Below are 57,671 nucleotides of genomic sequence, written 5' to 3'. Positions count from 1 at the left end.
CCGCTGCCCGCGCCCGCGAGCACGAGGCAAGGACCGTCGAGATAGCGCACCGCTTCGCTTTGAGCGGGATTCAGGCCTGCGGACATCGTGTGTGGATGAGTAAGTCGATTGAGGGCGCTTCGCTTCGAACGGCCCGAGAACATGCAGCGAGATGGCAAACGACGCGGCGCGTGCATCGTGCGGCGCGTGCGCGGCGCCTCGCCGGACCACCCGCCGCGCCTGCGGCAACCGACATACGCAACCGACGCACGCAACTGGCACGCAATTGATTCCATGCGCTTTTTGCCGTTCGCGTGAGAGCCGCGATGTTAACACGAATGCTCCCGCCAATGCCCCTGCTTATGCCATTCGGACAAGCGCGCGCCGCAGCGCTTCGCCGCGACGCGAGGCGCCTCCGTGCCACAATTGCGGCGTTGCGCGCCGCCCCCGCGGCGCGCCGCTTTTGCAGGAAACACGCATGTCTTCATCGCTGAAAATTGGCTTGATGGGCTACGGCTTTGCCGGCGCCACCTTTCACGCGCCGGTGATCGAGCACTGCGGACGCGCGCATGTCGCCGCGATCGCCACCGGACAACGGGACAAGGCGCACGCCGACTATCCGAACGCGCGGATCGTCGCCGACATCGACGCGCTGCTCGCGCTTGCGGACATCGAATGCGTCGTGATCGCGACGCCCAACGACACGCACTTCGACCTCGCGCGCCGCACGCTCGAAGCGGGCAAGCACGTGGTCGTGGACAAGCCCGTCACGCTCTGCGCCGCCGACGCCCGCACGCTCGCCGATCTCGCGCAAAGCAAGGGACTGTTGTTCGCGCCGTTCCACAACCGCCGCTGGGACGGCGATTTCATGACCGTGCGCGAGCTGATCGCAAGCGGTGAGCTGGGCCGCATCACGCATTTCGAATCGCACTTCGACCGCTTTCGTCCGGGCATCCGGCAGCGCTGGCGCGAAGAGGCGTCGCGCGGCGGCGGTCTGCTGTTCGACCTCGGCCCGCATCTGATCGATCAGGCGCTGACGCTGTTCGGCACGCCCGACACGGTCTACGCAACGGTCAAGGCGTATCGCGACAATGCGAGCGCCGCGGACTACGTGCATCTGCTGCTCGGCTACGCAAATCATGAAGTGGTGCTGCACGCTAGCGCGCTGACGGCGATTGTCGCGCCGCGCTTCACGATCCACGGCACGCGCGGCAGCTATCTGAAATACGGCCTCGATACGCAGGAAGACCAGCTGAAGGCGGGCTTGCGCCCCGGCGATGCCGGTTTTGGGGGCGGCAACGACGCGGGCACGCTGCGCGTGCTGGAAGGTGAGCAGGAAGTCGAGCGCGAACTGCCGACGCGCGATGGCGTCTATGCCGACTTCTACCGCGCGCTGGCAGCATCGATCCGCGACGGCGCACCGTTCCCCGTCAGCGCACAGGACGCCGTGGACGTGATGGCGATCATCGAACTCGCGAATCGCAGCGAGCAGGAAGGCGTGCGTTTGCCGTTCCGGCCCGGCGCCTGAGGGTCGGATCGCGTTTGTGGTTTGCCGGTGCTCGTTGCGCGCCTTCGAGCGCTTCAGTGGCTTTTGCGCGAAGCAGAAGCCTTCCCACCACTCGCCTGCCGGTCATCGACGGATGCGCAGCCGCGCCGGCGACGCGCCATCCCGCGTCGCCGGATGAGCGTTACTTTGCGTACCGAACCGGCATCTTTCGACACAAGGAGAACTCCATGCAACGAATCGCCCGCGCGCTCGCCTGCTGTGCGCTGGTTTCGTCGCTGGCCGCGTGCGTGACTGCGCCGCAGCAGACGGCCCGGCCGCATCCCGCGCCGAATCCGCACGACATGGCCGTGCACCGTCTCGAACAGGTCGGCGGCCGTATCGACATGATGGGCCGCCGCATCGATGCGCGCGTGAGCCAGGGCGCCTATCCGCCGCCCGAAGGCAGCGCGCTGCATCGCCGGCTCGATACGATCCGCCAGGAAGCCCACGACATGGCCGCGCAGCACGGCGGCGGCCTCACGGGCGACGAACAGCGTGTTCTGAATCAGGAACTGGATACGGCGTCGGCGGCGATCAACCGCTGATTAGCGCGGCTTTGCCCGAAAGCGCGGCTCCTGTGCGGGCGCTGCGCTTTTCGCGCCTTTTTCCGGCGAGCCGGTGTCGCACGAATGAGCCGTTAAGCCGGACGTTTTTGTCGCGGGAAGCTCCGGACGCAGGCGCTGCAAGGAGTCGAAACCTTTATTTGACAAGCCTCCGGGCCTCGCGTACATTCGCCGCACGCGTCGGGAGAGCGCGCCGCCTGCTGTCGTCCAGCTTTCGCAGCAGCCAGCGCCGCCGAAGGGGCACACCCGCAAACTCTCAGGCAAAAGGACCGAACGCGTCGAAAAACCCGCTTGTCATCCGGTCACAATGACCACATACGAATGAGCGAGCGTTTTTCGCACTCTGGAGAGCGGCAGTAGCGCTAGTGCACGAATCGGGCACGCGCAGGCTGCCCACCGAAGGGGCGCGCGCCACGCCCGCCAGCACTCGCTGACGGCAGCGCAATCTCTCAGGTATCGAGGACAGAGGGGGCATGCAGTTATCGCTCGTTGGCCCAAAGTGGGATCAGGCCGCGAGGGGTTTCGCCGCATGGCCTTTCCTGTTAAGCGACGCCCGAGGCCCCGATGACCGAACTCAAACACACCCCGCTCCACGCCACGCACCGCGCGCTGAATGCCCGCATGGTCGATTTCGGCGGCTGGGACATGCCCGTCAATTATGGCTCGCAGATCGAAGAGCATCGCGCCGTTCGCACCGACGCCGGCATGTTCGACGTGTCCCATATGTGCGTCGTCGACTTCACGGGCGAGCGCGTGCGTGCTTTCTTCGAGCGCGCGCTGGCCAACAACGTCGGCAAGCTGCAGACGCCGGGCAAAGCCCTCTACTCGTGCCTGCTCAACCCCGAAGGCGGCGTGATCGACGATCTGATCGTCTATTACTTCGCCGAAGATCATTTCCGCGTCGTCGTGAATGCCGGCACGGCGGATAAAGACGTCGCGTGGTTCAACAAGCTCAATGACGAACAAGGCTTCGGCCTGACCATCACGCCGCGCCGCGACTACGCGATCGTCGCCGTGCAAGGCCCGAATGCGCGTGAAAAAGTCTGGGCGACGGTGCCCGCCGCCCGCGCCGCCAGCGAAGGCCTCAAGCCGTTCAACGCGGCGCGTGTCGCCGATACGCCGTTTGGCGAGCTGACCGTCGCGCGCACCGGCTACACGGGCGAAGACGGCTTCGAAATCATCGTTCCCGCCGCTCACGTCGAAGCGCTGTGGAACGCGCTGCAGGCGCAAGGTGTGCGGCCCGCCGGTCTCGGCGCGCGCGACACGCTGCGTCTCGAAGCGGGCATGAACCTGTACGGCCAGGACATGGACGACAACGTCTCGCCGCTCGACGCCGGACTCGCATGGACCGTCGATCTGTCCGCGCCGCGCGATTTCATTGGGCGCGCGAAGCTCGAAGAAAAAGGCGCGCAAGCGACGTTCGTCGGCCTGATCCTGCACAAGGACAACGGCAAGGCAGCGGGCGTGCTGCGCGCGCATCAGAAGGTCGTCGTCACGCCGAACGGCGAAGGCGAAATCACGAGCGGCACGTTCTCGCCGACCATGCAGGAATCGATTGCGTTCGCGCGCGTACCGAAGGGCGTGCAGCCGGGCGACGTCGTGCATGTCCAGATACGTGACAAGGCACTTCCCGCCAGCGTGGTTAAACTGCCATTCGTGCGCAACGGCAAAGTGCTCGTCGGCTGATCGATCACACGATAAGCGTCACGACACAGTCACAAAATCGTCGCGTGCGTCCCACCATTTAAGTCAAACCGAATCACACCGTTTAGGAGCATCCGATGAGCATCCCGGCCGATCTGAAATACACCGAATCGCACGAATGGGTCCGCACCGAAGCGGACGGCACGCTGACGGTCGGTATCACCGACCACGCGCAGGAAGCGCTCGGCGACATCGTCTTCTTCGAAGTGCAGCAACTGGGCCAAACCGTCTCGGCGGGCGATACCGTCGCCGTCATCGAATCAGTGAAGGCCGCTTCAGATATTTACGCGCCCGTGTCGGGCGAAATCATCGAGGCCAACACGAGCGTCGGCGATACGCCGGACTCCGTGAACAGCGCGCCGTACGACAACTGGCTGTTCAAGATCAAGCCGGCTGCGGGCGCATCGCAGGATCGTCTGATGGACGCCGCGGCCTACGGCAAATCGATCGGCGAATAAGCCATTTACCCACCACGGGCGCGGCGGCTTCGCGGACACGAACGCCGCGCCGGCAGGAACACTCAATGAAGCTCGAACACCCGGATCGTCTGATGAACCGCACTCCCCTCTCGCTCGCCGCGCTCGAAGTGCACGATGCCTTCGCCGAACGGCATATCGGCCCGGACGCGGCCGATCAGCAGTCGATGCTCGAAGCCCTCGGCTTCGCATCGCGCGCCGCGCTGATGGACGCGGTGATTCCGAAGTCGATCCGCCGCCAGGACGCGCTGCCGCTCGGCCCCTTCGCGCAACCGAAGAGCGAAGCCGAAGCGCTCGCAGCCCTGCGCGAACTCGCGGACAAGAACCAGGTGTTCCGCTCGTACATCGGCCAGGGCTACTACAACGCGCACACGCCCGCCGTCATCCTGCGCAACGTGCTCGAAAATCCGGCGTGGTACACGGCGTACACGCCGTATCAGCCGGAAATCTCGCAGGGCCGGCTGGAGGCGCTGCTGAACTATCAGCAGATGATCGTCGACCTGACGGGTCTCGCGATCTCGAATGCGTCGCTGCTCGACGAAGCGACGGCCGCAGCCGAAGCGATGACGCTGCTGCAACGCGTCGGCAAGCCGAAGTCGAACATCTTCTACGTGGCAGACGACGTGCTGCCGCAAACCATCGAAGTCATGAAGACGCGCGCGAAGCCCGTCGGCATCGAAGTGAAGGTCGGCCCGGCTGCCGATGCGGCGACGTCGAACGCGTTTGGCGTGCTGCTGCAATATCCGGGCGTCAACGGCGATGTGCGCGACTACCGCGCGCTCGCTGATGCGATCCACGCCGCGGGCGGCCACGTGGTCGCCGCCGCCGATCTGCTCGCGCTCACCCTGCTCACGCCGCCGGGCGAATGGGGCGCGGACGTGGCCGTCGGCAACTCGCAGCGTTTCGGCGTGCCCGTCGGCTTCGGCGGCCCGCACGCTGCGTATCTCGCCGTGCGCGACGAGTTCAAGCGTCAGATGCCGGGGCGTCTCGTCGGCGTGACCGTCGATGCGCAAGGCAATCCCGCGCTGCGTCTCGCGCTGCAAACGCGCGAACAGCACATCCGCCGCGAAAAGGCGACGTCGAATGTCTGCACCGCGCAGGCGCTGCTCGCGATCATGGCCAGCATGTACGCCGTCTATCACGGCCCGCGCGGCCTCAAGATGATCGCGCAGCGCGTGAACCGGATCGCCGCGCTGCTGGCCGTCGGCGCAAAGCAACTCGGCTACACGCTCGTCAACGAGTCGTTCTTCGACACGCTCACGTTCGAAACGGGCGCACGCACGCAAGCGCTGCACGACGCAGCGACCGCACGACGCTTCAACCTGCGCCGCGTGAGCGACACGCGGGTCGGCATTTCGCTCGACGAAACCACGACGCGCGCCGATCTCGCCGATCTGCTCGCCGCGTTCGCGCAAGCTGCGTTCGTCGACGCCGTGCCGCAGATCGATGAACTCGACGCGCAGCTCGGTCAGGCAAACACATTCCCGGCGACGCTCGAACGCGAAAGCGCGTATCTGACGCATCACGTGTTCAACCGCCATCATTCGGAAACGGAAATGCTGCGCTATCTGCGCAGCCTCTCGGATAAAGACCTCGCGCTCGACCGCTCGATGATCCCGCTCGGCTCGTGCACGATGAAGCTCAACGCGACGTCGGAAATGCTGCCCGTCACGTGGCCCGAGTTCGGTCAGATCCACCCGTTCGCACCCGCCCAGCAAACCGTCGGCTACCGCGAAATGATCGACCAGCTCGAGCAGATGCTGGTCGCCGCAACCGGCTATGCGGCCGTGTCGCTGCAGCCGAACGCGGGCTCGCAAGGCGAATACGCGGGCTTGCTGATCATTCACGCGTATCACGAGTCGCGCGGCGAAGGTCATCGCAACGTGTGTCTGATCCCGGCTTCGGCGCATGGCACGAACCCGGCGTCGGCGCAGATGGCGGGCATGCAGGTCGTCGTCGTCGCGTGCGATGCGCAAGGCAACGTCGATATCGAAGACCTGAAGAAGAAGGCCGCGCAACACGCCGACAAGCTCGCGGCGATCATGATCACGTATCCGTCGACGCACGGCGTATTCGAGCAGAACGTCCGCGAAATCTGCGAGATCGTACATGGGCACGGCGGCCAGGTGTACGTGGACGGCGCGAACATGAACGCGATGGTCGGCCTCACCGCGCCGGGCCAGTTCGGCGGTGACGTCTCGCACCTGAATCTGCACAAGACGTTCTGCATTCCGCACGGCGGCGGCGGACCGGGCGTCGGTCCTGTTGCTGTCGGTGCGCATCTCGCGAAGTTCCTGCCGAACCAGACGTCGACGGGCTATGAGCGCGACGCCAACGGCATCGGCGCTGTGTCCGCTGCGCCGTATGGCTCGGCGTCGATCCTGCCGATCTCGTGGATGTACATCGCGATGATGGGCGCGAAGAACCTGACGGCCGCCACGGAAACGGCGATCCTCAACGCGAACTACGTTGCGAACAAGCTCGCGCCGCATTACCCGGTGCTGTACGCGGGCCCGGGCGGACTGGTCGCGCACGAGTGCATCCTCGATCTGCGTCCCATCAAGGAAACGAGCGGCATCAGCGTCGACGACGTCGCGAAGCGCCTGATGGACTACGGCTTCCACGCGCCGACGATGAGCTTCCCGGTGCCGGGCACGCTGATGGTCGAGCCGACGGAATCGGAATCGAAGGAAGAGCTGGATCGCTTCATCGAAGCGATGATCGCGATTCGCAACGAAATCCGCGACGTCGAGGAAGGCCGCAGCGATCGCGAGGACAACCCGCTCAAGCACGCGCCGCACACGGCGGCGGTCGTCGTCGCGAACGAATGGCCGCATGCGTATGCGCGTGAAACGGCGGCGTATCCACTGCCGTCGCTCGTCGCGAAGAAGTACTGGCCGCCCGTTGGCCGTGCTGATAACGCGTACGGCGACCGCAATCTGTTCTGCTCGTGCGTGCCCGTGGCGGATTACCAGTAAGGTCGGGTGCATCGCACAGTTGTTATGTTGAAGTAGTGTGAACCGCGCGTCGCGTTGCCCAGCGACGCGCGGTTCTTTCTTGCAGTTCTGTCGCTTGGCGCGTCAAACCGTTACCATCTCACACCGAATCAGCCCAACGAAGGAGTTTCGCATGGTGCGACAGGTGCGAATGATGCAGTCCCGGACACATCGTACGCGTGCGCAGCAACAGCGCTTTTTCGTCTTGCCGCTTCCCGCGCTTTTGATCGCGGCCGCTGCCATTTGCGCACAGAGCATGCAGACCGCCCACGCCGCCATGAACCTCTGTGCCGCGCCCGCACTGCAAACCAGCGAGCGCACCAACGCTGATCCCGGCGTGAAGGCATTGGTGAGCAATGTCCAGGCGCACCTGAACGACCCGGCGCATGCCGTGCGTCGATTGCATACGGAAGGCACGCTGCCCCACGAAGGCATTTACGACCAGAGCAAGGAAGCGGAGCAAGACCTCGACCTGTTGCGCGATGCGGCGCTCTCATGGCGCGCGACGAGCGACGACCGCTATCTGAAGTTCGTCGACCGGCTGCTGTACGCATGGGTGACGACCTACGAGCCGTCGTTCAATCCGATCGACGAGACGCCGTTCGAAGGGCTGATCCTCGCCTATGACATGACCGCGAGCGCGCTGCCCGTGAAGACGCGCAACGCGACGATGGCCTTTCTGACGAAGCTCGCCAACGGCTACATCGCGCAGATCGACGCGCAAAAGCGCCCGTTGACAGGCTCGTTCCGCAACAACTGGCAGAGTCACCGGGTCAAGCTGATCGCGATGGCGGCGTTCACGCTCGACAACCGCAAGATGATCGAGGCCGCGCAGCGCCTGTACGTCGAGCACATCGACGACAACATCGCGCCCGATGGCACGACCGTCGATTTCGGCGAGCGCGATGCGCTGCACTATGTCACGTACGATCTTCAGCCGCTCGTGACGGCCGCGCTCGCGGCGCGCCGCCACAACCGCAACTGGCTGAACGAACGCGCGCCGAGCGGCGCGACGCTCGCCGTCGCGCTGAACTGGCTCACGCCGTACGCGACGGGTGAGAAGACGCACGAGGAATTCGTACGTTCAGCCGAGCCATTCGATGCAAAACGCCGTGAAGCCGGTTTGCCCGGCTATAGTGGACAGTGGGATCCGAAAAATGCGGCCGAGTTGTATCACCTCGCCGCGCGGCTCGACGGGCGCTACACGCCCGTCGCGCGCAAACTGGCACCGGCGCCGCCCGCGTGGCTCGCCGTGTGTCTGCCGTTGCCGGCGCGTTGATCACGCGCCGAGCATCAAGCGTAATGGGCTGCCGCGCTATCCGCGCAGTGCAGCACAAGTGAATTTCTACTAGCAGGAGCAGTGATGGCAGTCAGCGTTTTCGATCTCTTCAAAATCGGTATCGGTCCGTCGAGTTCGCATACCGTCGGTCCCATGCGCGCGGCGCTGATGTTCGCGCAAGGGCTCGAGCGCGACGGGCTGCTCGAGAACACGGCGTCGGTGAAAGTCGATCTGTACGGCTCGCTCGGCGCGACAGGCAAGGGCCACGGCACCGATCGCGGCGTCATGCTCGGCCTGCTCGGCGATGCCCCCGATACCGTCGATCCCGACACGATCGCGTCTCGCCTCGAACAGGTCCGCACGTCCCGCAAGCTCGCGCTGCTCGGCAAGCACGATATCCCGTTCGTGCAGAAGGAAAACATTTCGTTCTACCGGCAGGCGCTGCCCGAACATCCGAACGGTCTCAAGCTGCGCGCATTCGACGCGAACGGTGAAACGCTGCGTGAATCGACCTTTCTGTCCGTGGGCGGCGGCTTCGTCGTGACGGCGGGCGCACCGAATACCAAGGTGCTTGCGGCTGTCGATCAACTGCCGCATCCGTTCCGCTCGGGCGCCGAACTGCTGGAGATGTGCAAAGCGACGGGCAAGTCCATCGCGCAACTGATGTGGGAGAACGAGCGCGCGTGGCACACGGAAGAAGAAACGCGCACGGGCCTGCTGAAGATCTGGGACGTGATGCAATCGTGCGTCGCGCGCGGCTGCGGCATCAACAATCCCGGCGCGGACGGCAATCTGCCCGGCCCGTTCCAGGTGAAGCGCCGCGCGCCGCAACTGTATCGCGCGCTGACGGGCAATCCGGAGCGCGCGTTGCAGGACCCGCTGTCGATGGTCGACTGGATCAATCTGTACGCGATTGCAGTCAATGAAGAGAACGCGGCCGGCGGCCGCGTGGTCACCGCGCCGACCAACGGCGCGGCGGGCATCATTCCCGCCGTGCTGCACTATTACACGCGCTTCATGCCGAACGCGAACCAGCAAGGCGTGCTCGACTTCCTGATGACCGCGGCCGCCATCGGCATTTTGTACAAGCTGAACGCGTCGATTTCCGGGGCCGAAGTGGGATGCCAGGGCGAGGTGGGCGTCGCGTGTTCGATGGCGGCGGGCGCACTCGCGGCCGTGATGGGCGGTACGCCGCTGCAGGTCGAGAATGCGGCCGAGATCGGCATGGAGCACAACCTGGGCCTCACCTGCGACCCCGTCGGCGGAATGGTGCAGATTCCGTGCATCGAGCGCAACGCAATGGCGTCGGTGAAGGCGGTCAACGCTGCGCGCATGGCGCTGCGCGGCGACGGCAGCCACTACGTATCGCTCGACTCCGTCATCAAGACGATGCGCGAAACGGGCGCGGACATGAAGACCAAGTACAAGGAAACGTCGCGCGGCGGGCTGGCCGTGAACATCATCGAATGTTGATGCCGCTTTTACGAATGACACCTGGGAGGGTCTCGGCGTAAGCTGTCGAAGCTCTTCTGACTGGAGGTGTCTTCGCAATGTCGCTGTCTTCCGATGCTTCATCTATGACTACTGGCGCGCGGCTCATGGTCGACGCGCTGTTGACGCATGGCGTCGAGCGCGTGTTCTGCGTGCCCGGCGAAAGTTTTCTGGCGGTGCTCGATTCGCTGCACGACGAGACCTCGCGCATTCAGACGGTCGTGTGCCGTCACGAGGCGGCGGCGGCCAACATGGCCGAAGCCGTCGGCAAGCTGACGGGCCGTCCCGGTGTGGCGATCGTCACGCGCGGCCCGGGCGCGACGCACGCATCGATTGGCGTGCACACAGCGTTTCAGGACTCCACGCCGATGATCCTGCTGATCGGTCAATGTGCGCGCGAGCATCTGGACCGCGAGGCGTTCCAGGAAATCGACTATCGACGTATGTTCGGACAGATGGCCAAGTGGGTCGCGCAGATCGACGACCCGCGCCGCATTCCCGAGTACATGAGCCACGCGTTCCACACGGCGACATCGGGGCGTCCCGGCCCTGTCGTGCTGTCGTTGCCGGAAGATGTGCTGAGCGACGCATGCGCGAGCGTGCCCGGCGCGCCTGCCTATCAGCGGGTGGCCGCGGCACCGGCGCCGCAGCAGATCGAACGTCTGCGCGGACTGCTCGAAGACGCGAAAAAGCCGATGATGATTGCAGGCGGCAGCGGCTGGACGCCGCAAGCGTGCGAAGACCTGCGCACGTTCGTCGAGAACTGGCAGCTTCCGATCGGCCTCGCATTTCGCTTCCAGGACACGCTCGACAACGAGCACCCGAACTACGCGGGCGACGTGGGCCTCGGCATCAATCCGGCGCTCGCCCGGCGTATCCAGGATGCGGACCTGCTGCTCGCACTGGGCCCGCGACTCGGCGAAGCGACGACGGGCGGCTACACGCTGCTCGACATTCCGAAAACGAAGCAGACGCTGATCCACGTTCACCAGGGTGCGGAAGAACTGGGCCGCGTCTACGCCGCCGATCTGCCAATCGTCTCCGGCATGCCGGAGATCGCGTCGATGCTCGCGGCGCTGAAGCCATCGACGAAGCTCGCCTGGGAGGGCACGGCAAAAGAAGCGCACGACGCGTACCTCGAATGGCGCAAGCCGCGCAAGATTCCGGGCGACGTGCAGCTTGGCGAGATCATGCTGCAACTGCGCGAGCACTTGCCGAAGGACGCGATCCTGACGAACGGCGCAGGCAACTACGCGACGTGGCTGCACCGTCACTTCGCGTACCGCCACTTCCGTTCGCAGCTTGCACCGACGAGCGGCGCGATGGGCTACGGCGTGCCTGCGGCGATCGCGGCGAAATCGATGTATCCGGACAGAACGGTGGTGGCCTTCGCAGGTGACGGCTGCTTCATGATGTCATCGCCGGAGATCGCCACGGCGATGCAATACAACCTGCCGGTGATTTTCATTGTCGTGAACAATAGCCACTACGGCACGATCCGGATGCATCAGGAGCGGCACTATCCGAACCGCGTCTATGGAACGGGGCTGACGAACCCTGACTTCGCCGCCTTCGCGAAGTCGTTCGGCGCACACGGCGAACTGGTGGAGCGCACAGAAGACTTCATGCCCGCGTTCAAGCGCGCGCAGGAGTCGAAGCGCCCGGCCGTGATCGAAGTCCGCCTGATACAGGAAGCAAGCACGCCGGGCGCGACGCTGGCGCAAATCCGCGAGCAGGGGAAAAAACTGCGAGGGGAGTAAAAGAAGAAGGTGCGCAGCTCGCGTCACGTGCTGCGCACACGCATCACCCGGACCGTCGAGAACCCGTGGATTGACGTCAGGACGCTCCCGTGAGCTGCTTTCTTTTGGCCCCGCACAGGGGCAACGCCCGCCCCGTGAAGGCGCAACGCGGATGACGCCGCCAGGCCCGAACAACCAGAATCAAAAGCGTCGCGGACAGACAAAAAACAAAAGCCTCGCAGAGCAAATACCCCACGAGGCTTCACAAAAAAACGCAGCAGCGCTCAAGCGAAATTCAACTCGAACGCCGCAAGGCAAAATAACTTACTTGCCACCGACGCTCTGCAGCGTCGTCCACTTCCCGTCAACGACCTTATACAGCGTGATGCCGCCGTTCTTCAGATCGCCCTTGGTGTCATAAGCGAGATCCTTGGTCGTCACGGCAGGCATGCTGGTCTTCGCGAGCAGCGGCAGATACTTCGCCGGATCCGTCGAATTGGCCTTCTTCATTGCGTCGAACATCGCCATCGCGCCGTCGTAAGCGTACGGCGAGTACGTCTGAACGTCTTCACCAAAGCGCTTCTTGTACTTCGCGACGTAGTCCTTGCCACCAGGCATTTCTTCCAGCGGCAGGCCAGCCAGCGAAGCCACCGTACCATTGGCTGCATCGCCTGCGACTTGCAGGAAGGTCGGCGTGTGGACCATCTCGCCGCCCATCAGCGGAGCCTTGATGCCGAGCGTCTTCATCTGCTTGACCATCGGCGCAGCCTGCGAATCGGCGCCGCCGTAGTAGATAAGGTCAGGTTGAACCGACTTCAGCTTCGTCAGGATCGACTTGAAGTCGACGGCCTTGTCGTTCGTGAATTCGCGATCGACGATCGTGCCGCCCGCAGCCTTCGCTGCCTTCTCGAACTGGTCGGCGAGACCCTGGCCATAAGCCGTGCGGTCATCGACGATCGCGATCTTCTTCATGCCCAGGCTCTTCACAGCGAACGTGCCCGCAACGGAGCCTTGCTGCGTGTCCGAGGTCATCATGCGGAACGTCGTCTTGAAACCTTGCTGCGTATACTCCGGCGCCGTCGCCATTGCGATCTGCGGAATACCAGCGTTCGCGTAGATGCGCGATGCCGGGATCGTCGTGCCCGAGTTGAAGTGGCCGAGCATACCCTTGATGTTGTCGTCGACGAGCTTCTGCGCGACCGTCGTACCCGTGCGCGGGTCAGCCTGGTCGTCGGCCACGTCCAGCACGAAGCGAACCTGCTTGCCGCCGATCACCGGCTTCGTCGCGTTCATGTCTTCGACTGCGAGCGTGATGCCGTTCTGGAAGTCCTTGCCGTAGTGCGCCTGTGCGCCCGTCATCGGGCCGGCGAAGCCGATCTTCACGTCTTCGACCTGCTGGGCGTGCGCAGTCCCCGCCAGCGACATGGCCGCGAACAGCGTCGCGCCTGCCAGCTTTTTCATCGTATGTTGCATATCTTCTCCTTGATACCAGGTGTGGACGGCGCGGTGATCGGGGTCGCCGTCTCGCGCCATTTTTTTGAATCGATCAAGCAAGGTTCGCTCAGCCGATCGTCATCAAATTCGCATTACCGCCTGCTGCGGCCGTATTCACGCTCACCGAACGTTCCGTCAGCAGACGCTCGAGTGCGTAATCCTCATCGCCGCTTTGCAGCGCGCCCGAAGCGACGCCCTGCACCGATACGATCGGCCCTGTGCGCTTCGCGACATCCTTCACGAGCGTCAGCAGTTCGTCGCTGTCGCCTTCGAAAAGCACGGCATCGAACGATGCTTCCGCATTCTTCTTGACGCCAGCGTACTGCTTTAGCGTCGCCGGCAGCGCGGCGTAAAGCTGCTCGCCCGCCGCGCCTTCAAACAGCGCCTTGTTGCCTGTCGCAAGCGCCGCCGCGAACTGCACGCGCGCGCCGCTCGCCGTCGACGCGACGCACAGCACCGTGCCGCGCGCGCCGAGCGTGTACGTGTTGCGCTCGCCCGTCGGACCGGTGAGCACCGCCGTCGCGCCCGCCGGAATGTGCGACAGGTACCCGTCGCAGCGCGCGGCCAGCACCGGCTCGCGTTCAGCGATCAGCCAGTCGCGCAGCGCCGTCAGCGCAGCCGCAGGATTATCGCTTGTGCCGTTGCCGTTTTGGGAACCGCTTTGCCCACCGCTTTGCCCACCGCTTTGTCCACCGCTTTGTCCACCGCTTTGTCCACCATTAGGCGCACCTTGCGTATTGTCGACGGTCAGCGTCAGCGCGAGCGACTTGGGCAAACCAGCCGGACGCGTCGCGAGCAAACGCTGCAGATACAGCGCGCCGCCCGCCTTCGGACCCGTGCCCGACAGCCCTTCGCCGCCGAACGGCTGCACGCCGACCACCGCGCCGATCACGTTGCGGTTCACGTAGATGTTGCCTACGTGCGCTCGGCCGATCACATGCGCGATCGTCTCGTCGATACGCGTATGGATGCCGAGCGTCAGTCCATAACCCGTCGCGCGGATCTGTTCGAGCAGCTTGTCGAGCGCGCTGCGGCGATAACGCACGACATGCAGCACCGGGCCGAATACTTCGCGCTTCAGTTCGTCGATGGTGTCGAGCTCGATCAGCGTCGGCGGCACGAACGTGCCGGCCGCGCAACCTTCGGGCATCGGCATCTGCGTGACCTTGCGACCCTTCTCGCGCATCGCGGCGATGTGCGCATCGATGCCGCGCTTCGCCTCGGCATCGATCACGGGACCGACGTCGATCGACAGACGGTCCGGGTTGCCGACGGCCAGTTCCTTCATTGCGCCCGTCAGCATTTCGAGCGTGCGGTCCGCGACGTCGTCCTGCAGACAGAGAACGCGCAACGCCGAGCAACGTTGACCGGCCGAATCGAACGACGATTGCAGCACGTCAGCGACCACCTGCTCGGCGAGCGCCGACGAATCGACGATCATCGCATTCTGGCCGCCCGTTTCGGCGATCAGCGGAATCGGCCTGCCTTCGGGGTCGAGACGGTTGGACAGCGTCTTGTTGATGAGGCGCGCGACTTCCGTCGAACCGGTGAACATCACGGCGCGCGTACGTGCGTCAGCGACCAAAGCGGCGCCGACCGTCTCGCCATCGCCCGGCAGCAGTTGCACGGCGCCTGCGGGGACGCCCGCTTCACGCAGAATGCGCACGGCCTGCGCGGCGATCAGCGGCGTCTGCTCCGCCGGCTTGGCGAGCACGGTGTTGCCTGCGGCGAGCGCGGCGGCCACCTGTCCCATGAAGATCGCCAGCGGGAAATTCCACGGGCTGATACACACAACAGGGCCCAGGGGACGATGCGTATCGTTCGAGAACTCGTCGCGGATCTGCGTCGAGTAGTAACGCAGGAAGTCGATCGCTTCGCGGATTTCGGAAACGGCGTTCGGCAACGACTTGCCCGCTTCACGCACGACGAGGCCCATCAGCGTATGCATCTGCGCTTCGAGCAGATCGGCGGCGCGCGCAAGGCAATCGGCGCGCGCCTCGACGGGCGTCGCCTGCCAGATCGGCGCGGCGGCGACCGCATGCGCGAGCGCGGCGCTCACGTGTTCCGGCGTCGCTTCGACAACCGTGCCTACGAGATCGCGATGATCGGACGGATTGCGCACATCACGCGCGTTGCCGACGGCGATCTCGTTGTCTTCGAGCATCGGCGCCGCGCGCCACGGATGATGCGCGCTCGCCAGCAGCGCCGACGACAGCGACGCGAGTCGATGTTCGTTCGACAGATCGAGGCCCATCGAATTGACGCGCTCCACACCGTACAGATTGCGCGGCAGCGGAATCTTCGCGTGCGGCGCGCCAAGCGGCGTGACCTTCGACGCTTCTTCCACGGGATCGGCGACGAGCTCCTTGATCGGCACGCTTTCATCGGCGATGCGGTTCACGAACGACGTGTTCGCGCCGTTTTCGAGCAGGCGGCGCACGAGGTACGCGAGCAGCGTCTCATGCGTGCCGACGGGCGCATACACGCGGCACGGACGGTTCAGCTTGTCGCGGCCCGTGACTTCTTCGTACAGCGGCTCACCCATGCCGTGCAGGCACTGGAACTCGTACTGGCCGGGATAGTAGTTCTGTCCCGCGAGGTGATAGATGGCCGACAGCGTGTGCGCGTTGTGCGTCGCGAACTGCGGATAAACGGCGTCGGGCGCGCTCAGCAGCTTCTTCGCGCACGCGACGTACGACACGTCCGTATAGATCTTGCGCGTGTACACGGGATAACCTTCGAGGCCATCCACTTGCGCGCGCTTGATTTCCGTATCCCAGTACGCGCCCTTCACGAGGCGCACCATGATGCGGTGACGGCTGCGGCGCGCCAGATCGACGATGTAGTCGATCACGAACGGGCAACGCTTCTGGTACGCCTGCACGACGAAGCCGATGCCGTTCCAGCCTTGCAGTTCGGGATCGAAGCACAGCGCTTCGAGCAGATCGAGCGACAGTTCCAGACGGTCCGCTTCTTCCGCGTCGATGTTCAGGCCGATGTCGTAGCGCCGCGCGAGGATCGCGAGCGCACGCACGCGCGGCAGCAGCTCGCTCATCGTGCGTTCCTGCTGCGAGCGCGAGTAGCGCGGATGCAGCGCCGACAGCTTGATCGAAATGCCCGGGCCTTCGTAGATGCCACGGCCGCCCGCCGCCTTGCCGATCGCGTGGATCGCCTGCTCGTACGACGCGTAGTAGCGCTGTGCGTCGGCTTCCGTCGTCGCGGCTTCGCCGAGCATGTCGTACGAGTAGCGGAAGCCGCGCGCTTCGAACTTGCGGCTGTTCGCCAGCGCTTCGGAAATGTTCTCGCCCGTGACGAACTGCTCGCCCATCAGGCGCATCGCCATATCGACGCCCTTGCGGATCAGCGGCTCGCCGCCCTTGCCGATCATGCGCGTCAATGCCGACGACAGACCCGTTTCGCTATTCGTCGTCACCAGCTTGCCGGTGATCATCAGACCCCATGTCGCCGCATTCACGAACAGCGACGGCGCGTGGCCGACGTGCGAGCGCCAGTCGCCCTTGCTGATCTTGTCGCGGATCAGCGCGTCCCGAGTCGCGCGGTCGGGAATACGCAACAGCGCTTCGGCGAGACACATCAGCGCCACGCCTTCCTGGCTCGACAGCGAGAACTCGTGAATCAGCCCTTCGACGCCACCGCCCGAACGCTTGCCGCGCAACGCTTCCACGAGACGCGTCGCGAGCGCCTGCACGTCATTGGCGATGTTCGCGGGCAGGCGCGCCTGGCCGATCAGGAACGGCACGCACTCCGGCTCGGGGCGTCGATACGCTGCCGTGATCGCCGCGCGCAGCACCGACTGCGGCTGCACGTTCTGTGCGAATTCGAGGAACGGATGCAATGCGTCGCTCTCATCGGACTCGGTGGCGGCGCCGTCGGCCAGCTCCGTTGCACCGTGATGTCCGGTGAGTTCGGCGGGCAGCTGGCCATGCTCGATCTTCTCCAGATAAGCGAAGATCGCCTGCTTGATGAGCCAGTGCGGAGTGCGTTCGAGACGCGCGGCGGCATCTTTCAGCCGGGTACGCAGGAGGTCGTCGACCTTGACGCCAAGGGTGGTGCTCGCCATGTTTCCTTCTTTCACATGCCGGCCGGACGCCGGCCAAAGACTAAAAAGTTGGCCGAATCGTACCCCTCTCAATAAAAAGGTGCAACCAATTCCATGATTCGGTTGCACCCTCTTGTGAGCGTTGTCGCACAAGGGTTTGAGACCATCATGCACCGTTGGGATGCACGCGGTTGCGCTCGGTATTTTCCCTGGATCGGTTTATTTTCGAGCGGCCCTTATTGAAATCCGAATCGCGCCGTTATATCGATCACGGAATGCGCAACGACGCACGGTACGGGGTTCAAAGTCTCGCTATAACTCCTCCCATCAAGCGGGTAACGGAGTACGCAATGACAGACGGTACGGGGTTTTGAAGTCATAACAAGGTGACCCAAATGGAAAAGTGGCTCGTAGTAGCGGGCATCTGGATGCTGTTCGCGACGTGCATGGTGCTGTTCATTCGTGGCGCGATGGGCGCGTCGCGCAGCAAGCCGGCCGCCGCCGAAGTGAACGAAGACGAACGCGAGGGCAAGCAAACGGAGTCGTTTCGGGCCTGAGCGCCGCGTGCCTGCCGCAGGCGAGCACTCGGAAGCGGGTGCTTCGACGCGGAAAGGTCAACGCTGTGGCAAGGACTGACGACAACCGTCGCGCGGCGCGACGAGTCGATCGTGCACACGACACAGCCGGCTGTCAGCGACACTGGCGCCGCAACCCGAACTGAAAACAACGAGGCCCGGAATGCTGTGCTCAAGTGAATGCCGATCGTCGGCGCGGAACCGGCAATCCGCGCAGCAAGGGCGGCGCGCGCCGGGCTGCGCGCCGATCTTGTCGTCGAGGACTGCTGGCGCCCTCATGAGCCCTGCCCCGAGCTATTCCGATACGGTGCGGACACGCGCGCGGACAGCGCGCAACCGATGGCGATATTGACGGCAACGCCTACCGTGATGGCGATAAACGGCTAGATGTCGAGCGGATCGACCTCGATGCTCCAGCGCAGCACGCCTTTGAGCGCGCGCAACAATGGTTGCCACGCGCGCAGCGTGGCCTGCAATGCCGCGCGCGACACGCTTTCGATCAGCAGTTGCGCGCGATGCACGTGCATCACTTTGACGATGGTCAGCGGCACGGCGTCGTAGACGGTTACGCGGCTCGCGGCGGGAATCTCAGCGAGCGCCGCCGCGGCCTGTTGCAGGAAGGCCAGCGCGGCGTCCAGCGTGCGGCCCTCCGCGCGCAGCATCGCCTGATAGACGAACGGCGGCAGATGCGCGTCGCGACGCTCGGCGAGTGTCGCATTGGCGAAGCCGACGTAGTCGTGGCGAGCCAGCGCGTGGTACAGCGCGTGACGCGGATAGCGCGTTTGCACCAATACCTCACCCGGCAGACCGGCACGCCCTGCCCGGCCGCTCACCTGCATCAGTTGCGCGAAGAGCCGTTCGCTTGCGCGGAAGTCGTGCGAGAAAAGCGCTGTGTCCGCGTTCAGCACGCCGACGAGGGACACGCGACGGAAATCATGCCCCTTCGCGATCATCTGCGTGCCCACGAGAATATCGACCTCGCCCGCGTGCACGTCGGAGAAGAGCGCCTGCGCACTGCCCTTGCGCCGCGTGCTGTCGGCGTCGATTCGCAGCACGCGCGCGCCCGGCACCGCGCTGGCAAGCGCCTCCTCGACACGCTGCGTGCCTCTTCCGAGCGGCGCGATATCGACGTTGCCGCATTCCGGACACGAGCGCGGAATACGCGATTCCCAGCCGCAATGATGACAACGCAGCGCGCGCTCGGGCTTATGCAGCACGACATAGGCGCTGCAACGCGGGCAACCCGCGACCCAGCCGCAAGCGTCGCACGCCAGCTGCGGCGCATAGCCTCGACGATTGAGGAACACGAGACTTTGTTCGCCACGTTCGAGGCGCACTTTCAGCGCCGCGATCAGCGGGCCCGACAGGCCTTCCACCGATGCCCGTCCGCGTCGCCGTTCGTCTTCGAGATCGACGAGTCGGACGGTGGGTAGCGCGGCCTCGGCGACGGCGCGGCGCGACAACGTGAGCCGCTTGTAACGCCCCTGGTCGACCTGCCACCAGCTTTCCATCGATGGCGTCGCCGAACCCAGCACGACGGAAATGCCAAGCTGCTTCGCGCGCCAGATCGCCAGGTCGCGGGCCGAGTAGCGCAAGCCCTCCTGCTGCTTGTACGCGGGATCGTGTTCCTCGTCGACGACGATGATCGCCAGCTGCGGCAGCGACGCCAGCACCGCGAGCCGCGTGCCGAGCACGATGCGCGCGCGTCCCGCGTGTGCCGCAAACCAGTTGCGGGCGCGTTCGCCTTCCGCGAGCCCGCTGTGCAGCGTGACGATCGCCGCGTCGTCCATCGACGCAAAACGCGCGCGGAATGCCGCCTCGAATTGCGGCGTGAGATTGATTTCGGGCACGAGGACGAGCGCCTGCGCATGCGGATTCGCGGCCAGCAAGCCGGCCAACGCGCGCAGATAGACTTCCGTCTTGCCGCTGCCCGTCACACCATGCAGCAGGAAAGGCGCGAAGCCTTGCGCGTCGCCGATCGCTTCGACGGCGGCCGCCTGCTCGTCCGTGAGCGTCGGCAGCGCGGAGCCAGGCGGCGTTTGATGTTGCGCGGGAAGCGGCGCGGATGGCTCGATCACGTCGAGCGCGACCCATCCTTCGGCTTGCCACGCTTCGAGCGTCACGGCGGCTTTCGGATGCAGCGCGCGGGCATCGATGGCAGACAGCGATTCGACGTCCGCAAGCGCCGCCGCCAGCCGACGCAGCGCGCTGGCGCGGGCGGGCAGCGCATCCGGCAGGGCGGCATGGCCAGCGGGCAGCAATCGGTAGCGCTCTTCCGGCGCAAGCAGCCGGGCCCAACGCGCGGCGTCGCGCAGCGCCTGCGGAAGCGCCGGCAACGCAACCTCACCGATGCCGCGCTGATAGTAGTCAGCGGCGAACTGCGCGAGTTGCAGCCAGTGCTCCGAAAGCGGCGGACAGCCAGTGCACACTTCGTCCACCGACCTGAGACGGTCGCCGGGCACCTCGCTGTGCGCGGTCACTTCCATGACGAGGCCAACGATACGCCGCTTGCCGAACGGCACGCTGACGAGCATGCCGGGCGCAGGCGCCCGCCTGGCGTCGCAGCGATAGTCGAACAGCGTCGGCAGTGGATGATCGAGCGCGACGCGGACATAGGTGCCCGTCAGATCGTCGGGCCGCATAGGCACCATTCGCGTAGGCAGCGGTTCACACGCCGAGGGCCGGGACCGTCAGACTTAAAGTAAAACTTCAATTTCCGCGCTAAGTTTTGAATTTGCATCGAGAAATGCGCAAAGTCCCGGCTGCCTGTGGATAACTTTGTTGAGAACTCGGCTTCGATGTCTCGAAGGCCGCGCCGCGCGAGCCTCTTTGTGGGATTGCGCACATTTGTCTTAAGAACCCGCGAAGCCTTGTCACTCAAGGGATTGACCAGAAAAACGACGATATTTCAAGACGGGCACGATGATCTATCCCTCTACCGCGTCGCAGCGTGACAAATGTGCATAAGTCAAGTCTTGACAAGGCGAAGAGGACCAGCGGGCGGGCAATGGAACGCTATTTTCCCCCTCGCGCGGAAAACCCGGCGCGCTGCGTTGCAACAAAAACGTCACAGTCGCAAAGCCGCTTTATGCCGGCTGGCCGCCGCCCGCGGATCTGAGCGCCCGACTGTGCCGATGCACTTCATCGACCAGCTCGGCCACGTGCTCCGGCGGCGTGAACTGCGAAATACCGTGCCCCAGGTTGAAGACGTGGCCAGGGAAATTGCCAAAGCTGTCGAGCACGGCGCGCGCCTCGATCCGGATTGTCGAGGGCGATGCAAACAGCACGGAAGGATCGATGTTGCCCTGAAGCGCGACCTTGCTGCCGACGCGCTCGCGCGCCTTGCGAAGATTCACCGTCCAGTCGAGACCGACGGCATCGACGCCCGTCTCGGCGATCTCTTCGAGCCACAATCCGCCCCCCTTCGTGAAGGTGATCACGGGCACGCGGTTGCCGTCGTGCTCGCGCTTCAACTGGCTCACGACCTGCCGAATGTAGTGCAGCGAGAAGCGTTGATAGACCCCGTCGGCGAGCGCACCGCCCCACGTATCGAAGATCATCACCGCTTGCGCGCCCGCCTCGATCTGCGCGTTCAGATACGCGGCGACCGCCTTTGCATTGACGTCCAGAATGCGATGCATCAGATCCGGGCGGCCGTACAGCATCGACTTCACCGTCCGGAAGTCGTCGGAACCGCCGCCTTCGACCATGTAGCACGCAAGCGTCCACGGGCTGCCCGAAAAACCGATCAACGGCACGCGCTGGCGACCTTGCGCGTCAGTCAGCGCGGTGCGGATCTGGCGCACGGCGTCGGTGACGTAGCGCAGCGTGCTGTCGATATCGGGGACGGCGAGGCGCGCGACATCGTCTTCGGTACGCACGGGACGCGCGAACTTTGGCCCTTCGCCCACCTGGAAATCGAGGCCGAGACCCATTGCATCGGGGATCGTGAGGATGTCGGAGAAAAGAATCGCGGCGTCGAGCGGATAGCGATCCAGCGGCTGCAACGTGACTTCCGTCGCGTAGTCGGGATTCTTCGCGAGCCCGAGGAAACTGCCCGCGCGGCTGCGCGTCGCGTTGTACTCCGGCAGATAGCGTCCTGCCTGGCGCATCAGCCAGATCGGCGTGTACTCGGTAGGCTGGCGCAACAGCGCACGCAGGAAAGTGTCGTTGAGGAGGTTGTGGGCCACGTTGCTCGCGACTGAAGGCAAAGCGCCATTTTAACCGTTGGACGCCCGCCGCCGCCTCCGTGGTCCCCGCAATTGCTGTTTGTCCTATCCCTTCCGGTCGATGGTCACGGATAGTTGCGCTGGCTATTATCGATTCGGTTGACTCACGATAAACAACGATAAAGGAGATTCAATGAAAAAAGCGACCTTGGTCCTCGTAAGCGCGCTGTGCTTCGGAGGCGCGGCGCATGCGCAAAGTGCCGCACCTGCACCGTCCAGGCTCGACGATATTCTCGCGCGCGGCACGCTGCGCGCCTGCACGACGGGCGACTACAAGCCCTACTCCTTTTATAGGCAGGACGGTCAGTTCGAGGGCATCGACGTCGATATGACCGAATCGTTGGCGAAATCGCTCGGTGTGAAGGCGGAGTTCGTGAAAACATCCTGGTCGAACCTGATGAACGATTTCCTGGCGAAGTGTGACGTCGCTGTGGGCGGCGTCTCCACCACACTCGACCGCCAGAAGCGCGCATTCTTCACCGACGCGTACCAGGTAGACGGCAAATCGCCCATCGTTCGTTGCGACGACGTCGGCAAGTACCAGACGGTAGCGCAAATCGATCGGCCGTCCACTCGTGTGATCGTCAATCCGGGCGGCACCAACGAGCGCTTTGCGAAGCAGTACCTCCCGCACGCGACTCTCACCGTTTATCCGGACAACGTCACTATTTTCAAGCAGATTCTTGCTGGCAAGGCAGACGTCATGGTGACGGATGCGTCCGAGACGCTGTTACAGCAAAAGCTCAATCCGGGGCTGTGCGCGGTGCATCCGGACAAGCCGTTCCAGTATGGGGAGAAAGCGTGGCTTGTGCCGCGAGGGGATGTGGTGTTTCAGCAGTACGTTGATCAGTGGCTGCATCTTGCACGCGCCACGGGCGAATATCAGGCTATCTCCGACAGATGGCTGAAATAGCACCGAGTTTGTGACGGAGGGAGCAGTCGCACTTACCGATCGGGATATGCCGCTGCTTTCCGAATGTTTTCGTGCCAGACAGTCGGTCTGTTCTCAGAAAAGACCCTTGAGGACGGTCGAAGAATTGTGCGCTGCAACATACACGTGCTGTTGCATGGCGCACGGCTGCCTCAAACATGTGCTCGCGGAATCCGTATGAGCATTTGAAATTCAATGCGTAACAGGAGCGCTCAAATGGCGCATCGGACGATTGACCGCTATAGCGCACCGCAATATGCGCTCCGAACGAACGGACGAAACTGCGCGTAGTGGTCTCAAAAGGTATAGGTAATTATTACTTCAAAAGCAGTTTTTGGCAGTAAAGAATGCCGCAACGCCTTATCTGACGGGCGTTACAACCTGAAACACTTTGTTACCGCGCGCGCCGGGTAATTCGCCCACAATGCCTTTCACGGGTTCAGCAAGGATGCGACCGGGTAGCAGTGTCTTTGTGCACAACCATTTGGTCGGTCGGCGCAGGCGCCGAAGCTCTTCATAGGGGCATCTCTGCTGGAGTCGTGATCGGCGCGGATCGCGCTGATTAGTCGGTTCCTCCAATGGTCTCCTCGCGCTAACCCCGTAGCGTGTGGTTTTTAGCGGGCTCCAGGCCCGCTTTTTTTTTGCCTCGCCAAACGTTTGCGCGCTATTGAGTCTTCGTGCGCGAGCCGGCTAGCTTGAAAGCAAAACGCCGTGTGACTTGCACACGGCGTTTGTTTTTTCAGCTGGCAAGCTGGCAACAGCGCCCAGTCAAGCCGTCTTGTCTTCCTTCAGGTGTAGTTCGCTGATCATCCGTTCCCGCATGACGAACTTCTGAACCTTGCCCGTCACGGTCATCGGTAATTCGTCGACGAAACGGATGTATTTAGGAATCTTGTAGTGGGCGATCTGTCCGCGGCAGAACTCCTGCAGCTCTTCGGCAGTGAGATGTTCGCCAGCGCGCAGAACGACCCATGCGCAAACTTCTTCGCCGTACTTCGCATCGGGCACGCCAAAGACCTGCGCGCTCTGAATCTTCGGATGTCGGAATAGGAATTCCTCGATTTCGCGCGGGTAGATGTTCTCGCCGCCGCGAATCAACATGTCCTTCAGCCGGCCGACAATGTTGCAATAACCGTCAGCGTCGATTGTCGCGAGATCGCCCGTATGCATCCAGCCGTCGACGATGCTCTCACGTGTCTTCGCTTCGTCACCCCAATACCCCTTCATCACCGAATAACCGCGCGTGCACAGCTCGCCTGTTTCGCCGACGGGCACGATGTTGCCGAGCGCGTCGACTACCTTCACTTCGAGATGCGGCTGAATGCGACCGACTGTGGTTGTCCGCTTGTCCAAAGGATCGGTCGTCGAGCTTTGGAACGACACTGGACTCGTCTCAGTCATGCCATAAGCGATCGTGATTTCCGCGAGGTGCATCTGCGAAACGACGCGCTTCATTGTTTCAATCGGGCATGGGGACCCGGCCATGATGCCCGTGCGCAGACGCGTGAGATCAAACGTCGCAAAATCCGGGTGATCCAACTCGGCGATGAACATCGTCGGCACGCCATGCAGCGCCGTGCATTTTTCATCAGCGACGGCCTTTAGTGTCGCGCCCGGATCGAACGCTTCCCCCGGGAACACCATCGTCGCGCCGACCGATACGCACGCCAACACCGCCAGCACCATCCCGAAGCAGTGATATAGCGGCACCGGGATGCAAAGCGAATCCTGCTCGGTTAGACGCATTGCCGCCGCGATGTAGCGTGCGTTGTTGACCACGTTCCGATGCGTCAGCGTGGCGCCTTTTGGGTTGCCCGTCGTGCCGCTCGTGAACTGGATATTGATGGGGTCGTTTGCGTCGAGTGTCGTCCCGATCACGTCGAGTTTCCCCAGATCGAGCCCGATCCGCCCACGCTCGATGACATCGGAGAACGTCAACATGCCCGGCGTCTCGGCGTCGCACATGCGAATCACGATGCGCAACTCCGGAAGACGCGCCGCGTGAAGATCTCCAGGCGTGGCCGTTGCGAGTTCGGGCGCCAGTTCTTGCAGCATCTGCAGATACATCGACGACTTGAACTTCTCTGCCGAAATGATCGCCTTGCAACCGACCTTGTTTAGCGCGTACTCCAGTTCCGCAAGCCGATAGGCAGGGTTGATGTTGACGAGGACAGCACCGATACGCGCCGTCGCAAACTGCGTCATCAGCCATTCGAAGCGGTTAGGCGACCAGATGCCGACGCGGTCCCCCTTCTGGATGCCAAGCTCCAGCAAACCCGACGCCAAGACGTCGACTTCTTGCAGAAACTCCCTCCAATTCCAGCGAATATCTTGTTCGCGAAACACCACGGCGGGGCGCTCGGGAAAGCGCCGTGCCGTGTCGACGAGAAACTGCCCCACCGTCGACTCGCTCAGAGGCACGTCGGTCGATCCGCGTACGTATGAGAGCCCGTCCTTTGGTTCGATGAGCGCGCCCGCTCCTGCAGCCTGCGTTGCCATGGTGTTGTCTCCAGAGGTGAATCGCCGTATTGAAATGTGTTTGCGACCGATTTTGCCCCGGCGAAGCGCCACCGGGCATCAAGTCTTACCCGCAGCTTTCCAGCTGCTCACGGGATCGGTATGATTTTGCTGACCTTTCCGTAAACGTCAAGTAGAAGACAAAAAAAGCAGCCACACGGGCTGCTTTTCGATTTTGCTGCTTAGTGCTGTCCGCGCAACTTGCGCAGACGCTGGATCGCGGCAAGCTGGGCCGTCGCATACGCGAGTTCTGCTTGCGCAGTCGCGTATTCGAGGTTCGAGCCAGTGTTCTGCAGCGCTTCTTCCGCGCGCTTGCGAGCCTGTTCGGCCTTTGCTTCGTCGAGATCCTTGCCGCGGATCGCCGTGTCGGCCAGAACCGTCACTGCGCCCGGTTGGACCTCGAGAATCCCGCCGGCGACGAACACAAACTCTTCTTCGCCGTTTTCCGCTTCGATACGCACCGCACCCGGACGGATCCGCGTGATGAGCGGCGTGTGACCCGGCAGAATGCCGAGTTCGCCCGCTTCGCCCGGGAGCGCAACGAACTTCGCCTGGCCCGAGAAGATCTGCTCTTCCGCGCTGACGACGTCTACCTTGATGGTTGCCATTTATGTCGACTCCTGGTTGAGCGTGTAGGACGGGGCGCCTGTTTTGCCGGACAGCCGTCCTGCGACGGCAATCGCGCGCGAGCAAGCGCCCGCTTCATTACACCCAGCCTTTACTGGATCTTCTTGGCCTTTTCGAAGGCTTCGTCGATCGTGCCGACCATGTAGAACGCCTGCTCCGGCAGGTGATCGCACTCGCCGTCGACGATCATCTTGAAGCCACGGATCGTTTCCTTCAGCGGCACGTACTTACCCGGCGAACCCGTGAACACTTCCGCAACGTGGAACGGCTGCGACAGGAAACGCTGGATCTTACGAGCGCGCGCGACCGACAGCTTGTCTTCCGGCGACAGTTCGTCCATACCCAGAATCGCGATAATGTCGCGCAGTTCCTTGTAGCGCTGCAGCGTCTGCTGAACGCCCCGGGTGATCGAGTAGTGCTCTTCGCCGATCACGTGCGGGTCGATCTGACGCGACGTCGAATCGAGCGGGTCCACGGCCGGGTAGATACCCAGCGAAGCGATGTCACGCGACAGAACGACGGTTGCGTCCAGGTGGCCGAAGGTCGTTGCCGGCGACGGGTCCGTCAAGTCGTCAGCAGGGACGTACACGGCCTGAACCGACGTAATCGAGCCCGTCTTGGTCGACGTAATACGCTCTTGCAGCTTACCCATTTCTTCAGCCAGCGTCGGCTGATAGCCCACTGCGGAAGGCATACGGCCCAGCAGTGCCGACACTTCCGTACCGGCCAGCGTGAAACGGTAGATGTTGTCGACGAAGAACAGCACGTCGAGGCCTTCGTCGCGGAAGTGCTCGGCCATCGTCAGACCCGTCAGCGCGACGCGCAGACGGTTGCCCGGCGGCTCGTTCATCTGGCCGTAGACCAGCGCGACCTTGTCCAGAACGTTCGAGTCCTTCATTTCGTGATAGAAGTCGTTCCCTTCACGGGTACGCTCGCCCACACCCGCGAACACGGAGTAACCGCCGTGCTCCTTCGCGATGTTGTTGATGAGCTCCATCATGTTGACGGTCTTGCCCACGCCTGCACCACCGAACAGGCCAACCTTACCGCCCTTCGCGAACGGGCAGATCAGGTCGATAACCTTGATACCCGTTTCGAGCAGTTCCGTCGACGGCGACAGCTCGTCGAACGCCGGCGCCTTCTGGTGGATCGAGCGCGAGGTTTCGCTCGAGATCGGGCCAGCTTCGTCGATCGGACGGCCCAGCACGTCCATGATGCGGCCCAGCGTCGGCTTGCCGACAGGCACGCTGATCGGCTTCGCGGTGTTCTTCACCACGACGCCGCGGCGCAGACCGTCCGACGAACCCAGACAGATGGTACGGACAACGCCGTCGCCCAGCTGCTGCTGGACTTCGAGCGTCAGTTCCGAACCTTCGAGAATGAGCGCGTCGTAAACCTTCGGCATCGATTCACGCGGGAATTCCACGTCGATCACCGCGCCGATGCACTGTACGATCTTGCCTTCTACCAAAGCAGTAGTACTCATCGCTTTTCCTTTAGATACTCAATTCTTCACTCGCGCAACGGCGCAGTTTCGGTGGACTCGCCTTCAAGGCGCTTCCGCGTGTCGACATCAGCGTCAGACTGCCGCGGCGCCACCGACGATTTCCGACAGTTCCTTCGTGATCGCTGCCTGACGGCTCTTGTTGTACGAGAGCTGCAGTTCATTGATGACCGTCTTCGCGTTGTCCGAAGCGGCCTTCATCGCGACCATGCGTGCCGACTGCTCCGAAGCCATGTTTTCCGCGACGGCCTGATAGACCAGCGCTTCGACATAACGCACCAGCAGTTCGTCGACGACGGTTTGCGCGTCCGGCTCGTAGATGTAGTCCCACGCTGTATTCGGCGTCGGGCTACCCTTCTCGTCCGCGTTCTCGAACTGTTCCGCCGACAGCGGCAGCAGCTGCTCGATCACCGGCTCCTGCTTCATCGTGTTGACGAAGCGGGTGTACGCGAGGTACACGGCGGAAACCTTGCCTTCCGAGTACATGTCGAGCTGGACCTTCACAGCGCCGATCAGCTTTTCGAGGTGCGGCGTGTCGCCCAGTTGCACGACGTTCGATACAACCTTCGCGCGCAGACGGTTCAGAAAGCCGAGACCCTTGCCGCCGATTGCCGTTGCTTCGACCGTCTTGCCTTGGCCTTCGAGCTCCTTGAACTTCTGGAGCGAAGCGCGCAGCACGTTCGTGTTCATACCGCCGCACAGACCCTTGTCGGTCGTAACAAGGATGAAGCCCGTCGACTTCGCGCCTTCGTTCGACACCATGAACGGGTGACGATACTCCGGGGTCGCACTGCTCATGTGCGCAGCGATATCGCGGACCTTGTCGGCGTACGGGCGAGCGGCGCGCATGCGCTCCTGGGCGCGGCGCATCTTCGATGCGGCCACCATCTCCATCGCTTTCGTGATCTTGCGCGTGTTTTGCACGCTCTTGATCTTGCCGCGAATTTCCTTCATTCCAGCCATTGCTTGCTCCTTGATCGAAGCAACGTAGGCGCGCTTTCACGCGCCGACGTTGCTTCAAGGTCCGTTTATGCCTTGCGGATCACTCGCGGATCAATAAGCGCCCGACTTCTTGAAGTCCTTGATCGCGGCGTGCAGCGCGCTTTCGTCGTCCTTCGACAAGTCCTTGTTGTCTTCGATGCGCTTGATCAGGTCAGCATGCTTCGACTTCAGGAAATCGCGCAGGCCCTTTTCGAAGGCCAGCACTTGCGACACTTCCAGATCGTCGAGGTAGCCGTTGTTCGCTGCGAACAGCGACACCGACAGCTCCCACACTTGCAGCGGCTGATATTGCGGCTGCTTCAGCAGTTCCGTCACGCGGCGGCCGCGCTCCAGCTGCTTGCGGGTTGCTTCGTCGAGGTCCGATGCGAACTGCGCGAACGCTGCCAGTTCACGATACTGCGCGAGGTCGGTACGGATACCACCCGACAGCTTCTTCACAACCTTCGTCTGAGCCGCACCACCCACACGCGACACCGACACGCCAGCGTTAATTGCCGGGCGGATACCTGCGTTGAAGAGGTCGGTTTCCAGGAAGATCTGGCCGTCGGTAATCGAGATCACGTTCGTCGGAACGAAAGCCGTCACGTCGCCTGCCTGCGTTTCGATGATGGGCAGTGCCGTCAGCGAGCCGCTCTTGCCCTTCACTTCGCCGTTCGTGAACTTCTCGACGTACTCTTCCGAAACGCGAGCAGCACGCTCCAGCAGACGCGAGTGCAGATAGAACACGTCGCCCGGGTAAGCTTCACGGCCCGGCGGACGGCGCAGCAGCAGCGAGATCTGACGGTATGCCCAAGCCTGCTTGGTCAAGTCGTCATAGACGATCAGCGCGTCCTGGCCGCGGTCGCGGAAGTATTCGCCCATCGTGCAGCCGGCGTACGGCGCGAGGTACTGCATCGCGGCCGATTCCGAAGCCGAAGCGGCGACGACGATCGTGTATGCCATCGCGCCCGTTTCTTCGAGCTTGCGAACCACGTTCATGATCGACGAAGCCTTCTGGCCGATCGCGACGTAGATACAGATCAGGTCCTTGCCCTTCTGGTTGATGATCGTGTCGACAGCGACGGCCGTCTTGCCGCACTGACGGTCGCCAATGATCAGCTCGCGCTGGCCACGGCCGATCGGCACCATCGAGTCGATCGACTTCAGACCGGTTTGCACCGGCTGCGACACCGACTTACGCCAGATCACGCCCGGAGCGATCTTTTCGATTGCGTCGGTCATCTTCGCGTTGATCGGGCCCTTGCCGTCGATCGGGTTACCCAGCGCGTCGACCACGCGGCCGATCAGTTCGGGACCCACGGGCACTTCGAGAATGCGGCCCGTCGTCTTGACGATGTCGCCTTCCGAGATGTGTTCGTACTCGCCCAGAATCACCGCGCCGACCGAGTCGCGCTCGAGGTTCAGCGCGAGACCGAAGGTGTTGCCCGGGAATTCGAGCATTTCGCCCTGCATCACTTCCGACAGGCCGTGGATACGCACGATACCGTCGGTCACGGAGATCACGGTGCCCTGGTTGCGAACGTCTGCGCTCGCTTCAAGGCCCTGGATCCGGCTCTTGATCAGCTCGCTGATCTCAGAGGGATTGAGTTGCATTATTCGCTCCTGATAGTCAATTCTGTTGCGTGCCAGCCGCCACAACCACGTGAGGGCTTCAGGCGGTCAGAGCCGTCTGCATGCTGGCGAGCCGCGCGCGGACCGAGGTATCGAGCACTTCGTCGCCGACCGTCACGCGAACGCCGCCGATCAGCGACGGGTCCACCTGGACCGTCGGCTTCAGCTTGCGTTTGAATTTGCGTTCGAGGCTTGCGACGAGGTCGTCCAGCTGCGCACCTTCGAGGGGGAATGCGCTGACGATCAGCGCATCGGCCGCACCTTCGCGGGCGTTCTTCAACTCTTCGAACTGCGTGGCGATTTCCGGCAAGAGCGGCAGACGATGATTGTCGACCAGCATCTGAACCAGATTCTTCGCTTGCGCATTGTCCTTGAGCGGCGATTTCACCGCGGCCAGCAGCAGGTCGCTGATCTGTGCACGGCTGACTTTCGGGCTCGAGGCAATCGACAGCACTTCGGGCAGACGCGCAACCTGTGCCAGCTCCTGCACGAGCGTGGACCAGGCGGCGATGTCACCAGCTTCGGCCACGCCAAACAGCGCTTCTGCGTACGGACGGGCGATGGTTGCAAGTTCGGCCATGATCAGAGCTCGGCTTTGAGTTGATTCAGCAGGTCGGCGTGAGCCGCCTGGTTGACTTCGCGCTTCAGGATCTGTTCGGCACCCTTCACGGCGAGCGCGGCGACTTCGCCACGCAGCGCTTCGCGCGCCTTCACGATCTGTTGGTCAGCGTCAGCTTTCGCCTGAGCGATGATACGAGCGGCTTCGGCTTGCGCCTGTGCCTTGATTTCGTCGGCGACCGCAACTGCGCGCTTTTCGGCATCAGCGATGCGTTGCTGGCCATCATTGCGTGCCTGAGCGAGTTCCTGGTCGACGCGCTTGTGCGCAGCTTCGAGTTCCAGCTTGCCCTTTTCAGCGGCCGAGAGGCCATCGGCGATCTTTTTCGAGCGCTCGTCGAGGGCGTTGATCAGCGGCGGCCACACGAACTTCATCGTGAACCACGCGAGGATCAGGAACACGACCATTTGCGCAAACAGGGTTGCGTTGAGATTCACGGTGTTTCCTTAAACGTTGCTTGATCGGAGGGGGAAACGGCAAGGCGCTCATCGATTCATTGCTCGATCAGCGCCTTAGTGCCCGTTCCGCTTTGCGCCCTTCTCAGTTATAGATCAGGCGCGCACTTCCGAGGAACCTCAGCCTGCCAGCTTCGACAGCAGCGGGTTCGCGAACGCAAACAGCATTGCCACACCAACGCCAATCAGGAACGCCGCATCGATCAGACCAGCCAGCAGGAACATCTTGGTTTGCAGCGGGTTCATCAGTTCCGGCTGACGAGCGCATGCCTCGATGTACTTGCCGCCCATCAGACCGATACCGATACAGGCGCCGATTGCACCCAGGCCGATGATGATGCCGATACCGATGGCGGTCAGACCCTGGATGTTGGCGATGAAAGCTTGCATGATCACTCCTTGTGAAAAGTCTTTTTGGAACTGGGATTTAAAAAACTACGATTCTTGAAACTAGATTCGTTTTGACGCGCCGGTTAGTGCGAGTCGTGTGCCTGGCCGATGTACACCAGCGTCAGCATCATGAAAATGAACGCCTGCAGCAGAACGATCAGGATGTGGAAGATCGCCCACACGCTGCCTGCGATCACGTGGCCGATGAAGCCAAGCACCGTCGTGTCCGCACCGAAGTTCCAGATGCTGCCGAGCAGGGCAATCAGCAGGAACAGCAGCTCACCCGCGTACATGTTGCCGAACAGCCGCATGCCGAGGGAAACCGTCTTCGCGACGAACTCGATGATGTTCAGTGCAAGGTTCGGGATCCACAGCAGCGGATGCGCGCCGAACGGAGCGGACAGCAGCTCGTGCACGAAGCCGCCTGCGCCCTTGATCTTGAAGTTGTAGTAAATCATCAGCACGAACACGCCGAGCGCGATGCCGATCGTGCCGTTCAGGTCGGCAGTCGGAACGATGCGGTGGTGCGAGATGACTCCGGACAGACCCAGCAAGCCGATCACGCGGCCCGGCAGGTCGACGGGGAGAAAGTCGAGCGCGTTCATCAGCGCGACCCAGACGAACACAGTCAGCGCGAGCGGCGCAATGAAAGCGCGGTTGCCGTGGATCATCGACTTCGATTGATCCTCGACCATTTCAACCAGCATTTCGATCGCGCACTGAAAACGGCCCGGCACGCCGGACGTCGCCTTGCGCGCAGCGAGACGCAGCACGAGGATGGTGACGAGACCGCACACGATCGACCAGAACAGCGTATCGAGATTCCAGACGTGGATGTCGAAAATCGACGTCTGATGAGCGGTGGAAAAATTCTGCAAGTGGTGCGCAATGTACTCGGACGGATCCAGAGCGCGCGTTCCTTCGCTAGCTGCCATATCGTTAATGCCACCCAAATTGTCGAAAATCTTCCAGGCCGCTCCCGCCGCAATACTGTATTGCGGGAACACGCCAGCGCGGGCTTTTGTCCAACCCGCGCGCCTCGTTGCTGACGCCGCGTTGTACACGCCTTGCGTCAGTTAGTGTCTCGCTTGCTTCATCGCCAGGCGAGCGCGATCCAATACGTCTTGAGAGCGATGAGGTAAGTCACGAGCAGCGGAATCCACCGTACGTCGTGATACCAGAATGCGATGGCAATAAACATCGCAATCGTTGTCCCCATCTTGAGCGCTTCACCGATCATCCAGCTCATCACCGTTTCGGCGCCGCTCAACTTCTTAAGACGTGCCGCGAACAATGCGCTCGGCACCCAGCAAATCGCTCCCCCCAGGAACGCTGACAGCGCAGCAGCACCCGGCGGCTTGTAGAACAGCCACCACAACAGCGTTGCACCCAGGGACAAAACCATTTGCGCAATCACGACCTTGAACGGTGTGACGCGCGATGGACGACTCACGTTCGGACCGAACAGTTTTTCGGCCTCGGCCCGCGTGAGCGGAACGATATTGTTATCTTGCTGCTCGGCATCCCACGCGTCGTCATGCGTTGCACGCTGACCAGCGGGCGCTTGCGAACCGATGCGATCTTCGCGGTGTTCGTCGTGCCGTTGCTGCGGCTTTTGGTTCGACGCTTTGACCGCCATCGCAGTATTCCGCAAAGTCCTGTTTCAGCCCGCGAGCTTTCGCACCGCTTACGGGGTTACCTAGCAAATAAATCCGGGCGATTGTAAGCGATAGTTGCAGGCAATTCAAGACTTTAGCCCGACCAATAACCGGCGTGAAACGGCGCTTCATGATGCGGAAAACCTGCGTTTTCAGGCCATCGGACTGCAAATGTAAGGCGGTTGCGGGAGACGGGGAAGCGCGGGTCGAGTTGTGCTATGGCGGCCCGCTTCGGAACGCCTTTTCGAGGCTCGCACAAGTGTCAAAAATGCAACAGAAGCCAGCCGCCGACAACCCCGCCTACGACCCAGAACGGGACCGAAAAGAGATGAAACTGCGCCCACATGCCGCGCTGTCCTGCAAGCCTCATTGCAATCAGATTCGCGAGCGATCCGATCGCAAATCCAAATCCGCCGACGCTAACGCCGAACGCGAGCGCCCGCCAGTCCTTTGAAAACTCAGCGAGCATGATCGCAGCAGGAACATTGCTAATGAACTGCGAAAGCACCGCGCTCGCTGCATAGGCGCGCAGCGGTGTCGTGAGGTGCAGCTGTCCGACGGCGTCGTGCACCCACGGCAATGCCGCGACGCTCCTCAGAACGATGAACATGAACACGAAGATCAGCAGCAAAAGCCAATCGATCTTCAGAATAATTCGCGGACGCCAAAAGATGAATCCGAGGCCGACACCAATTAATCCGATACTTACGCGATGCGCGTCGGCGAGCAGGACAAACGCCGCAAAGAGAATCACGGCGACGCCAAGCAGCGGACGGTCGACGGGATGGGGTTCTGTATCCTTCGACAAGTCGAGCGCGACATTCTTGAACGATACCGCCGTCAATGCATATAGCATCGCCATCAACGCAACGCACAATGGCGCAAGCGCCAGCACGAATCCGCCGAACGAAACGCCGCTCGTCTGCCAGAGAAACAGATTTTGTGGATTGCCCAGCGGAGTGAGAATCGAACCAGCGTTGACTGCGATCGCGATGAAAATCACGAGGCGCTTGAGTGGAAGCGGCGTCAACTCGTTCAACGACAATGCGAGCGGCACGACGACAAACAACGCGACGTCATTGGTCAGCAAGGTCGAAAGCGCAGCGGCCAGCGCGATCAGCAAATAAGCCAGCGCGCGCTGCGAATGGATATGATGGACGACACGATGTGCGAACCATATCAGGAATCCTGAACATTCGACGGCTTTCGTCAGGATCAGAAGCCCTGCAAGGGTCATGACCGTTTCCCAATCGACCAGCGCAGGAAACGACTTGAATGGGCGCGGATGGAAGACCTGTAGCGCGATCAACGCGGCTACGAGCACGGCAAGGACCGGCTCTTTCGCTACATAGTGAGTGATCGCGCGCAGCAGGGTTCGAGGCGATTTCAGCGCTTGCTCAGCAGTCGGCATTGAATTGATTGTCATGCCGCCGACGTATTGCCCCGCAACCGGGCAAGAATGCCTTCGAGCGCATCAAGATCGCCAAAATCGACGAGCACCTGCCCTCGCCCGCGCCGTCCAAGCTTGATCTTCACCGTCGCGGCGAGCAGGTCGGACAGTTCCTCTTCGAGCCGGCGCGTGTCCCGGCCACCATCGTTGTTCGGCTTCGCCTTGACGGCGGGCGCGGCCTTCGTCGTGGCCGTCACAAGCTTTTCCGTCTCACGCACGGACATCCGCTTGTTGACCACCTGATTCGCAAGCGTGATCTGAGTGGCGGCGTCGACGGCGAGCAATGCGCGCGCGTGGCCCATGTCGAGATCGCCGGCGAGCAACATCGTTTGCACGGGCGAAGCCAGGTTCAGCAGACGCAGAAGGTTCGACACCGCGCTGCGCGAACGTCCAACCGACTCGGCCGCCTGTTCGTGCGTGAAATCGAATTCGTCGAGCAAACGCTGGATGCCTTGCGCCTCTTCCAGCGGATTCAGGTCCTCGCGCTGGATGTTCTCGATGAGCGCCATCGCGGCGGCGGCCTGATCGGGCACGTCACGAACCAGCACAGGCACTTCTTCGAGGCCGGCAAGACGTGCAGCGCGATAGCGTCGCTCGCCAGCAATGATTTCGAATTTTTCCGGCGACACAGGCCGCACCAGAATCGGCTGCATCAAGCCCTGCGCGCGAATGCTGGCGGCCAGTTCCTGCAGCGCGCCTTCGTCCATTCGCGTGCGCGGCTGATACTTGCCCGCCTGCATCTTGTCGAGCGGCAACGTATGGGGCGCACCGTTGATCTTGACCGCCTCCGTGATGTCCGCGCTTCCGCCGAGCAGCGCTTCCAACCCCCTGCCCAGCCCCTTCTTCCGTGCTACTGCGTTCATCGTGGTTCCTCGGTCCGCTTTGGATGGTTGGCGCTGCGTCATAGCGTACGCACCCGCTCGATCATTTCCTGGCCGAACTGCACATACGCCTGCGCGCCACGCGACGCACGGTCGAACACGACACCCGGCAGGCCATAACTCGGCGCCTCGGCAAGTCGCACGTTCCGCGGAATGACGACATCGAACACCTTGTCGCCAAAGTGCTCTTTCAATTGTTCCGATACCTGCTGCTGCAGCGTGATGCGCGGATCGAACATCACGCGCAACAGGCCGATCACTTTCAGGTCGCGGTTCAGGTTCGCGTGAACCTGCTTGATCGTGTTGACGAGATCCGACAGTCCTTCCAGCGCGAAATACTCGCACTGCATCGGAATCACGACGCCGTGCGCGGCGCATAGACCATTCAGTGTCAATAGCGACAAGGCGGGCGGGCAGTCGATCAGGACGAAATCGTAGTCTTCTACGACATGTGCAAGCGCCTCCTTCAACTGACGCTCGCGGTTTTCCATGCTGACAAGTTCGACTTCGGCGCCCGCCAGTTCACGATTGGCGGGCAATACATCATACGAAACTGCTTCTGACTTTACCCGCGCATCCGCCACGGACACGCCGTCGACCAGCACTTCATAAACCGTGTTTTCGCAAGCGGCCTTATCGACGCCGCTGCCCATGGTCGCGTTGCCTTGTGGGTCGAGATCGATGAGCAGGACCCGCTGTCCCTGCGATGCGAGGCTCGCGGCAAGATTGACCGCGGTCGTCGTTTTGCCGACTCCACCCTTCTGGTTCGCAACGCAGAAGATTTTTGCCATCTTTTAGGTGTCCCTTTGCAGCCTGTTTAATGAGAATTCGATTTGATAGCTCAGCCTACCGTGACTTCAACCAGATGCCGCTCGGCGTCTAGCGATGGCACTTTGAGACGGATTACCTGCTTCACATGCGCGCCCTCGGGCAAACGCTCGATTTCTCCATCCGGTCGCACGCCTTTCATGGCCCAGATCGCACCATCGTCCGCGACGAGATGACGGGCCAGTGTAACGAAATCCGCGAGTTCTGCGAATGCGCGCGAGACGATCACATCAAACTTTCGTGGAACCTCGACACCGGGCCGCAGACTTTCGACGCGCCCCGTGACAACCGACAGATTGCCCAAGCCCAATTCCGCCTTCGCTTGCGACTGAAACGCTGACTTTTTCTGGACGATATCGTTGACGGTCACAGACCATTCGGGAAATACAATCGCCAGGACGATGCCCGGCAACCCGCCACCCGAACCGACGTCCAGAACCGTCGACGGCCCGCGTCCAGCCAGGTGCGGGACGACCGACAGTGAATCCAGGATATGCTGAATCAGCATCTGACGCGGATCGCGGATCGCCGTCAGGTTGTAGACGGCGTTCCACTTGGCCAACAAAGCGACGTAATTGAGCAGCTTGCCATGCTGCTCCGCGCTCAGTGTGATATCGAGATCACGCACGCCCTCTTCGAGCAGAGCGGCGAGTGCGTCACGTCCGCTCATCATCGTAGGACGCGCGGTCATTGAGCCACCGGCGTGCTGTCAGTGCCGGCATCGGCGGGCTTTTGCGTGCGACGACCAGCGCCGCGCTTCAGGTGCACCATCAGCAACGAAATCGCAGCAGGCGTGACGCCAGAAATGCGCGACGCCTGACCGATCGTCTCCGGGCGGAACTGCATCAGTTTCTGGCGCACTTCGAACGAAAGCCCTCGAACTTCCGCGTAGTCGAGATTTTCAGGCAAACGAGTGTTCTCGTGCGCCTCGTTTCGCTCGATTTCATCTGCCTGCCGTTCGATATAGCCCTGATATTTGACGCCGATCTCGATCTGTTCCTTGATCTGCGCCAGCAGCACTTCGTCATCGGCCAAGGCTTCGGTGGGTCCGCAGGCCCCTTCGCGTAACTCGCACACGCCGTCATACGAGACGCCCGGGCGCCGCAGCAGATCCGCGAGACTGTACTCATGATCGATCGGCTTGCCCAGCAAAGCCGTCGCTTCTTCAGATGAAAGCGTCTTGGGATTGACCCACGTGGTCCGCAGGCGTTCTGTTTCACGTGAAACAGCGTCGCGCTTGCGACTGAACGCGTCCCACCGGACGTCATCGACAACACCCAGTTCGCGTCCGATCTCCGTCAGGCGCATGTCCGCATTGTCTTCCCGCAGGCTGAGCCGGTATGCCGCGCGACTCGTGAACATTCGATACGGCTCGGACACGCCACGCGTCACCAGATCGTCGACGAGCACCCCCAGATAGGCTTGATCGCGACGCGGCGTCCACGCCTCCCTGCCCTGAACGTACAGGCCGGCGTTGATCCCAGCGAGCAGACCTTGTGCAGCCGCCTCTTCGTAGCCAGTCGTGCCGTTGATCTGCCCGGCGAAGAACAGACCGCTAATAACCTTGGTCTCCAGCGACGCCTTCAATCCGCGCGGATCGAAATAGTCGTATTCGATAGCGTAGCCGGGACGCAGAATATGCGCGTGCTCCAGACCGACCATCGATCGAACCAGCGCGAGCTGGACATCGAACGGGAGGCTCGTCGAGATACCGTTCGGGTAAAACTCATGAGTCGTTAGACCTTCCGGCTCGAGGAAAATTTGGTGCGACTCCTTCGACGCGAAGCGATGAATCTTGTCTTCGATCGACGGGCAATAACGCGGGCCCACACCCTCAATTACGCCGGTGTACATCGGCGAGCGGTCCAAACCACCACGGATGATGTCGTGCGTTTGTGCGTTCGTATGCGTCACCCAGCAGGGCAGTTGACGCGGATGCTGGTCGACCCGCCCAAGGAATGAAAACACCGGAATCGGATCAAGATCGCCCGGCTGCTCTTCGAGCTTCGAGAAATCGATGGTACGGCCATCGATACGCGGTGGCGTGCCCGTCTTGAGTCGCCCTTGCGGTAGCTTCAATTCCTTCAGGCGAGCCGAAAGCGACACCGCAGCCGGGTCTCCTGCCCGTCCGCCGGTGTAATTGTTGAGGCCGACGTGAATCTTCCCGTCCAGGAACGTGCCGGCCGTCAAAACCACTGCCCGGGACCGAAACTGGACGCCGACCTGCGTCACCGCACCAACCACGCGGTCGCCTTCAATCATCAAATCGTCGACGGATTGCTGGAAAAGCCAGAGATTCGGCTGATTTTCGAGCCGGCGACGGATCGCCGCTTTGTACAGCACACGGTCGGCCTGCGCGCGAGTGGCGCGCACGGCGGGCCCCTTCGACGAATTAAGGATGCGAAATTGAATACCGCCCTCGTCGGTTGCAGCCGCCATCGCGCCACCTAGCGCATCGACTTCCTTCACCAAATGGCCTTTGCCAATGCCGCCGATCGACGGATTGCAGCTCATCTGGCCGAGCGTTTCGATATTGTGTGTCAGCAAGAGCGTCTTATTGCCCATGCGTGCGGACGCCAATGCGGCTTCCGTGCCTGCATGACCGCCGCCAACGACGATTACGTCAAACTCTGTGGGATAAAGCATCGCAGACCTCACGCTGGAGCCCGCGTGAGCCTAAAAAAATGTATGGGCGAAATTATAGCGGTTTCGCTTTTGGCCCGAATTTCGTCCAACTGGCATAGGAATAAAAAACGGCGTGTTTCACGTGAAACACGCCGTTCGTTTGACAGCCGAACCGCCAAAAATTCCTTCTGCTATGCGACTTTTTTAGTTAAGCCCAGATAGGTTTCGATCACGCGAGGGTTTTGAGCCAATGCATTGGCCTCCCCTTCGAGTGCCAGTTCACCCGTCTCCAGCACGTAGCCATAGTCGGAAATCTGCAGGGCAGCCCGTGCGTTTTGCTCGATGAGCAGCGTGGTGACGCCCGTTTGGCGCAATGCGCTGATGATATGAAAGATCTCTTTCACGATCAGCGGAGCCAACCCGAGGCTCGGCTCGTCAAGCATCAGAAGGTCCGGCTTGCCCATCAGCGCTCGGCCGACGGCCAGCATCTGCCGCTCACCGCCCGACAACGTTCCCGCAGCCTGCTTGCGCCGCTCCTTCAAACGCGGGAAAAACTGGAAAACCGGATCAAGTTGATCCAGATAGTTGCGATCTCCTGCGCGCTTGCGACGGTAAGCGCCCAAAACGAGGTTGTCCTCGACCGTCATCGCCGCGAATAGCTCGCGTTTTTCCGGCACGAGACACATGCCGCGCGCGACGCGCTTTTCGACAGGCGCGGCACTCACGTCCTCGCCGCGATAGTTGATCGCGCCCTTTGCGTGCCCCGTCACGGGCAGCGCGCCCATAATCGCATTGAGTAACGTGGACTTACCCGCGCCATTCGGACCGATCACCGACACGATCTGGCCCGGACGCACCGCAATCCTCGCGTTATGCAGCGCCTCGACCTTTCCATAGCGCACGAACAGTCCGCTGATGTCGAGAATCGGTGCATTCGTCATTTGATCCGTCATCACTCCACCCCGCCTAGATAGGCTTCCAGCACCGCCGGATCGTTCTGCACGTCCTGGGGCAAGCCTTCCGCTATCCGTGTCCCAAACTCCATCACCACGAGCCGATCGGTGAGATTCATTACGAAATCCATATCATGTTCGACGAGCAGCACGCTCATGCCCTCCTCGCGCAATTTGCGCAGCAGCGTCGCCAGCTGCTGCTTCTCCTGGTAACGCAGCCCCGCCGCCGGCTCGTCCAGGAGCAGAAGCGTCGGATCACAGCAAAGCGCGCGTGCAATCTCCAGAATGCGCTGCTTACCTAGCGCGAGACTGCCTGCTTCATCGTACATATGCTCTTCCAGGCCGACACGGCGGATCTGCCGCGCCGCTTCCGCCATCAGGCGCGCCTCCTCCGCCGCATTCAGGCGCGCGACACTGCGCCATACGCCTGCATGCCCGCGCAGATGGGCGCCGATCGCGACGTTCTCCAGCACGGTCATCCCCGGCAGCAGCTTGACGTGCTGGAATGTCCGCCCAATCCCCCGTTTGACGATTTCACGTGAATTCAACGCATCGATGCGCTCGCCGCGGAACGTAATCGCACCGCTGGTCGCTTGCAGTACGCCCGTGACCAGATTGAAGGTCGTCGACTTGCCAGCACCGTTCGGACCGATCAAGCCAATGATCTGCCCAGCCTTCACTTCGAAGCTGACATCATTCACCGCGACGAGGCCACCGAACTGTTTGCGCGCCTTATCGACGACCAGCAGCGACTCACCGGCCGTCGGCTTGCTGCGCTGCGGCAGCGCTTCCGCATGCTCGGGTACGTGCGCGCGCGGCCCGCTCGGGAAGGCGCGCGCAACGAACGGCCATACGCCTTTGCGGGCGTACTGAAGCAGCAGCACCATTAATATGCCGAAGACGATGATTTCGAAGTTGCCGTTTTCGCCGAGCAGTTTGGGCAGCAGCGTCTGCAGGTAGTCTTGCAGAACGGTCAGAATGGCCGCGCCCAGCACCGCGCCCCAAACATGCGCGACACCGCCCACTACCGCCATGAACAGAAACTCGATGCCGTGATTGAGACCGAACGGCGTCGGGTTCACTGCGCGCTGCAAGTGCGCATAAAGAAAGCCCGAGATCGACGCCAGGACGGCCGCATAGACGAAGATTACGACCCGCATCCACGCCGTATTGACGCCCATTGCCTCCGCCATCAGCCCGCCGCCGCGTAGCGCGCGAATCGCGCGTCCCGGCCGGCTATTAAGCAGATTTTGAACAGACACGGCGGCACCGAGGACAACGATCCAGATCAGGTAGTAGATATGCCGGCCAGATTCCAGATTGATGCCGAGCACGTTGAGCACTGGAATCCCGTTGATCCCGTCGTACTTGCCGAGCATCTCCATATTGCCGAACAGGAAGAACAACGCGAGCCCCCACGCGATCGTGCCGAGCGGCAGGAAGTGTCCCGACAGCCGCATCGTCACGGCGCCCAGCAGCGACGCGATCAAAGCCGTCAGAACGACGCCGGCGATCAGTGCGAACCACGGCGATACGCCCAACTGCGTCGTCAGATACGCGGTCGTATATGCGCCGACACCGACAAACGCCGCCTGGCCGAAGCTCGTCATCCCGCCGATACCCGTCAGCAGCACGAGGCCGATCGCGACGATCGAATACAGTCCGATATAGTTGAGCAACGTGACCCAGTACTCAGGCACGCGGATCGGCTGCGGCAGCACGGGCAACGCGAACATCGCCACGAGAAACAACCAGAAGAACTTGTTTTGCATGATGCGCTTCATCGCGTCACTCCTCCTCTTCTTCCGCGTGCGGGCTGGCGAGACTCCGCCAGAGCAGCACCGGAATGATCAGCGTGAACACGATCACTTCCTTGTATGAACTGGCCCAGAACGACGAATACGACTCCAGCAAGCCGACGAGTATCGAACCCGCTGCCGCCAGCGGATAGCTGACCAGCCCGCCGATAATCGCGCCGACAAAGCCCTTCAAGCCGATCAGGAAGCCCGAGTCGTAGTAAATGGTGGTCAACGGCGCGACGAGAATCCCGCACAGCACGCCGAGGCCTGCAGCGAGCGTGAATGCAAGACGTCCCGCCTGCGTCGTGCCGATGCCGACAAGACGCGCGCCAAGCCGGTTCACCGACGTCGCGCGCAGCGCCTTGCCGGAGATCGAGCGGTCGAAGTACAGGTACAGCACGCCGATCAGCACGACGGCCACACCGACCACCCAAACGCTCTGCCCCGAGATCGACGGGCTCCCGACGTTGAACGTGGAATCGGTGAATGCGTTGGTACGCGAGCCTTCCGCGCCGAACATCACGAGCCCGAGGCCCACCATTGCGAAGTGAACCGCGACGGATACGATCAGTAGCAGCAGCGTCGTCGCTTCGGCAACCGGCTCGTAGGCGAGGCGATAAACGAACGGCCCCATCGGCACCACGATCAGCAGCGTCAGCGCGATTTGCGCGATCATCGGCAGCGGTTGCATAAATAGGCCGCGCGTCACCGCATACACGGCGACAGGGAACAGCAGGTATTTGCCGGCGAGCGTCGCGAGCGTGCGCGCCGCGTGACGCCGCCGCTCGGCATGCCGCGCGATGCCCGTCACTTCGAAGACGAAGCAAGCAAGCCCCATCGCCATCAGCAGCCAGCACGTCGCCGGAAACTTCTGCGTCTGCAATGCGGCCAGCGTCAACGCGCCGTACGAAACGAACTCCCCTTGCGGGATGAAAATGGCGCGCGTCACGGAGAACACCAGCACTAACGCGAGCGCGAGCAATGCGTAGATCGCGCCCGTCGTGATGCCGTCCTGCGCGAGGATCGCCGCAATAGAAAGATCCATACTTCCTCGTCTTGGAACGTCGAAATCGAAACTGAGAAACAGTGAGAGTCGGCTGAACGACCACCAGCCGCGAAACGAAGCCGCAACACATAAAACAACTGCCGCGCCCGAAAAACGGCGCGGCAGCGCTTGCCATTGTTACCGATCAGAAATGGCCACGTGACGTAAGAGCCATCTCAATCGTTCGCGACCACGCGTTGCGAGAGGCGCGTACCTTTTTAGTCGTTCTGAAGTTTCCACTTGCCATCAGAAATCTCGACGATCACGCGAGCGCGCTTGTCGAGACCATTGTGGTCGGTGGCCGTGATGTTCATGATGCCGTGCGAGATTGGCAGATCCTTGACGCTCTCGAGCGCATCGCGCAGCGCGATACGGAACGCCTCCGTGCCCGGCTGGCCCTTCTTCAGCGCTTCGGGGATCGCGCGCTGAAGCATCTGGCCCGCGTCCCATGCATGTCCGCCGAACGTTGCGACCGAACCCGCGCCATAGGCCTTCTCATACGCCGTCTTGTACGCGAGCGACGACTTCTTGACCGGGTTCGAATCAGGCAACTGATCGGCGACGAGAATCGGGCCTGCGGGCAGCAGTTCGCCTTCGCAGTCCTTTCCGCACACGCGCAGGAAGTCGTTGTTGGCGACGCCATGCGTCTGATAGATCTTGCCCTTGTAGCCACGCTCTTTGAGCGCCTTCGCCGGCAGCGCCGACGGCGTGCCCGATCCCGCGATCAGCACGGCGTCCGGGTTCGATGCGACGATCTTCAGCACCTGCCCCGTCACCGATGCGTCGGTGCGGTTATAGCGCTCGTTGGCGACGAGCTTCAGATGATGCGCATTCGCCGCCTGGTTGAACACGTTGTACCAGTTCTCGCCATACGCGTCTGCGAAGCCGATGAACGCGACCGTCTTCACGCCATGCTTTTCCATGTATTCGGCGATCGCATCAGCCATCAGGCCATCGTTTTGCGGCGTCTTGAATGCCCATGTGCGCTTCGGGTCCATTGGCGAAATGATGGCCGCCGATGCCGCAAGCGAGATCATCGGCGTCTTGCCTTCGGAGACAGGGTCGAGCATTGCGAGCGAATTCGGCGTCACAGTCGAACCGATGATGGCATCGACATGATCTTCGTCGATAAGCTTGCGCGTGTTCTGCACGGCGCGGCTCGTATCCGATGCATCGTCGAGCACGATGTACTCCACGCTTTTGCCGGCGATCTCCTTCGGCAGCAGCGCAATCGTGTTCTTCTCGGGAATACCGAGCGAGGCGGCTGGCCCCGTCGTCGATAGCGTGACGCCGATCTTCACTTGCGCGATGGCCGCACTCGCCCCGCAAACGAGCGCCACGGCTATTGCGCTGCGGACCCACTGCTTTGTCGTTTTCATTGCATGTCTCCAAACGCTTTAAATGCGTGTCGTAATCCAGTTTTGATAACCGGGTAACTGAATCTAGTTATCGGGTATAAGCCTGCCAAGCATGGTTTTCCCTGCTCGTTGCGATTGCGTCAAACACAGGCTCTACCGCTTTAGTTACTCCCCTGTTACTCCCCTGTCGACGGAAGCTGGCGCTTAAGTGCCGGATTCCGCCCCTATGCAAAGCCTCACTGCCTGATTCAATACATCTCACGTGCAATAAAAAAGACGCGTCAACTGCTCGCGTCTTTTTTGTTAATTCGAATACGTTAATTCGCCTCGCTTAATCGGAGGCAAGCTTCCATTTGCCGTCGACGATTTGCACCATCACGCGCGCCCGTTGATCGAGCCCCGCGTGATCATTCGCGCTCATGTTGAAGATGCCGTGCGACCCGGGCATATCTTTCGTGCTTTCGAGCGCGGCGCGCAGCGCATCACGGAACTGCGGCGTGCCTGGCTGGCCCTTCTTTAGTGCAATGGGAATCGCACGTTGCAGCAGCAAGCCCGCATCCCACGCGTGACCACCAAAGGTCGAAATCGAGCCAGCACCGTTTGCGCCTTCATAAGCATGCTTGTACGCGAGCGACGACTTCTTTACGGGGTTCGAATCGGGCAGCTGGTCGGCGACTAGCAGCGGACCTGCGGGCAGATACGTGCCTTCGCAATCCTTCCCACACACGCGCAAAAAGTCGTTGTTCGCGACGCCGTGCGTCTGATAGTACTTGCCCTTGAAGCCGCGTTCACGCAGCGTCTTCTCCGGCAACGCGGCCGGCGTGCCCGCGCCTGCGATCAGCACGGCGTCCGGGTTCTGCGACATCATCTTGAGCACCTGGCCCGTCACCGACGCGTCGTTACGCGCGAATCGTTCATTCGCGACGACCTTGATCTTCGCGAGGTCGGCGGCCTTGCTGAATTCCTTGAACCAGCTCTCGCCGTAGGCATCCGAGAAGCCGATGAACGCCACCGTCTTCACGCCATGGTTCGACATGTGCTGCGCAATCGCCGTCGCCATCAGGATGTCGTTCTGCGGCGTCTTGAAGACCCACGAGCGTTTCGCATCCATCGGCTCGACGATGGATGCCGCCGCGGCCATCGAGATCATCGGCGTTTGAGTTTCGTTGGCGATATCGATCATCGCGAGCGAGTTCGGCACGACGGTCGAGCCGATCAATGCATCGACGTGATCTTCACTGGTGAGCTTGCGCGCGTTCTTGACGGCTTGCGTCGAATCGGTTGCATCGTCGAGCACGATGTAGTCGATTTTCTGACCCGCGATTTCCTTCGGCAAAAGCGCACTGGTGTTCTTCTCCGGAATGCCGAGCGAGGCCGCCGGGCCCGTCGCCGACACCGTGATGCCGATTTTCACGTCTCCGAATGCCGCGCCGCTATACGCTGCGCACACGCCCGCCGCGACGAGTGCCGCGCTGATCCACCGCAATGCCGACTTCATTCCGCTCCTCTACGCCCCATGTACGAGTCAATTCGAATGCCCAAAGGCCGACCCGATGGTCGGCGAATGGCGAGTGTAGCGGACGCATACCACGGGCGGCAAGCAGTTTGAAGGCTTTGAATTTCTGGGGAAAAACGCTGTGGATCAGGAAGAGAGAAACGCGTGATTTACAACGCGGCGCGCGCATGAGATGCGCTAAAAACGAAGCGGGTCGAGGCGGAAAGGCAGAAAAGTAAAAAGCGCTGTTGGACCTAATCCAACAGCGCTTCTGTATGGGCACTTTTGTGCCTCATTGTCTCCTCGTTCTCCACCTGCAAAATTCGGTGCATCAGAACTGTGTGAAGATTAAACGGGGACCGCTTCACGGGCAACTAGCATTTACCCTAGTGGTGCATTGCCGCACAAAATTGGGGCGCATTCTTGTAGTTTCGCTTCATATTCGCCTGAATTAGCAGCAGCAAACGTTCGTTCGGACATCAAACCAATTTTGCCTCGCCCTCATGCACGCAGCGGTTTGACCCGCTCGACGATCTCGCCGACGATGCCGCGCCTGAAGGCCAGCACGCACGCGATGAAGATGAGCCCCGTCACGATGGTGGTGGATTCACCCAACGACCTGAACCAGTCCATCCCCGTCAACGATGCGAGCCCGCCGCCGATATCGCCGAGCCGGTCTTCGAGCGCGACGATCAACGCCGCGCCGAGCAATGGTCCGAACAGCGTGCCCATGCCGCCCACCAACGTCATCAGCACGACGAGGCCCGACATCGTCCAGTACGCATCGCCGAGCGTTTCGAAGCCCAGCACGAGCACCTTCAGCGAGCCGGCAAGACCCGCAAGCCCCGCCGACAGAATGAACGCCAGCAGCTTGAAGCGGTTCGTATCATAGCCGAGCGAGATAGCACGCGGCTCGTTCTCCTTGATCGCGATCAGCACCTGCCCGAACGGCGAATGCACGATGCGCACGATCAGCAGGAAGGCGAGCACCATCACCGCGAGCACGACGAAGTAGAGCGTCAGATCCGAAGAGAGGCTCAGCACGCCGAAGAGCTTGCCGCGCGGCACGCCTTGCAGGCCGTCTTCGCCATGCGTGAACGGCGCCTGCAGAAATACGAAGTAGACCATCTGCGCGAGCGCGAGCGTCACCATCGCGAAGTAAATGCCCTGCCTGCGGATCGCGAACAGGCCGACGACCAGGCCCAGCAGCGTCGCGGCCAGCGTGCCCGACACCACGCCGAGTTCGGGCGACAGCCCGAGCGTCTGGATCGCATAGCCGGTGATATAGCCGGCCGACGCGAGGAACATCGCGTGACCGAACGAGAGCAGGCCCGTATAGCCAATCAGAAGATTGAACGCCGCCGCGAACAGCGCAAAACACAGCACCTTCATTACGAACACGGGATAGGCGCCAACAAACGGCGCAACGATGAGCGCGATCAGCAGCAACCCGTAGAGCGCTTTTCTCTGCATCATTTTTCCTTGCCGAAGAGACCCGCCGGACGCACGAGCAACACGAGCGCCATGATCACGAAGACCACGGTCGCCGACGCTTCCGGATAGAACACACGCGTGAGCCCTTCGATCACGCCAAGCAGCAGGCCCGTCAGGATCGAGCCCATGATCGACCCCATGCCGCCGATCACGACGACCGCGAACACGGTGATGATCATCGGCTGGCCCATCAGCGGCGACACCTGGATCACGGGGGCCGCGAGCACGCCCGCGAACGCTGCCAGCGCGACGCCGAAACCGTACGTCAGCGTGACCATCATCGGCACGTTCACGCCGAATGCCTCAACGAGCTTCGGGTTCTCCGTGCCCGCGCGCAGATAGGCGCCAAGACGCGTCTTCTCGATCACGAACCACGTCGCAAAGCACACGATCAGGGACGCGACGACGACCCACGCGCGATAGTTCGGCAAGAACATGAAGCCGAGATTGGTCGCGCCAGAGAGCGCAGACGGCACGTCATACGGTTGTCCCGACGACCCGTAGATCGACCGGAACACGCCTTCGACGACCAGCGTGAGACCGAACGTGAGCAACAGTCCGTAGAGGTGATCGAGCTTGTACAGCCAGCGCAGCATCGAGCGCTCGATGACGACGCCGAACAGCCCGACAAGCAGCGGCGCGAGCACGAGCATCACCCAGTACGGCAGACTGAAATACGACAGGCCCATCCACGTGAGCATTGCGCCCAGCATGAACAACGCGCCGTGCGCGAAGTTGATCACGTTGAGAAGACCGAAGATCACGGCCAGCCCGAGGCTCAGGATCGCGTAGAACGAACCGTTCACGAGACCGAGCAGCAACTGGCTGAGCATCGCCGGTAGCGGAATGCCAAAGATATCCATTGAAGCCGTCGTCAAAGTGAAAGCGGCATGCACGCGTCGGGTCCTCTCAGACCCGACGCGCCCAGCGCGCAGAACATCGACGCCTCTTTCGTCTTTCGTGAATCAGCCGAAGAGGCGCTCCCGGGCGCCACTTACTTCCACAGCGCGCAGCGCGTTTCCTGCTTGGTCGTGAAGGCCTGTTCGCCCGGAATCGTAGCGGTGATCTTGTAGTAGTCCCACGGCTCCTTCGATTCGGCCGGCGTCTTCACCTGCATCAGGTACATGTCGTGAATCATGCTGCCGTCCTGGCGGATGTAGCCCTTTGCATAGAAGTCGTCGATCTTCTGCTTCTTCAGCTGGGCCATCACCTTGTCGGCATCCGTCGAGCCGACCGCCTGCACGGCCTTCAAATACGTCATCGCCGCCGAGTAGTCGGCCGCCTGCAGGCTCGACGGCATCTTCTTCATCTTGCCGAAGTAGCGCTGCGCCCACTTGCGCGTAGCGTCGTCCTTGTTCCAGTACCAGCTGTCCGTGAGCACGAGGTTCTGCGTGGTTTCGAGACCCAGGCTGTGGATATCGTTGATGAAGACGAGCAGCGCGGCGACCTTCATTGTCTTCGTGACGCCGAACTCCTTCGCGGCCTTGATCGAGTTGATCGTGTCACCGCCGGCGTTCGCAAGGCCGAGGATCTGCGCCTTCGATGATTGCGCCTGCAACAGGAACGACGAGAAGTCCGACGCCGAAAGCGGATGACGCACTTCGCCGAGCACCTGACCGCCGTTCACCTTGACGACCTCGCTGGTATTCTTTTCAAGCGCCTTGCCGAACGCGTAGTCAGCCGTCAGGAAGTACCACGTCTTGCCGCCCTGCTTCGTCACGGCCGAGCCGGTGCCCTTTGCGAGGGCCGTCGTGTCGTACGCGTAGTGGATCGTGTATGGCGTGCATTGCTCGTTCGTCAGCGTATCGGCACCTGCGCCGATGCTGATGTAGACCTTGTGCTTTTCGCCAGCGACCTGGTTCATCGACAGACCCGTCGCCGAGTTCGTGCCGCCGATCAACATGTCGACGCCATCGCGGTCAAACCATTCACGCGCGCGCGACGCAGCGATATCCGCCTTGTTCTGGTGGTCCGCATAAACGACCTGAATCGGCTTGCCATTCACCTTGCCGCCGAAATCGGCCACGGCCATGCGGATCGCTTCGAGACCGCCCGGCCCGTCAATGTCGGCATAAAGGCCGGACATGTCCGTGATGAAACCGATCTTCACTGCATCGTCGGCAGCCCGCGCGTTACCCGCCGTCAATGCGACGCTCGTGGCCGCCGCAAAACAGATTGACGCCATCCGTGCGAGCGGCGCGAGTGTCTTCCTTTTCATTACTATCTCCTTCGTTCTGCGTTGTGGTTGTCAGAGAGGCAATCGGGTGCTCACACCCCGAGCAGATCGTGCAGCACCGGCATCTTGCTTTCGAGTTCCTTTGCTCCGAAGTGCTCGACGATACGTCCATGTTCCATCACATAGAAACGATCGGCGAGCGGCGCAGCAAAGCGGAAGTTCTGTTCGACCATGACGATCGTGTAGCCGCGCGCCTTCAGCGTCACGATCATGCGCGCGAGCGCCTGCACGATCACGGGGGCGAGACCTTCCGAGATTTCATCGAGCAACAGCAGGTTCGCGCCCGTGCGCAGAATGCGCGCGACGGCCAGCATCTGCTGCTCGCCGCCCGACAGACGCGTGCCCTGGCTCATCCGCCGTTCCTGGAGATTGGGAAACATCGAGTAGATTTCGTCGATCGACATCATCAACGACTTGTCGCCGACGGGCGGCGGCAGCAACAGATTTTCCTCGCACGAGAGGCTCGAAAAAATGCCGCGCTCCTCAGGGCAATAGCCGACGCCGCAATGCGCAATTCGATGCGTCGGCATCGAAATCGTTTCGCGTCCGCCGACACGGATCGAACCCGTGCGCCGCCCCGTCAGACCCATGATCGCGCGCAGCGTCGTCGTGCGGCCCGCGCCATTGCGCCCGAGCAGCGTGACGACTTCGCCGCGGCCCACCGTCAGATCGACGCCGTGCAGGATGTGCGATTCCCCATACCACGCCTGCAGCCCCGCGATCTCCAGCGCCGGCTCGCCGCTCACCACACTGACCGCCGCGTTTTCCTGTTCGCTCACTGTGCTCATGCGTGTGCTCCGGCGAGCGCCGCGTCCGCACTGCCCATATAGGCTTGCATGACGAGCGGATTCTTCGAGACTTCCGCGTACGTGCCTTCGGCGAGCACTTCGCCGCGTTGCAGGACGGTAATCGTGTCGGAGATGCCGGCTATCACATTCATGTTGTGTTCGACCATCAGGATCGTGCGGCCCGCCGATACTTTCTTGATCAGCGCAGTCACGCGGTCGACGTCTTCGTGACCCATGCCTTGCGTCGGTTCGTCGAGCAGCATCAGTTCGGGTTCCATCGCGAGCGTCGTGGCGATTTCAAGCGCGCGCTTGCGGCCATAAGAGAGTTCGACGGTGGGCACATCGGCGAAGTCCGTCAGGCCGACTTGCGTGAGAAGATCGATTGCGCGGTCATCGAGCTGACGCAACGTTCGCTCGCTCTTCCAGAAATGAAATGCGGTGCCGAGCTGACGCTGCAAACCGATGCGGACATTCTGCAATGCCGTCAGATGTGGAAATACAGCGGAAATCTGGAATGAACGGATAATGCCGCGACGCGCGATCTGCGCCGGACGCTCGCCCGTGATGTCGATGCCGTTAAAGACGATCTGACCCGCAGTGGGCACCAGAAACTTGGTGAGCAGATTGAAGCAGGTGGTCTTGCCCGCGCCGTTCGGCCCGATGAGCGCATGGATTGAACCGCGCTTCACGCGCAGGTTCACGCCGTTCACTGCGGTAAACCCCTTGAACTCGCGCGTGAGCCCGCGCGTCTCGAGTATCGTATCGCCGAGAATCATGTTCCCTTCCATGCGAAGTAAGGCGAAGCATTACCGCGTTTTATTCGCGCGAGGATTCGGCGCGACGCTTTATTGGCGAAGACATCCCCGTGCCAATCGTGGCGTGGTGCACCAATGCGGACGGTCATCCATGCCGCACCACGCAGCATGGGTGCCATTGTCGCGCCAATGATGCAGCGCAATCATTGGGATTTGCACTTAGTATTTGATGCGACCTTCCTCGCTTCAAACGTTAAACGTTGCGTGTCATGCAACGGACATCGTAGACGCGGCGCGCGTCTCCACTGTGACGCTGTCTTTGCGTGCACGCCGGTCCGCGCGGATCATGTCGCTCGCGCGCTCGGCAATCATCAGCGTCGGCGAGTTCGTGTTGCCCGAGGTGATGGTCGGCATTACGGATGCATCGACGACGCGCAGTCCTTCGACGCCGATCACACGCAAGCGGCTATCGACGACAGCGGCCGGATCGTCGGCCGTGCCCATCCGGCATGTGCCCACGGGATGGAAGATGGTCGTGCCGACATTGCCTGCCGCTCGCCGTAGTTCTTCTTCGCTCTGGAACTCGATGCCGGGCAGGATCTCTTCGGGCCTGTACGGTTTCAAAGCCCGCGAAGCCGCAATGCGTCGTGTGAGGCGCAACGCGTTGGCGGCCACATGAAGGTCATAGTCCGTCGACAGATAATTCGGCGCAATCAGCGGCGCCGCGTGCGGATCATGCGACCCGATATGAACGCTGCCGCGCGAAGTGGGCCGCAAATGACACACGGATGCCGTGAATGCATTGAAGCGGTGCAGTGGTTCGCCGAACTTGTCGAGTGAAAGAGGCTGCACGTGGTACTCGAGATCGGGACGCGTCAATGCGCTGTCGTCGGCATCGGACTTCGCAAATGCGCCGAGTTGCGATGGCGACATCGACATCGGCCCGCTCTGCGTCAACAGATATTGCAGCCCGATCATCATCTTGCCCCACCAGTGCGCGGACGCCGTGTTCAATGTGCGCACGCCATGCACCTTATAGGCCATGCGCAACTGCAAATGGTCCTGAAGATTTTCGCCGACGCCGCGCAAATCGTTCACCACTTCAATGCCGAGGTTCTGCAGGCGCGTGCCATTACCGATGCCCGACAGTTCCAGCAGTTGCGGCGAATTCACGGCGCCCGAACTGATGACGACTTCAATACGCGCCTTCGCGATGTACTCGACGTCGTCGCCGCGATACTCGACGCCTACGCAGCGCTTGCCTTCGAACACGACGCGTTGCGTATGCGCGCCCGTGATGACCGTGAGATTCGGCCGCGTCATCGCGGGACGCAAGAACGCCTTCGATGCATTCCAGCGAATGCCGCGCTTCTGGTTCACGTCAAAGTAGCCGACGCCCGTGTTGTCGCCGCGATTGAAATCGTCGGTAGCGGGGATGCCTGTTTCCTGTGCAGCCTCGGCGAACTTTTCAAGAATCTTCCATTTGAGGCGCTGCTTTTCCACGCGCCATTGGCCGCCCGCGCCGTGATACTCGTTAGCACCGCCGTGATGATCTTCGCTACGCTTGAAGACGGGCAGCACCGCATCCCACGACCATGACGAATCGTTCGTCACGCGCGCCCACTCGTCGTAGTCTTCGCGCTGCCCGCGCATATAGATCATGCCGTTGATCGACGAGCAGCCGCCCAGCACGCGGCCCCGCGGATACGACAACGCGCGCCCATTGAGGCCCGGCTCCGCCTGCGTCTTATAGAGCCAGTCGGTGCGCGGATTGCCGATGCAATAGAGGTAGCCGACGGGCACGTGAATCCAGTGGTAATCGTCTTTGCCGCCGGCTTCGAGTACCAAGACGCTGACGTCGGGATCTTCGCTCAGGCGATTCGCGAGCACGCAGCCCGCGGTGCCCGCGCCGACGACGATGTAATCGAACTCGCCTTCGAGCTTTCTCGCGCTCGCTGCGCGCGCTGCGGCTGTCGTACTCACCCTTGTCTCCTTCGCATGACCACCGTGCATGACATCCGATTGCGGTTTAGGCGTCCGGTGGATCTACTGCTCTTTTCTTTGGTCTTGCTGCGGCGTCTTGTGCGAGGCGCGCGGCATCGCCCTCGTCATAGCGGCAATGCCGTTGCCACGCGACTGCGTCGATCCCGCTTACTTCGCCACGGGCATCGTGAATTCAGCGCCCTTCGCGATGCTGTCCGGCCAGCGCTGCATGATGCTTTTGTATCGCGTATAGAAGCGCACGCCCTCTTCGCCGTATGCATGATGATCGCCGAACAGCGACTTCTTCCAGCCGCCAAATGAATGCCACGCCATCGGCACGGGAATCGGCACATTGATGCCGACCATACCGATCTGGATCTGACGCGAGAACGCGCGGGCCACACCGCCATCCGACGTAAAGCACGACACGCCGTTAGCAAGCTCGTTCTTGTTGATCAGCTCGACGGCCGAAGCGAAATCGGGCACGCGCACCACACACAGCACGGGACCGAAAATCTCCTCGCGATAGATCTTCATATCCGTCGTCACGTTGTCGAACAGCGTGCCGCCGAGGAAGAATCCTTTCTCGTGACCAGGCACCTGATGGCCGCGTCCATCGACGACGAGTTTCGCGCCCGCGTCGATGCCGGCATCGATATAGCCCGACACTTTCACGCGATGCGCCGCCGTCACGAGCGGACCCATTTCCGCCTCGGCTTCCATGCCGTTCATGATCTTCAGCGACTTCACGCGAGGCGTGAGCTTCTCGATCAGTTCGTCTGCGATATGGCCGACCGCAACGGCCACCGAGATCGCCATGCAACGCTCGCCAGCCGAACCATAGGCCGCGCCGATCAATGCATCGACGGCCTGATCGAGGTCCGCATCCGGCATCACGACGAGGTGATTCTTCGCACCGCCCAGCGCCTGCACGCGCTTGCCGTGCTTCGTGCCTTCCGTGTAGATGTATTCGGCGATCGGCGTCGAGCCGACGAACGACAGCGCACTCACATCGGGGTGCACCAGCAGCGCATCGACGGCCACCTTGTCGCCGTGCACGACGTTGAACACGCCATCGGGCAGCCCCGCTTCCTTCAGCAGTTCAGCAAGACGCACCGAAGGCGAAGGATCGCGTTCGGAAGGCTTCAAAACGAACGTGTTGCCGCACGCAATCGCGACGGGGAACATCCAGCACGGCACCATCATCGGGAAGTTGAACGGCGTGATGCCCGCGACCACGCCGAGCGGCTGGCGCAGGTTCCAGTTGTCGATGCCGCCGCCGATCTGATCGGTGAAATCGGTCTTCAACAGATTCGGAATGCCGCACGCGAACTCGACGATCTCGATGCCGCGCATCACTTCGCCCTTCGCATCCGAGAACACCTTGCCGTGCTCGCGCGTAATCAGCTCGGCGAGTTCGTCATGGTGACGGTCGAGCAGTTCCTTGAACTTGAAGAGCACGCGTGCGCGCTTGATGGGCGCCGTCTCGCTCCATGCGGGAAACGCGTCTTTGGCGGCCGCGACGGCGGCGTCCACTTCCGCGACGCTCGCGAGCGGCACGCGCGCACTCACATCGCCTGTCGCCGGGTTGAACACGTCGCCGAAGCGCTGGCTCGTGCCGTCGATGGGACGGCCGTTGATCATGTGCGTCAAGGCGCGCACCTGCGCCGGGGTTTGATCTGTCTCGCTCATAGTGTCTTATATGGACGCCTCCCCGTTTTGCGAGGAGATATCTGCTTTGAAGGCATGGAGATCGGGTGCAGACTTATATCCGGCCTATGGCACGGATTGTGATCCGCTGGCCCTGATGGAATTTGCTGGGGAAGGCCTCAGCTCCGACGAATCCTCAAGGGGACAAGACACTATTCGGGCTTACTTCCCCGCGGTCCGATCTGCTCTGCCATCACACATCTATCATCCTGCGCAACCGGTTGACGACCAGTCTCCTTTGTTGAGTTGATGGTTTTACGCAGCATGTGCCGCGTAATCGGATTGGTACCGACGTTCATGGGCCAGCAACGCCCAGATTGTGCGGGCCATCTCGTTGGCCAGCGCGACAACCGCCACGTTGAACGGTCGTCGCGCAAGCAAACCTTGCCGTGATTCAGTGAGCCGCTTGCAATGAGCAAGTACCGAACCTGCACCGCAGATCAGCAAAGGCGAAACTACGCGTCGCTTGCGTGACCAGAAATGCGCGCTGCCGCAAGCCTCCTTGGCGATCAATGCGGGCGCGCAATTCGAGAAAAAAACTGCACGAACGCATCGCGCTTGAGCTGCCGCCGTCCAATCTCGCCCGTCTCCATGTCCATCCAGTCCACCCGAAAAACGCACTTTGCCAAGTCCACGCCGATGTCGTAGTCTTGATTTCGAGCCCTCCTTACCCCGGTGGTCGTTTTCAACAACACCACTTTGGCACTCTGATGCCGTCGGGTATAGCGAGGGCTCCGCCGTTTTTGCTCCCCTCCCTTTCCAACGTGGGAGGGAGGCGTCCATACCATCTCCAATGTCCGCGGGCGTTGGCGCCTGAGCGCCTTCGGTGGAACGGCTTTTTGATGGCCAATGCTGCGGCGCAATGCACGCGCTTCGGACGATGACCCAAGCGTAATCGGCAAGTGTCCCGGAAATCCAATGAGTAATGCTCAAATGCGATATAAGGCGCGTTAATATCAGCGGATGGACCTGACCTTGCTTCGCGCATTTGCGACGGTCGCGCGTGAAGGCAATCTGACGCGCGCAGCGGCGCAACTGCATCTGACCCAGCCCGCCGTCAGTCTGCAAATCAAGCATTTGCAGACCGCGCTCGGCGTGACGCTGTTCACGCGTACGTCGCACGGGCTCGCGCTCACGCGCGACGGCCAGGCGCTGCTGCCTCACGCGGAGCGGGCGCTTGCGGCCGCTGGCGACGTTGAACGCGCGGCGGCCACGCTGCGTCAGGAAGTGCGCGGGCGCTTGCGTATCGGCACCATTCTCGATCCCGCGTTTCTGCGGCTTGGCGGCTTTCTCAAGCAGCTCGTCGAGACGTGGCCGCATATCGAAACGCAGCTGCGCCACGGCATGTCGGGCTGGGTGCGCGATCAGGTGCGCGCAGGCGAACTCGACGTCGGCTATTACATCGGACAGCCCGACGACGACCCGCGCGACGGCGCGACCTTCCACGCGGTCACGCTGACGCACTTCCAGTATCGCGTGCTCGCGCCGCCCGGCTGGAAGGATCGCGTGAAAGGCGCGCGCGACTGGCGCGCGCTCGCGGCGCTGCCGTGGATCTGGACCCCGCCCGCGTCCGCGCACAACCGGCTGCTCACGCGGCGATTCGCCGATGCCGGCGTCAAGCCCGTCAAGGTCGCAGAGGTGGATCAGGAACCGTCGATGCTCGATCTCGTCAAATCGGGCGTCGGACTCACGCTCGCGCGCGATTCGATTGCGATTGCCGAAGCGCATGCGCATGCGTTGACCATCGTCGAAGGCGTGACGGTGCCGACCGAACTGACGTTCATCACCCTCGCGGCGCATCGGGACGAACCCGCCATCGCCGCAGCATTGAAGCTGATCGAGCAGCAGTGGACGGCGTGAGCCCGGTGAACGCATCGCGTGAAAAGCCGCTTCGGGCGATATGAGCCGACCTCATGACACAGCCGCATTGTCGCACCTGCTTTTGCACCTTTTGCGGGCCGTGGCTTTAACCACACGGTCATGGGCTTTTTGCTAGATTGACGCTTTGCCGCTTCAGACTGCTTGGTCCGCTGTCTTCGCGTTTCCTTCGACATTTCCTTTGGCCTCTGCCGACCGGCTCGCGCTCTCAGGCAATCGAGGCGGTCCAGCCGTCGTCAGATGCCGTCCACGTTCAACTTCCGACAGGAGCTTTACATGGCACGCAACATCGAAATCAAAGCCCGCGCCCAGCAATTCGAGCAGCTTCGCGAGCGCGCCGCCGCGCTTTCGCCTGACGCTCCGTTGATCTTCCGTCAGCAGGACTTTTTCTATGACGTCCCGCGCGGCCGTCTGAAGCTGCGCCAGTTCGACGACGGCACGCCCGCTGAACTGATCTTCTATCAGCGCGACGACCGCGACGGCCCGAAAGCGTCGTACTACACGCGCAGCCCCGTCACGAACGCCGACGCAATGCACTCGCTGCTCGCGACGGCTCTCACCACGCGCGGCATCGTCACGAAGGAGCGGCACGTCTATATTGTCGGACGCACACGGATTCATCTGGACCGCGTCGACGGCCTAGGCGATTTCGTCGAGCTCGAAGTCGTACTCGCGCCGGACGACGACGAGGAAGGTGGCGAGGCCGAAGCGCACGCGATGTTCGCGAAACTCGGCGTGCCGGAATCGGAGCTCGTCGCGCTCGCCTATGTGGACATGCTGAACCAGGAACCGTTGAAGGCTGCCTGACGACGAACGCGCGCGCCCATCAGGCGGCCGGCGCGCCCGGCGCCAGATGGCCGAGTGGCAACGGGCCGTTGCGCTTGAACGTCGTCAGCACGATGTTCGAGCGCACGCTATCGACACCCGGCACACGCATCAGCTTTTTCATCA

Annotated in this window: 46 protein-coding genes and 2 riboswitches (2 of these 48 only partly in view); of the genes, 12 read left to right on the top strand and 34 right to left on the bottom strand. The window is 62.0% G+C overall.

The genetic code is table 11. From position 1 onward, the window contains the following. Positions 1-86 carry the start of a UvrD-helicase domain-containing protein gene (locus tag J8I87_RS15945; RefSeq protein WP_209932421.1) on the bottom strand. Its footprint begins 2,002 nt before the window's first position, so only the first 86 of its 2,088 coding nucleotides appear in the window; the start codon lies at positions 84-86; the stop codon falls past the left edge of the window. Positions 87-457: 371 nt separating this feature from the next. Between J8I87_RS15945 and J8I87_RS15940 the strand changes: the two genes are divergently transcribed. The 8 genes from J8I87_RS15940 (at position 458) to J8I87_RS15905 (ending at position 11,794) form a co-directional block, all read left to right on the top strand. After that, positions 458-1,507 (top strand): oxidoreductase, encoded by a 1,050-nt coding sequence (locus J8I87_RS15940; protein ID WP_209932419.1) that lies wholly within the window; start codon positions 458-460, stop codon positions 1,505-1,507. A gap of 206 nt (positions 1,508-1,713) precedes the next feature. Continuing rightward, positions 1,714-2,070, top strand: coding sequence for a hypothetical protein (locus tag J8I87_RS15935; RefSeq protein ID WP_209932417.1), 357 nt, complete (start codon positions 1,714-1,716; stop codon positions 2,068-2,070). A gap of 189 nt (positions 2,071-2,259) precedes the next feature. Further along, positions 2,260-2,371: riboswitch (glycine riboswitch) on the top strand. A 50-nt stretch (positions 2,372-2,421) separates the two neighbouring features. Beyond that, a riboswitch (glycine riboswitch) is annotated at positions 2,422-2,564 on the top strand. An 88-nt stretch (positions 2,565-2,652) separates the two neighbouring features. Next, a complete protein-coding gene (gcvT, locus tag J8I87_RS15930; RefSeq protein WP_209932416.1) occupies positions 2,653-3,774 on the top strand; it encodes a glycine cleavage system aminomethyltransferase GcvT in 1,122 nt (373 codons plus the stop codon). A gap of 95 nt (positions 3,775-3,869) precedes the next feature. Continuing rightward, complete coding sequence (gene gcvH / locus J8I87_RS15925; protein WP_209932414.1) at positions 3,870-4,250, top strand: glycine cleavage system protein GcvH; 381 nt, start codon at positions 3,870-3,872, stop codon at positions 4,248-4,250. A gap of 65 nt (positions 4,251-4,315) precedes the next feature. Beyond that, complete coding sequence (gcvP, locus tag J8I87_RS15920) at positions 4,316-7,246, top strand: aminomethyl-transferring glycine dehydrogenase (protein WP_209932412.1); 2,931 nt, start codon at positions 4,316-4,318, stop codon at positions 7,244-7,246. 151 nt (positions 7,247-7,397) lie between these two features. Next, positions 7,398-8,543, top strand: a complete 1,146-nt coding sequence (locus tag J8I87_RS15915) for an alginate lyase family protein (RefSeq protein ID WP_209932410.1) — start codon at positions 7,398-7,400, stop codon at positions 8,541-8,543. An 84-nt stretch (positions 8,544-8,627) separates the two neighbouring features. Continuing rightward, positions 8,628-10,016, top strand: coding sequence for an L-serine ammonia-lyase (locus J8I87_RS15910; RefSeq protein WP_209932409.1), 1,389 nt, complete (start codon positions 8,628-8,630; stop codon positions 10,014-10,016). Positions 10,017-10,093: 77 nt separating this feature from the next. After that, entirely contained in the window at positions 10,094-11,794 is a 1,701-nt protein-coding gene (locus J8I87_RS15905) for a thiamine pyrophosphate-binding protein (protein WP_209932407.1), read from the top strand. Positions 11,795-12,097: 303 nt separating this feature from the next. On the opposite strand, the gene J8I87_RS15900 is transcribed toward J8I87_RS15905, so the two are convergent. Both J8I87_RS15900 and putA read right to left on the bottom strand, forming a co-directional pair. Continuing rightward, positions 12,098-13,246, bottom strand: coding sequence for a branched-chain amino acid ABC transporter substrate-binding protein (locus tag J8I87_RS15900; protein WP_209932406.1), 1,149 nt, complete (start codon positions 13,244-13,246; stop codon positions 12,098-12,100). Between the two features lie 88 nt (positions 13,247-13,334). Continuing rightward, positions 13,335-17,348 (bottom strand): trifunctional transcriptional regulator/proline dehydrogenase/L-glutamate gamma-semialdehyde dehydrogenase, encoded by a 4,014-nt coding sequence (putA, locus tag J8I87_RS15895; RefSeq protein ID WP_209932405.1) that lies wholly within the window; start codon positions 17,346-17,348, stop codon positions 13,335-13,337. Between the two features lie 374 nt (positions 17,349-17,722). Between putA and J8I87_RS15890 the strand changes: the two genes are divergently transcribed. Then, on the top strand, positions 17,723-17,884 hold the full coding sequence (locus J8I87_RS15890) for a hypothetical protein (RefSeq protein WP_209932404.1): 162 nt from the start codon (positions 17,723-17,725) through the stop codon (positions 17,882-17,884). A gap of 401 nt (positions 17,885-18,285) precedes the next feature. Here J8I87_RS15890 and J8I87_RS15885 read toward each other — a convergent pair whose 3' ends face one another. Then, positions 18,286-20,544, bottom strand: coding sequence for a primosomal protein N' (locus J8I87_RS15885; RefSeq protein WP_209932403.1), 2,259 nt, complete (start codon positions 20,542-20,544; stop codon positions 18,286-18,288). A 444-nt stretch (positions 20,545-20,988) separates the two neighbouring features. Continuing rightward, the gene (hemE, locus tag J8I87_RS15880; RefSeq protein WP_209932401.1) at positions 20,989-22,092 is read right to left on the bottom strand and encodes a uroporphyrinogen decarboxylase; all 1,104 of its coding nucleotides are present in this window, start codon (positions 22,090-22,092) and stop codon (positions 20,989-20,991) included. Positions 22,093-22,264: 172 nt separating this feature from the next. Between hemE and J8I87_RS15875 the strand changes: the two genes are divergently transcribed. Next, positions 22,265-23,044: a transporter substrate-binding domain-containing protein gene (locus J8I87_RS15875; protein ID WP_209932400.1), complete on the top strand. Its 780-nt coding sequence runs from the start codon at positions 22,265-22,267 to the stop codon at positions 23,042-23,044. Between the two features lie 786 nt (positions 23,045-23,830). Here the strand turns inward: J8I87_RS15875 and J8I87_RS15870 are convergent. The 28 genes from J8I87_RS15870 to J8I87_RS15735 all read right to left on the bottom strand — a co-directional run bounded on the left by J8I87_RS15870 (position 23,831) and on the right by J8I87_RS15735 (position 55,531). Continuing rightward, the gene (locus J8I87_RS15870) at positions 23,831-25,561 is read right to left on the bottom strand and encodes an AMP-binding protein (RefSeq protein ID WP_209932399.1); all 1,731 of its coding nucleotides are present in this window, start codon (positions 25,559-25,561) and stop codon (positions 23,831-23,833) included. Between the two features lie 200 nt (positions 25,562-25,761). Further along, complete coding sequence (locus J8I87_RS15865; protein ID WP_087738538.1) at positions 25,762-26,187, bottom strand: F0F1 ATP synthase subunit epsilon; 426 nt, start codon at positions 26,185-26,187, stop codon at positions 25,762-25,764. Between the two features lie 110 nt (positions 26,188-26,297). Then, complete coding sequence (gene atpD / locus J8I87_RS15860) at positions 26,298-27,692, bottom strand: F0F1 ATP synthase subunit beta (RefSeq protein ID WP_209932398.1); 1,395 nt, start codon at positions 27,690-27,692, stop codon at positions 26,298-26,300. 93 nt (positions 27,693-27,785) lie between these two features. Beyond that, positions 27,786-28,673 carry a F0F1 ATP synthase subunit gamma gene (gene atpG / locus J8I87_RS15855; RefSeq protein WP_209932397.1) on the bottom strand — a complete coding sequence of 296 codons (888 nt, stop codon included), beginning with the start codon at positions 28,671-28,673 and terminating at the stop codon, positions 27,786-27,788. 90 nt (positions 28,674-28,763) lie between these two features. Continuing rightward, positions 28,764-30,305 carry a F0F1 ATP synthase subunit alpha gene (gene atpA, locus J8I87_RS15850; protein ID WP_209932395.1) on the bottom strand — a complete coding sequence of 514 codons (1,542 nt, stop codon included), beginning with the start codon at positions 30,303-30,305 and terminating at the stop codon, positions 28,764-28,766. 58 nt (positions 30,306-30,363) lie between these two features. Continuing rightward, positions 30,364-30,903 carry a F0F1 ATP synthase subunit delta gene (locus J8I87_RS15845; protein WP_209932394.1) on the bottom strand — a complete coding sequence of 180 codons (540 nt, stop codon included), beginning with the start codon at positions 30,901-30,903 and terminating at the stop codon, positions 30,364-30,366. Positions 30,904-30,905: 2 nt separating this feature from the next. Further along, on the bottom strand, positions 30,906-31,376 hold the full coding sequence (locus J8I87_RS15840; RefSeq protein WP_209932393.1) for a F0F1 ATP synthase subunit B: 471 nt from the start codon (positions 31,374-31,376) through the stop codon (positions 30,906-30,908). Positions 31,377-31,514: 138 nt separating this feature from the next. Continuing rightward, on the bottom strand, positions 31,515-31,784 hold the full coding sequence (gene atpE, locus J8I87_RS15835; protein ID WP_007180033.1) for a F0F1 ATP synthase subunit C: 270 nt from the start codon (positions 31,782-31,784) through the stop codon (positions 31,515-31,517). 83 nt (positions 31,785-31,867) lie between these two features. Continuing rightward, the gene (atpB, locus tag J8I87_RS15830; RefSeq protein WP_209932392.1) at positions 31,868-32,719 is read right to left on the bottom strand and encodes a F0F1 ATP synthase subunit A; all 852 of its coding nucleotides are present in this window, start codon (positions 32,717-32,719) and stop codon (positions 31,868-31,870) included. A 158-nt stretch (positions 32,720-32,877) separates the two neighbouring features. Continuing rightward, positions 32,878-33,423 (bottom strand): ATP synthase subunit I, encoded by a 546-nt coding sequence (locus J8I87_RS15825; RefSeq protein WP_209932391.1) that lies wholly within the window; start codon positions 33,421-33,423, stop codon positions 32,878-32,880. Between the two features lie 281 nt (positions 33,424-33,704). Further along, the gene (locus J8I87_RS15820; RefSeq protein WP_209932474.1) at positions 33,705-34,853 is read right to left on the bottom strand and encodes a sodium:proton antiporter; all 1,149 of its coding nucleotides are present in this window, start codon (positions 34,851-34,853) and stop codon (positions 33,705-33,707) included. An 11-nt stretch (positions 34,854-34,864) separates the two neighbouring features. Beyond that, positions 34,865-35,755, bottom strand: coding sequence for a ParB/RepB/Spo0J family partition protein (locus J8I87_RS15815; RefSeq protein ID WP_209932390.1), 891 nt, complete (start codon positions 35,753-35,755; stop codon positions 34,865-34,867). Positions 35,756-35,793: 38 nt separating this feature from the next. Then, the gene (locus J8I87_RS15810) at positions 35,794-36,564 is read right to left on the bottom strand and encodes a ParA family protein (RefSeq protein WP_209932389.1); all 771 of its coding nucleotides are present in this window, start codon (positions 36,562-36,564) and stop codon (positions 35,794-35,796) included. A 50-nt stretch (positions 36,565-36,614) separates the two neighbouring features. Next, positions 36,615-37,292: a 16S rRNA (guanine(527)-N(7))-methyltransferase RsmG gene (rsmG, locus tag J8I87_RS15805; RefSeq protein ID WP_209932388.1), complete on the bottom strand. Its 678-nt coding sequence runs from the start codon at positions 37,290-37,292 to the stop codon at positions 36,615-36,617. Continuing rightward, positions 37,289-39,247 (bottom strand): tRNA uridine-5-carboxymethylaminomethyl(34) synthesis enzyme MnmG, encoded by a 1,959-nt coding sequence (mnmG, locus tag J8I87_RS15800; protein WP_209932387.1) that lies wholly within the window; start codon positions 39,245-39,247, stop codon positions 37,289-37,291. The genes rsmG and mnmG overlap by 4 nt, the downstream gene beginning before the upstream one ends. 170 nt (positions 39,248-39,417) lie before the next feature. Next, positions 39,418-40,179 carry an ABC transporter ATP-binding protein gene (locus J8I87_RS15795; RefSeq protein ID WP_209932472.1) on the bottom strand — a complete coding sequence of 254 codons (762 nt, stop codon included), beginning with the start codon at positions 40,177-40,179 and terminating at the stop codon, positions 39,418-39,420. Then, entirely contained in the window at positions 40,179-41,963 is a 1,785-nt protein-coding gene (locus J8I87_RS15790) for an ATP-binding cassette domain-containing protein (protein ID WP_209932386.1), read from the bottom strand. Before J8I87_RS15790 ends, J8I87_RS15795 begins: the two co-directional genes overlap by 1 nt. Positions 41,964-41,967: 4 nt before the next feature. Further along, positions 41,968-43,023: a branched-chain amino acid ABC transporter permease gene (locus tag J8I87_RS15785; RefSeq protein ID WP_209932385.1), complete on the bottom strand. Its 1,056-nt coding sequence runs from the start codon at positions 43,021-43,023 to the stop codon at positions 41,968-41,970. Between the two features lie 218 nt (positions 43,024-43,241). Then, a complete protein-coding gene (locus tag J8I87_RS15780; protein ID WP_209932384.1) occupies positions 43,242-44,402 on the bottom strand; it encodes an ABC transporter substrate-binding protein in 1,161 nt (386 codons plus the stop codon). A gap of 310 nt (positions 44,403-44,712) precedes the next feature. Beyond that, complete coding sequence (locus J8I87_RS15775; RefSeq protein ID WP_209932383.1) at positions 44,713-45,879, bottom strand: ABC transporter substrate-binding protein; 1,167 nt, start codon at positions 45,877-45,879, stop codon at positions 44,713-44,715. Positions 45,880-46,377: 498 nt separating this feature from the next. Beyond that, on the bottom strand, positions 46,378-47,349 hold the full coding sequence (locus J8I87_RS15770) for a branched-chain amino acid ABC transporter permease (protein ID WP_209932470.1): 972 nt from the start codon (positions 47,347-47,349) through the stop codon (positions 46,378-46,380). Further along, positions 47,349-48,233, bottom strand: a complete 885-nt coding sequence (locus J8I87_RS15765; protein WP_209932382.1) for a branched-chain amino acid ABC transporter permease — start codon at positions 48,231-48,233, stop codon at positions 47,349-47,351. The genes J8I87_RS15770 and J8I87_RS15765 overlap by 1 nt, the downstream gene beginning before the upstream one ends. Before the next feature lie 131 nt (positions 48,234-48,364). Next, positions 48,365-49,588, bottom strand: a complete 1,224-nt coding sequence (locus J8I87_RS15760; RefSeq protein ID WP_209932381.1) for an ABC transporter substrate-binding protein — start codon at positions 49,586-49,588, stop codon at positions 48,365-48,367. A 50-nt stretch (positions 49,589-49,638) separates the two neighbouring features. Next, positions 49,639-50,394: an ABC transporter ATP-binding protein gene (locus tag J8I87_RS15755; protein ID WP_209932380.1), complete on the bottom strand. Its 756-nt coding sequence runs from the start codon at positions 50,392-50,394 to the stop codon at positions 49,639-49,641. After that, positions 50,391-51,170 (bottom strand): ABC transporter ATP-binding protein, encoded by a 780-nt coding sequence (locus tag J8I87_RS15750; RefSeq protein ID WP_209932379.1) that lies wholly within the window; start codon positions 51,168-51,170, stop codon positions 50,391-50,393. The genes J8I87_RS15755 and J8I87_RS15750 overlap by 4 nt, the downstream gene beginning before the upstream one ends. A 246-nt stretch (positions 51,171-51,416) precedes the next feature. After that, positions 51,417-53,162: a choline dehydrogenase gene (locus J8I87_RS15745; RefSeq protein WP_209932378.1), complete on the bottom strand. Its 1,746-nt coding sequence runs from the start codon at positions 53,160-53,162 to the stop codon at positions 51,417-51,419. A 138-nt stretch (positions 53,163-53,300) separates the two neighbouring features. Continuing rightward, positions 53,301-54,824 (bottom strand): CoA-acylating methylmalonate-semialdehyde dehydrogenase, encoded by a 1,524-nt coding sequence (locus J8I87_RS15740; RefSeq protein ID WP_209932377.1) that lies wholly within the window; start codon positions 54,822-54,824, stop codon positions 53,301-53,303. A gap of 527 nt (positions 54,825-55,351) precedes the next feature. Then, the gene (locus J8I87_RS15735) at positions 55,352-55,531 is read right to left on the bottom strand and encodes a hypothetical protein (RefSeq protein ID WP_209932376.1); all 180 of its coding nucleotides are present in this window, start codon (positions 55,529-55,531) and stop codon (positions 55,352-55,354) included. Positions 55,532-55,805: 274 nt separating this feature from the next. Here J8I87_RS15735 and J8I87_RS15730 point away from each other — a divergent pair, with 274 nt between their 5' ends. Next, positions 55,806-56,702, top strand: coding sequence for a LysR family transcriptional regulator (locus tag J8I87_RS15730; protein ID WP_209932375.1), 897 nt, complete (start codon positions 55,806-55,808; stop codon positions 56,700-56,702). A gap of 294 nt (positions 56,703-56,996) precedes the next feature. Beyond that, on the top strand, positions 56,997-57,527 hold the full coding sequence (locus tag J8I87_RS15725) for a class IV adenylate cyclase (RefSeq protein ID WP_209932374.1): 531 nt from the start codon (positions 56,997-56,999) through the stop codon (positions 57,525-57,527). Positions 57,528-57,546: 19 nt separating this feature from the next. Here the strand turns inward: J8I87_RS15725 and J8I87_RS15720 are convergent, their stop codons facing one another. After that, positions 57,547-57,671: the final stretch of an Lrp/AsnC family transcriptional regulator gene (locus tag J8I87_RS15720; protein WP_209932373.1), read on the bottom strand. Its footprint extends 367 nt past the window's final position; the window shows 125 of its 492 coding nt (coding positions 368-492); its start codon lies off the right edge, out of view; it ends in the stop codon at positions 57,547-57,549.

The sequence above is a fragment of the Paraburkholderia sp. LEh10 genome, assembly GCF_017814945.1.
GTDB lineage: Bacteria > Pseudomonadota > Gammaproteobacteria > Burkholderiales > Burkholderiaceae > Paraburkholderia.
The sequence above is the reverse complement of the archived record's forward strand: the minus strand, read 5'-3'. Positions and strand labels throughout refer to the sequence as shown.

Bases quoted from the DNA above. Each gene is read 5' to 3' on its own strand.
- atpD (WP_209932398.1), bottom strand. From the start codon at position 27,692: ATGAGTACTACTGCTTTGGTAGAAGGCAAGATCGTACAGTGCATCGGC.
- J8I87_RS15785 (WP_209932385.1), bottom strand. From the start codon at position 43,023: ATGGATCTTTCTATTGCGGCGATCCTCGCGCAGGACGGCATCACGACG.
- mnmG (WP_209932387.1), bottom strand. From the start codon at position 39,247: ATGCTTTATCCCACAGAGTTTGACGTAATCGTCGTTGGCGGCGGTCAT.
- atpE (WP_007180033.1), bottom strand. From the start codon at position 31,784: ATGCAAGCTTTCATCGCCAACATCCAGGGTCTGACCGCCATCGGTATC.
- atpG (WP_209932397.1), bottom strand. From the start codon at position 28,673: ATGGCTGGAATGAAGGAAATTCGCGGCAAGATCAAGAGCGTGCAAAAC.
- J8I87_RS15760 (WP_209932381.1), bottom strand. From the start codon at position 49,588: ATGAAAAGGAAGACACTCGCGCCGCTCGCACGGATGGCGTCAATCTGT.
- J8I87_RS15865 (WP_087738538.1), bottom strand. From the start codon at position 26,187: ATGGCAACCATCAAGGTAGACGTCGTCAGCGCGGAAGAGCAGATCTTC.
- J8I87_RS15825 (WP_209932391.1), bottom strand. From the start codon at position 33,423: ATGGCGGTCAAAGCGTCGAACCAAAAGCCGCAGCAACGGCACGACGAA.
- J8I87_RS15905 (WP_209932407.1), top strand. From the start codon at position 10,094: ATGTCGCTGTCTTCCGATGCTTCATCTATGACTACTGGCGCGCGGCTC.
- J8I87_RS15740 (WP_209932377.1), bottom strand. From the start codon at position 54,824: ATGAGCGAGACAGATCAAACCCCGGCGCAGGTGCGCGCCTTGACGCAC.
- J8I87_RS15750 (WP_209932379.1), bottom strand. From the start codon at position 51,170: ATGATTCTCGGCGATACGATACTCGAGACGCGCGGGCTCACGCGCGAG.
- J8I87_RS15780 (WP_209932384.1), bottom strand. From the start codon at position 44,402: ATGAAAACGACAAAGCAGTGGGTCCGCAGCGCAATAGCCGTGGCGCTC.
- J8I87_RS15790 (WP_209932386.1), bottom strand. From the start codon at position 41,963: ATGAAGCGCATCATGCAAAACAAGTTCTTCTGGTTGTTTCTCGTGGCG.
- gcvT (WP_209932416.1), top strand. From the start codon at position 2,653: ATGACCGAACTCAAACACACCCCGCTCCACGCCACGCACCGCGCGCTG.
- J8I87_RS15725 (WP_209932374.1), top strand. From the start codon at position 56,997: ATGGCACGCAACATCGAAATCAAAGCCCGCGCCCAGCAATTCGAGCAG.
- J8I87_RS15910 (WP_209932409.1), top strand. From the start codon at position 8,628: ATGGCAGTCAGCGTTTTCGATCTCTTCAAAATCGGTATCGGTCCGTCG.
- atpB (WP_209932392.1), bottom strand. From the start codon at position 32,719: ATGGCAGCTAGCGAAGGAACGCGCGCTCTGGATCCGTCCGAGTACATT.
- J8I87_RS15745 (WP_209932378.1), bottom strand. From the start codon at position 53,162: ATGCACGGTGGTCATGCGAAGGAGACAAGGGTGAGTACGACAGCCGCA.
- J8I87_RS15765 (WP_209932382.1), bottom strand. From the start codon at position 48,233: ATGGATATCTTTGGCATTCCGCTACCGGCGATGCTCAGCCAGTTGCTG.
- J8I87_RS15885 (WP_209932403.1), bottom strand. From the start codon at position 20,544: ATGCGGCCCGACGATCTGACGGGCACCTATGTCCGCGTCGCGCTCGAT.
- J8I87_RS15795 (WP_209932472.1), bottom strand. From the start codon at position 40,179: ATGACGGATCAAATGACGAATGCACCGATTCTCGACATCAGCGGACTG.
- gcvP (WP_209932412.1), top strand. From the start codon at position 4,316: ATGAAGCTCGAACACCCGGATCGTCTGATGAACCGCACTCCCCTCTCG.
- J8I87_RS15845 (WP_209932394.1), bottom strand. From the start codon at position 30,903: ATGGCCGAACTTGCAACCATCGCCCGTCCGTACGCAGAAGCGCTGTTT.
- J8I87_RS15820 (WP_209932474.1), bottom strand. From the start codon at position 34,853: ATGCCGACTGCTGAGCAAGCGCTGAAATCGCCTCGAACCCTGCTGCGC.
- atpA (WP_209932395.1), bottom strand. From the start codon at position 30,305: ATGCAACTCAATCCCTCTGAGATCAGCGAGCTGATCAAGAGCCGGATC.
- J8I87_RS15870 (WP_209932399.1), bottom strand. From the start codon at position 25,561: ATGGCAACGCAGGCTGCAGGAGCGGGCGCGCTCATCGAACCAAAGGAC.
- J8I87_RS15940 (WP_209932419.1), top strand. From the start codon at position 458: ATGTCTTCATCGCTGAAAATTGGCTTGATGGGCTACGGCTTTGCCGGC.
- putA (WP_209932405.1), bottom strand. From the start codon at position 17,348: ATGGCGAGCACCACCCTTGGCGTCAAGGTCGACGACCTCCTGCGTACC.
- J8I87_RS15775 (WP_209932383.1), bottom strand. From the start codon at position 45,879: ATGAAGTCGGCATTGCGGTGGATCAGCGCGGCACTCGTCGCGGCGGGC.
- J8I87_RS15875 (WP_209932400.1), top strand. From the start codon at position 22,265: ATGAAAAAAGCGACCTTGGTCCTCGTAAGCGCGCTGTGCTTCGGAGGC.
- gcvH (WP_209932414.1), top strand. From the start codon at position 3,870: ATGAGCATCCCGGCCGATCTGAAATACACCGAATCGCACGAATGGGTC.
- J8I87_RS15900 (WP_209932406.1), bottom strand. From the start codon at position 13,246: ATGCAACATACGATGAAAAAGCTGGCAGGCGCGACGCTGTTCGCGGCC.
- J8I87_RS15810 (WP_209932389.1), bottom strand. From the start codon at position 36,564: ATGGCAAAAATCTTCTGCGTTGCGAACCAGAAGGGTGGAGTCGGCAAA.
- J8I87_RS15730 (WP_209932375.1), top strand. From the start codon at position 55,806: ATGGACCTGACCTTGCTTCGCGCATTTGCGACGGTCGCGCGTGAAGGC.
- J8I87_RS15815 (WP_209932390.1), bottom strand. From the start codon at position 35,755: ATGAACGCAGTAGCACGGAAGAAGGGGCTGGGCAGGGGGTTGGAAGCG.
- J8I87_RS15935 (WP_209932417.1), top strand. From the start codon at position 1,714: ATGCAACGAATCGCCCGCGCGCTCGCCTGCTGTGCGCTGGTTTCGTCG.
- J8I87_RS15890 (WP_209932404.1), top strand. From the start codon at position 17,723: ATGGAAAAGTGGCTCGTAGTAGCGGGCATCTGGATGCTGTTCGCGACG.
- J8I87_RS15770 (WP_209932470.1), bottom strand. From the start codon at position 47,349: ATGCAGAGAAAAGCGCTCTACGGGTTGCTGCTGATCGCGCTCATCGTT.
- J8I87_RS15915 (WP_209932410.1), top strand. From the start codon at position 7,398: ATGGTGCGACAGGTGCGAATGATGCAGTCCCGGACACATCGTACGCGT.
- J8I87_RS15755 (WP_209932380.1), bottom strand. From the start codon at position 50,394: ATGAGCACAGTGAGCGAACAGGAAAACGCGGCGGTCAGTGTGGTGAGC.
- rsmG (WP_209932388.1), bottom strand. From the start codon at position 37,292: ATGACCGCGCGTCCTACGATGATGAGCGGACGTGACGCACTCGCCGCT.